The 57,671-nt window shown below is 60.3% G+C and carries 49 protein-coding genes, 1 tRNA gene and 1 pseudogene (2 of these 51 only partly in view); 35 read left to right on the top strand and 16 right to left on the bottom strand.

Translation table 11 applies throughout. The features are described 5' to 3' along the window. The 10 genes from XX99_RS16165 to XX99_RS16120 form a co-directional block, all read left to right on the top strand. A protein-coding gene (locus XX99_RS16165) for a tetratricopeptide repeat protein (RefSeq protein ID WP_050060434.1) crosses the window boundary here: on the top strand, positions 1-432 show its final stretch. It extends 654 nt beyond the left edge of the window; the window shows 432 of its 1,086 coding nt (coding positions 655-1,086); its start codon lies beyond the left edge, outside the window; it ends in the stop codon at positions 430-432. A 259-nt stretch (positions 433-691) separates the two neighbouring features. Continuing rightward, positions 692-1,237: a pyruvoyl-dependent arginine decarboxylase gene (locus tag XX99_RS16160; protein ID WP_050060433.1), complete on the top strand. Its 546-nt coding sequence runs from the start codon at positions 692-694 to the stop codon at positions 1,235-1,237. A gap of 298 nt (positions 1,238-1,535) precedes the next feature. Further along, positions 1,536-2,462 carry a carbon-nitrogen hydrolase gene (locus tag XX99_RS16155; protein ID WP_050060432.1) on the top strand — a complete coding sequence of 309 codons (927 nt, stop codon included), beginning with the start codon at positions 1,536-1,538 and terminating at the stop codon, positions 2,460-2,462. An 8-nt stretch (positions 2,463-2,470) separates the two neighbouring features. Further along, positions 2,471-3,520, top strand: coding sequence for an agmatine deiminase family protein (locus XX99_RS16150; protein ID WP_050060499.1), 1,050 nt, complete (start codon positions 2,471-2,473; stop codon positions 3,518-3,520). Positions 3,521-3,608: 88 nt separating this feature from the next. Then, entirely contained in the window at positions 3,609-3,908 is a 300-nt protein-coding gene (locus XX99_RS16145) for an immunity 53 family protein (protein ID WP_050060431.1), read from the top strand. Then, positions 3,905-4,378 (top strand): tRNA adenosine(34) deaminase TadA, encoded by a 474-nt coding sequence (gene tadA, locus XX99_RS16140; RefSeq protein WP_231581428.1) that lies wholly within the window; start codon positions 3,905-3,907, stop codon positions 4,376-4,378. Before XX99_RS16145 ends, tadA begins: the two co-directional genes overlap by 4 nt. A 307-nt stretch (positions 4,379-4,685) precedes the next feature. Then, complete coding sequence (locus XX99_RS16135; protein WP_221302537.1) at positions 4,686-6,020, top strand: alpha-amylase domain-containing protein; 1,335 nt, start codon at positions 4,686-4,688, stop codon at positions 6,018-6,020. A gap of 104 nt (positions 6,021-6,124) precedes the next feature. Further along, positions 6,125-6,598, top strand: coding sequence for a DinB family protein (locus XX99_RS16130; RefSeq protein ID WP_050060429.1), 474 nt, complete (start codon positions 6,125-6,127; stop codon positions 6,596-6,598). Between the two features lie 73 nt (positions 6,599-6,671). Next, positions 6,672-7,949, top strand: coding sequence for a diaminopimelate decarboxylase (gene lysA, locus XX99_RS16125; RefSeq protein ID WP_184085182.1), 1,278 nt, complete (start codon positions 6,672-6,674; stop codon positions 7,947-7,949). 163 nt (positions 7,950-8,112) lie between these two features. After that, the gene (locus XX99_RS16120; protein WP_231581426.1) at positions 8,113-9,684 is read left to right on the top strand and encodes a carboxylesterase/lipase family protein; all 1,572 of its coding nucleotides are present in this window, start codon (positions 8,113-8,115) and stop codon (positions 9,682-9,684) included. A 342-nt stretch (positions 9,685-10,026) separates the two neighbouring features. Here XX99_RS16120 and XX99_RS16115 read toward each other — a convergent pair. Then, positions 10,027-10,941: pseudogene (locus XX99_RS16115) on the bottom strand (IS110 family RNA-guided transposase); the annotation flags it as partial. Between the two features lie 359 nt (positions 10,942-11,300). On the opposite strand from XX99_RS16115, the gene XX99_RS16110 reads away from it, so the two are divergent. Further along, positions 11,301-11,960: a hypothetical protein gene (locus XX99_RS16110; protein WP_082125636.1), complete on the top strand. Its 660-nt coding sequence runs from the start codon at positions 11,301-11,303 to the stop codon at positions 11,958-11,960. A gap of 2 nt (positions 11,961-11,962) precedes the next feature. Here XX99_RS16110 and XX99_RS16105 read toward each other — a convergent pair whose 3' ends face one another. Both XX99_RS16105 and XX99_RS16100 read right to left on the bottom strand, forming a co-directional pair. Next, a complete protein-coding gene (locus XX99_RS16105; protein WP_050060426.1) occupies positions 11,963-12,505 on the bottom strand; it encodes a SelL-related redox protein in 543 nt (180 codons plus the stop codon). Between the two features lie 150 nt (positions 12,506-12,655). Beyond that, a complete protein-coding gene (locus XX99_RS16100; RefSeq protein WP_050060425.1) occupies positions 12,656-14,116 on the bottom strand; it encodes a C45 family autoproteolytic acyltransferase/hydolase in 1,461 nt (486 codons plus the stop codon). 265 nt (positions 14,117-14,381) lie between these two features. Between XX99_RS16100 and XX99_RS27750 the strand changes: the two genes are divergently transcribed. Beyond that, positions 14,382-14,765, top strand: coding sequence for a YybH family protein (locus XX99_RS27750; protein WP_050060424.1), 384 nt, complete (start codon positions 14,382-14,384; stop codon positions 14,763-14,765). A gap of 168 nt (positions 14,766-14,933) precedes the next feature. Next, on the top strand, positions 14,934-15,884 hold the full coding sequence (locus XX99_RS16090; RefSeq protein WP_050060423.1) for a hypothetical protein: 951 nt from the start codon (positions 14,934-14,936) through the stop codon (positions 15,882-15,884). Positions 15,885-15,997: 113 nt separating this feature from the next. Here the strand turns inward: XX99_RS16090 and XX99_RS16085 are convergent, their stop codons facing one another. Continuing rightward, the gene (locus tag XX99_RS16085) at positions 15,998-17,971 is read right to left on the bottom strand and encodes a tRNA nucleotidyltransferase/poly(A) polymerase family protein (protein WP_050060422.1); all 1,974 of its coding nucleotides are present in this window, start codon (positions 17,969-17,971) and stop codon (positions 15,998-16,000) included. 207 nt (positions 17,972-18,178) lie between these two features. Between XX99_RS16085 and XX99_RS16080 the strand changes: the two genes are divergently transcribed. Beyond that, positions 18,179-18,670, top strand: a complete 492-nt coding sequence (locus XX99_RS16080) for a DUF6982 domain-containing protein (protein WP_156186026.1) — start codon at positions 18,179-18,181, stop codon at positions 18,668-18,670. A gap of 241 nt (positions 18,671-18,911) precedes the next feature. Here the strand turns inward: XX99_RS16080 and XX99_RS16075 are convergent, their stop codons facing one another. Further along, complete coding sequence (locus XX99_RS16075; RefSeq protein WP_050060421.1) at positions 18,912-21,395, bottom strand: ABC transporter permease; 2,484 nt, start codon at positions 21,393-21,395, stop codon at positions 18,912-18,914. Positions 21,396-21,550: 155 nt separating this feature from the next. Between XX99_RS16075 and XX99_RS16070 the strand changes: the two genes are divergently transcribed. Continuing rightward, on the top strand, positions 21,551-22,207 hold the full coding sequence (locus tag XX99_RS16070; RefSeq protein ID WP_050060420.1) for a hypothetical protein: 657 nt from the start codon (positions 21,551-21,553) through the stop codon (positions 22,205-22,207). Between the two features lie 157 nt (positions 22,208-22,364). Here the strand turns inward: XX99_RS16070 and XX99_RS16065 are convergent, their stop codons facing one another. Continuing rightward, positions 22,365-23,672: a glycosyltransferase gene (locus XX99_RS16065; RefSeq protein WP_050060419.1), complete on the bottom strand. Its 1,308-nt coding sequence runs from the start codon at positions 23,670-23,672 to the stop codon at positions 22,365-22,367. A 191-nt stretch (positions 23,673-23,863) separates the two neighbouring features. Between XX99_RS16065 and lpxD the strand changes: the two genes are divergently transcribed. The 3 genes from lpxD to XX99_RS16050 all read left to right on the top strand — a co-directional run bounded on the left by lpxD (position 23,864) and on the right by XX99_RS16050 (position 26,470). After that, positions 23,864-24,883, top strand: coding sequence for a UDP-3-O-(3-hydroxymyristoyl)glucosamine N-acyltransferase (gene lpxD, locus XX99_RS16060; protein WP_050060418.1), 1,020 nt, complete (start codon positions 23,864-23,866; stop codon positions 24,881-24,883). A gap of 294 nt (positions 24,884-25,177) precedes the next feature. Then, on the top strand, positions 25,178-25,993 hold the full coding sequence (locus tag XX99_RS16055; RefSeq protein WP_050060417.1) for a response regulator: 816 nt from the start codon (positions 25,178-25,180) through the stop codon (positions 25,991-25,993). A gap of 72 nt (positions 25,994-26,065) precedes the next feature. Beyond that, the gene (locus tag XX99_RS16050; RefSeq protein ID WP_050060416.1) at positions 26,066-26,470 is read left to right on the top strand and encodes a hypothetical protein; all 405 of its coding nucleotides are present in this window, start codon (positions 26,066-26,068) and stop codon (positions 26,468-26,470) included. Positions 26,471-26,798: 328 nt separating this feature from the next. Here XX99_RS16050 and XX99_RS16045 read toward each other — a convergent pair whose 3' ends face one another. From XX99_RS16045 to XX99_RS16030, 4 genes are all read right to left on the bottom strand, one after another. Continuing rightward, positions 26,799-28,103, bottom strand: a complete 1,305-nt coding sequence (locus XX99_RS16045; RefSeq protein WP_156186025.1) for a hypothetical protein — start codon at positions 28,101-28,103, stop codon at positions 26,799-26,801. 177 nt (positions 28,104-28,280) lie between these two features. Continuing rightward, positions 28,281-28,742 (bottom strand): flagellar export chaperone FliS, encoded by a 462-nt coding sequence (locus tag XX99_RS16040; RefSeq protein WP_050060414.1) that lies wholly within the window; start codon positions 28,740-28,742, stop codon positions 28,281-28,283. Between the two features lie 68 nt (positions 28,743-28,810). After that, positions 28,811-30,499, bottom strand: coding sequence for a flagellar filament capping protein FliD (gene fliD / locus XX99_RS16035; RefSeq protein ID WP_050060413.1), 1,689 nt, complete (start codon positions 30,497-30,499; stop codon positions 28,811-28,813). A gap of 333 nt (positions 30,500-30,832) precedes the next feature. Next, complete coding sequence (locus XX99_RS16030) at positions 30,833-31,747, bottom strand: flagellin N-terminal helical domain-containing protein (RefSeq protein WP_050060412.1); 915 nt, start codon at positions 31,745-31,747, stop codon at positions 30,833-30,835. 200 nt (positions 31,748-31,947) lie between these two features. On the opposite strand from XX99_RS16030, the gene XX99_RS16025 reads away from it, so the two are divergent. From XX99_RS16025 to XX99_RS15960, 13 genes are all read left to right on the top strand, one after another. Continuing rightward, positions 31,948-32,295 (top strand): flagellar FlbD family protein, encoded by a 348-nt coding sequence (locus tag XX99_RS16025; protein ID WP_050060411.1) that lies wholly within the window; start codon positions 31,948-31,950, stop codon positions 32,293-32,295. A gap of 57 nt (positions 32,296-32,352) precedes the next feature. Beyond that, positions 32,353-33,144, top strand: a complete 792-nt coding sequence (locus tag XX99_RS16020) for a flagellar motor protein (RefSeq protein WP_050060410.1) — start codon at positions 32,353-32,355, stop codon at positions 33,142-33,144. Beyond that, positions 33,141-33,956, top strand: a complete 816-nt coding sequence (locus tag XX99_RS16015; RefSeq protein WP_050060409.1) for a flagellar motor protein MotB — start codon at positions 33,141-33,143, stop codon at positions 33,954-33,956. Before XX99_RS16020 ends, XX99_RS16015 begins: the two co-directional genes overlap by 4 nt. Positions 33,957-33,959: 3 nt before the next feature. Then, the gene (locus XX99_RS16010; protein ID WP_050060408.1) at positions 33,960-34,388 is read left to right on the top strand and encodes a tetratricopeptide repeat protein; all 429 of its coding nucleotides are present in this window, start codon (positions 33,960-33,962) and stop codon (positions 34,386-34,388) included. 240 nt (positions 34,389-34,628) lie between these two features. Continuing rightward, positions 34,629-35,345, top strand: a complete 717-nt coding sequence (locus XX99_RS16005; protein ID WP_082125649.1) for a non-canonical purine NTP pyrophosphatase — start codon at positions 34,629-34,631, stop codon at positions 35,343-35,345. Between the two features lie 213 nt (positions 35,346-35,558). Then, a complete protein-coding gene (locus tag XX99_RS16000; RefSeq protein WP_050060494.1) occupies positions 35,559-36,554 on the top strand; it encodes an aldo/keto reductase in 996 nt (331 codons plus the stop codon). 113 nt (positions 36,555-36,667) lie between these two features. Then, complete coding sequence (locus XX99_RS15995; RefSeq protein WP_050060407.1) at positions 36,668-37,063, top strand: (R)-mandelonitrile lyase; 396 nt, start codon at positions 36,668-36,670, stop codon at positions 37,061-37,063. Between the two features lie 122 nt (positions 37,064-37,185). Continuing rightward, complete coding sequence (locus XX99_RS15990; RefSeq protein WP_050060406.1) at positions 37,186-38,409, top strand: acyltransferase family protein; 1,224 nt, start codon at positions 37,186-37,188, stop codon at positions 38,407-38,409. Positions 38,410-38,904: 495 nt separating this feature from the next. After that, on the top strand, positions 38,905-39,594 hold the full coding sequence (locus tag XX99_RS15985) for a succinate dehydrogenase cytochrome b subunit (protein ID WP_050060405.1): 690 nt from the start codon (positions 38,905-38,907) through the stop codon (positions 39,592-39,594). Next, complete coding sequence (locus XX99_RS15980; RefSeq protein WP_050060404.1) at positions 39,595-41,508, top strand: fumarate reductase/succinate dehydrogenase flavoprotein subunit; 1,914 nt, start codon at positions 39,595-39,597, stop codon at positions 41,506-41,508. It abuts the gene before it with no gap. After that, entirely contained in the window at positions 41,508-42,335 is an 828-nt protein-coding gene (locus tag XX99_RS15975) for a succinate dehydrogenase/fumarate reductase iron-sulfur subunit (RefSeq protein WP_050060403.1), read from the top strand. The genes XX99_RS15980 and XX99_RS15975 overlap by 1 nt, the downstream gene beginning before the upstream one ends. 318 nt (positions 42,336-42,653) lie before the next feature. Continuing rightward, the gene (locus XX99_RS15965; protein WP_050060401.1) at positions 42,654-43,889 is read left to right on the top strand and encodes a dipeptidase; all 1,236 of its coding nucleotides are present in this window, start codon (positions 42,654-42,656) and stop codon (positions 43,887-43,889) included. Between the two features lie 31 nt (positions 43,890-43,920). Continuing rightward, positions 43,921-44,424, top strand: a complete 504-nt coding sequence (locus XX99_RS15960; protein ID WP_050060400.1) for a VanZ family protein — start codon at positions 43,921-43,923, stop codon at positions 44,422-44,424. 69 nt (positions 44,425-44,493) lie between these two features. On the opposite strand, the gene XX99_RS15955 is transcribed toward XX99_RS15960, so the two are convergent. Together XX99_RS15955 and XX99_RS15950 are read right to left on the bottom strand one after the other, a co-directional pair. Continuing rightward, positions 44,494-45,342 carry a P-loop NTPase family protein gene (locus XX99_RS15955; RefSeq protein ID WP_050060399.1) on the bottom strand — a complete coding sequence of 283 codons (849 nt, stop codon included), beginning with the start codon at positions 45,340-45,342 and terminating at the stop codon, positions 44,494-44,496. After that, positions 45,339-46,766, bottom strand: coding sequence for a hypothetical protein (locus XX99_RS15950; RefSeq protein WP_156186024.1), 1,428 nt, complete (start codon positions 46,764-46,766; stop codon positions 45,339-45,341). The genes XX99_RS15955 and XX99_RS15950 overlap by 4 nt, the downstream gene beginning before the upstream one ends. Before the next feature lie 419 nt (positions 46,767-47,185). On the opposite strand from XX99_RS15950, the gene XX99_RS15945 reads away from it, so the two are divergent. Together XX99_RS15945 and XX99_RS15940 are read left to right on the top strand one after the other, a co-directional pair. After that, positions 47,186-47,938 (top strand): peptidylprolyl isomerase, encoded by a 753-nt coding sequence (locus XX99_RS15945; RefSeq protein ID WP_050060397.1) that lies wholly within the window; start codon positions 47,186-47,188, stop codon positions 47,936-47,938. A 76-nt stretch (positions 47,939-48,014) separates the two neighbouring features. Beyond that, entirely contained in the window at positions 48,015-48,545 is a 531-nt protein-coding gene (locus tag XX99_RS15940; protein ID WP_050060396.1) for a peptidylprolyl isomerase, read from the top strand. Between the two features lie 463 nt (positions 48,546-49,008). On the opposite strand, the gene XX99_RS15935 is transcribed toward XX99_RS15940, so the two are convergent. The 4 genes from XX99_RS15935 to XX99_RS15920 form a co-directional block, all read right to left on the bottom strand. Then, positions 49,009-52,314 (bottom strand): alpha-mannosidase, encoded by a 3,306-nt coding sequence (locus XX99_RS15935; RefSeq protein ID WP_231581422.1) that lies wholly within the window; start codon positions 52,312-52,314, stop codon positions 49,009-49,011. A gap of 140 nt (positions 52,315-52,454) precedes the next feature. Beyond that, a complete protein-coding gene (locus XX99_RS15930) occupies positions 52,455-54,938 on the bottom strand; it encodes a putative bifunctional diguanylate cyclase/phosphodiesterase (RefSeq protein ID WP_050060395.1) in 2,484 nt (827 codons plus the stop codon). A gap of 170 nt (positions 54,939-55,108) precedes the next feature. Continuing rightward, positions 55,109-55,185: transfer RNA gene (locus tag XX99_RS15925), tRNA-Val, on the bottom strand. A 70-nt stretch (positions 55,186-55,255) separates the two neighbouring features. Continuing rightward, a complete protein-coding gene (locus tag XX99_RS15920; RefSeq protein ID WP_050060394.1) occupies positions 55,256-55,513 on the bottom strand; it encodes a hypothetical protein in 258 nt (85 codons plus the stop codon). A gap of 187 nt (positions 55,514-55,700) precedes the next feature. Here XX99_RS15920 and XX99_RS15915 point away from each other — a divergent pair, with 187 nt between their 5' ends. Then, on the top strand, positions 55,701-56,579 hold the full coding sequence (locus XX99_RS15915; RefSeq protein ID WP_050060393.1) for a ChbG/HpnK family deacetylase: 879 nt from the start codon (positions 55,701-55,703) through the stop codon (positions 56,577-56,579). Positions 56,580-57,172: 593 nt separating this feature from the next. Next, positions 57,173-57,671, top strand: partial view of an FG-GAP-like repeat-containing protein gene (locus XX99_RS15910; RefSeq protein WP_050060392.1) — the beginning only. The gene runs 2,651 nt beyond the window's last position; 499 of the gene's 3,150 nt are visible here — the first part of the coding sequence; it begins with the start codon at positions 57,173-57,175; the stop codon falls past the right edge of the window.

Below are 57,671 nucleotides of genomic sequence, written 5' to 3'. Positions count from 1 at the left end.
GCGGGCGGCGATCTGAAAACCGCCGAAGCGGAGGCGGAAAAGGCCATTGTTCTCGATCCTTCGCGCACTGCCGGCTATCGCTTGCTGGCCGCGATCTATGCGAGCACGGAGCAGTGGCCGAAGCTGGAGGCGACCCTCCATCGGGCGCTGGCGTCGGTTCCCGACGATAGGGGGCCGGAGTTCGCGGCGGCGCAAGCCATCCTCGATCACAATGTGCAGGCGCAGTATGCGCGCGCCGAGGAGTATCTGCGTCACTATCTGAATCTGCCGGTCGAAGGCCAGGAGCCGAGCGCGGCCATGGCCCATTGGCAGCTGGGGCTGGTGCTCGAAAAAGAAGGCCGGCGCAGCACGGCGCTGCAGGAAGTGCAGACCGCGGCCAACCTCGATCCTTCGCTGGATGGGGCCCGGCATGATGCGAAGCGACTGCAGTAGATTTCGTCGTTTCGGTACTTCCCTCCCGGGCTGAAGCCATGCCTGATACGAACCGCTCATAAAGCCATTTGTATGACCGTTTGTAAGATCGCTTGTGCGTCCTGCTCTTGTGTTGGACTGGCGCTTTCAAAGGAAGATGGCGCACGCGCAGCTAGTGTGCCGTATCATAAAAAGCTGTACGGAGTCGCGGCGTTGAGCCGCGATTTTCTTGCGCGCAGAACGATTTTCTCAGCGGAGGAATTAGAAATTGGGAAAAAGCATGGTCCCCAAGCGCCTCTTCTTTACCAAGGGCGTGGGCAAACACAAGGAGCGGCTTACCTCCTTTGAGCTGGCGCTCCGCGATGCAGGAATTGCCGCGCAGAACCTGGTTCGCGTCTCCTCGATCTTTCCGCCGCAGGCCAAGCTCATCACGCGCAAGGAGGGCTTGAAATATCTCTCTCCGGGTGAGGTGGTGTTCGCTGTCGTCGCGGAGAATTCCACGCGCGAGCCGCACCGCCTGGTGGTGTCAAGCATCGGAGTGGCCATTCCTTCCGACCGCAATACCTACGGCTACCTGAGCGAACACCACAGCTTCGGCGAGACCGAAGAGCAGGCCGGTGAATATGCCGAAGAGCTGGCCGCAGAGATGCTCGCCACTACGCTCGACGTCGACTTCGATCCCGACAAGAGCTGGGACGAGAAGAAAGAGATCTACCGCATCTCCAACAAGATCGTACGCACCGCCAACATCACGCAGTCGGCCATCGGTGACAAGCGCGGATTGTGGACGACGACGATTGCGGCGGCGATTTTGATATTTGAGTAGCTGAGGAGCGGGCCGCCGAAAGCCGGTTGGCTAAGAAGCGGCTGGCTAAAAACCGGTCAGCAATAGAACGTTCAAAAACGACGCGGCCGGCAAAGACCCACATCTCGATTTTGAAATGGGGGATGGACTACCGGAATCGTTCGCCTTTCCTTGCGAATCCAATCTGATTGACACCGGATTCATCGACAATATTTAAGCTGATTTGCTTATCGGTTTAAGCTAACCGGCTTATGGCCAGCCGCTTCTTAGCTACCGGTTTTTAGCTACCCGCCTTACCAGCGGAAGTAAGGAGTTATTCATGCCTACGCAACTGAATTACCGGGTCGGACTGATCCAGATGTCCTGCGGTCCCGATCCCGATGCGAACCTCGATAAGGCTGCGGACCGCGTCCGCGAAGCCGCTCGCGAGGGCGCCCAAATTGTCTGCCTGCCGGAACTCTTTCGCGCGCAGTATTTCTGCCAGCGCGAAGACATTGCGCTCTTCGACGTGGCCGAGTCGATCCCCGGACCGAGCACCGAACGTTTAGCAGCCGTTGCGCGCGAAGAGAAGGTTGTCGTCGTCGCTTCGCTCTTCGAGCGTCGCGCGGCGGGGCTGTATCACAACACTGCGGCGGTTCTGCACAAGGATGGAACGCTGGCCGGACTGTATCGCAAGATGCATATCCCCGACGATCCTCTCTACTACGAGAAGTTCTATTTCACACCCGGCGATCTGGGTTTCAAGGCGTTCGACACGGCGGTCGGCAAGATCGGCACGCTGGTGTGCTGGGACCAGTGGTATCCCGAGGGCGCGCGCATTACGGCACTGCAGGGCGCGAACCTGTTGTTCTACCCCACGGCTATCGGCTGGCATCCCGCGGAGAAGGCGGAGTTCGGCGAGGCCCAGTACGATGCCTGGCAGACCATCCAGCGCTCTCATGCAATTGCGAATGGCGTCTTCGTCGGCGCGATCAATCGCGTGGGCATGGAGCATGGCGATGTGAGCGGCAACAAGGTCGAGGGACCGGGGCTCGAGTTCTGGGGCGGATCGTTCCTGGCCGATCCTTTTGGGCGCATCATCGCCAAGGCGGCGCACGATAAGGAAGAGATCCTGATCGGCGAGATCGATCTGAAGCTGCTCGAAGATACGCGCCGCAACTGGCCGTTCCTGCGCGACCGCCGCATCGACGCCTATCAGCCGATCGTGCAGCGCTTCCTCGATGCCCCTATCGGAGACGGCAAGTGACGCAGGAGATGCAAGGCACGCCGCGCGAGCACGGCTACCGCATGCCGGCCGAATGGAGCCGGCACGAGGCGACGTGGATCGCGTGGCCGCACAATCCCAACGACTGGCCGGGCAAGTTCCAGACCATCCCCTGGGTGTATGCGGATATCGTTCGCCATCTCTCGCGCGTCGAAGAGGTTCACATCCTCGTCGACCACGAGGCGGCGCGCAAGCGGGCGGCCTTCATCCTCAAGCGCGCCGGCGCTAACCTGGCTCGCGTGCATTTCCATCTCTGGCCAACGGACCGGGTGTGGACGCGCGACTCCGGCCCCATCTTCTTAAAGAAAAATGACTCGCTCGCGGTTACGAACTGGCAGTTCAACGGCTGGGCGAAGTACGAGAACCATCATCTCGACGAGCAGATACCCAGCCATGTAGCCGAGCTTCTCAACCTGCCCAAGTGGACTCCGGCCGCTAACGGCCGCCGCATCGTGCTGGAAGGCGGATCGATCGATACCAACGGAGCGGGCGTGCTGCTCACCACCGAGGAGTGCCTCCTGAGCACGGTGCAGCAGCGCAATCCTGGGCTTTCGCGGGAAGCTCTGGAGCGCGTCTTCCACGATTACCTGGGCATGGAGCAGGTGCTGTGGCTGCAGCGCGGCATCGCCGGGGACGACACCCACGGCCACGTCGATGACATCACGCGATTCGTGGCGGAGAACAAGATCGTCACCGTCGTCGAGTCGAACACGCACGACGAGAATCATCTGCCGCTGGCCGAAAATCTCGACCGCCTGCGGACGGCGCGCAACCTGCACGGACATCCCTTCGAAGTGGTGGAGTTGCCCATGCCCGCGCCGGTCATCTTCGAGGGCCAGCGTCTGCCGGCGAGCTACGGCAATTTTTATGTCGCCAATGACCTTGTCCTGGTTCCCACCTTCAACGATGCCAACGACCGCAAGGCGCTCAACATTCTGGCCGGGCTCTTCCCTGCCCGCGAAGTCGTCGGCATTCATTGCGGAGATTTCATCTGGGGCCTGGGAGCGCTACATTGCATGACGCAACAACAGCCTCTTTGATGAAGCACATGGGCTGTGAGCGGTCAATGACCCTGAAGGCGCGTGTCGGTGGCTCGCAAGTGCTGTAAAGTGTGTACGGAGCCCAGCAATGCCGCAGGACAATTTGAGATGGCTCGATGACTGGTATCAGAGCCAATGCAATGGTGATTGGGAGCATAGCCGCGGCATGCGGCTGGAATCGCTCGATGAGCCCGGCTGGCGTCTCACCATCGACCTGGCCGGAACCAGCGCCGCCAGCGCCAGCCCGCAGCGCGTGAACCTCGACACGCCATGCGGCGAGTGGATCGACTGCGCCATCTCCGAAGAACGCTTTCAGGGCTCGGGCGATCCCCGCAAGCTGGAGCAGATCATCGGCGTCTTCCGCCAGTGGGTGGACGCGGCTTCTTGAAGACCGAAATCTTCTGGATGCGGGAGGCGCTGGCTGAGGCCGAGTCAGCGGCCGATGCCGGTGAGGTTCCCGTAGGAGCCATCGTTCTTCTTGACGGCGAGGTAATCGGGCGAGGCCAGAACCGCGTCCTCCGCGATCTCGATCCCACCGCTCACGCAGAAATTGTGGCCATGCGGGCCGCTGCCCGTCACCGCAACAACTATCGTCTTACCGGCTGCGAGCTTTATGTCACCCTCGAACCCTGCGCCATGTGCGCGGGAGCCATGATCCACGCCCGCATCCAGCGGCTTGTTTATGCCGCGGCCGATCCCAAGGCAGGAGCGGCGGGCTCGGTGCTTGAGGTGCTCAACCATCCCCGGCTGAATCACCAGATGCTGATTACGGGCGGTGTTCTTGGGGAGCCGAGCGGCGAATTGCTTCGCCAGTTCTTCCGGCAGAGGCGCGAGGCCAGCTCCGATCCGCAGGCGTAGAGACAACCATTGGCTCGCTCAAAAACATTCCTCAGGGCGAAGTCCCTGCAATTTGCGGCGCAGCCGAAAGCTGTGCCCTGATACGAACCATCTCTCTTGACATGAATTATTTTCCGGCCTGCGGCCATTTCCTGATTAGCAACCGTTTTTTGACCGCCAACCATTTGTAGATACAAAATCATTCCTGTAGCAAGGTCCTAACAATCTCACTTTTCGGAAAAACTGCATCTACCTAGCAGGCGAAATCTGCAAAGCCTGAAATTTCTGTCCGTGCAATCGCACGGCGAGGAGAACGACCGTGAGTGTCATGCTGCAAGCGTTCTATTGGGATTGTCCTGAGAAAGAAGGAAAGACCGGCGAGTGGTGGAACTTCGTCGCAGAGAAGATTGATGGGTTGAGCAAGTCGGGATTCAATTCCCTTTGGCTGCCGCCGGTCTCGAAAGCGGCGGGCGTGACGTCGATGGGCTACGATCCCTACGACTATTTCGATCTCGGAGATTTCGACCAGAAGGGTGGCGTGAAGACCTACTTCGGCAATCGCAAGGAGCTGGAATCTCTCATCAACAATGCGCATGAGCACGGGCTGCAGGTCTACGCCGATATGGTGATCAATCACAACTCGGGCGGGGATGAAGAGGAAGTCAATCCCATCGATGGGGAGAAACGCTGGACCAAGTTCACTCCGAAGAGCAAGATGTTTCCCCGCGATTGGAACAGCTTTCATCCCAGCCGCTATGAGCAAACTCTGGAGGGCGAAGTCTTCGCGGGGTTCCCTCACCTGTGCCACCGCAATCCGCTGGTTTACACCGCGATGATGGAATACGCGCAGATGCTCATCGAGCAGATCGGCTTCGACGGCTTCCGCTTCGACTTCGTGAAGGGCTATGGTCCGTGGATGGTCGGCACCATCGCCAAGTACCGCTATGAGCGCGACGGAAAGCCGCTGGTGCCCTTCGTCGTGGGCGAGTATTGGGAGGACAACCAGAGCATCGAGGACTGGCTCAACAAGGTGAACAGCTTCACCGATAACCAGGTTGCGGCCTTCGACTTTCCGTTGCGTTATCGCCTGAAGGATGTCTGCGACACGCCAAGTTACGATCTGCGCAAACTTACCGAAGACGGAGTGATAGCGACGAAGAGGCCGATGCACGCGGTGACCTTCATCGATAACCACGATACGGTGAACGAGGGCAACGGCATTGTGAACGACAAGATGCTGGCATATTCGGTGATTCTCACTCACGAGGGTTACCCCTCGGTTTTCTGGCTGGACTACTTCAACTTCGAGCTGGCTCGGCCAGGCACGCCGCATGGCATCGACGCGCTGATCGATGTGCATCATCGCTATGCGGGCGGCGAGTCGGAGATTCTGCACTGCGATCCCGATCTCTACATCATGCAGCGCAATGGCTTCAAGAACGACGACACGGAGCAGCCCGGCCTCATCTTCGTGCTCAACAACCTGGGCAACCAGTGGAGTGGGACATCGGTGAAGACCAGATGGCCGAACCAGAAGTTCAAGCCGCTGGCATGGGATGGCCACGATCAGGTTGCGCATCCCGACGAGCGCACGACGGACGCGGAGGGCAACGCCGAGTTCCCTGCTCCGCCGCGCGGCTTCGCGGTGTACGTGCCGGCATAAATGAGACTGGATGCGGAGGGTACGCGCCCGCGAATCTTCCGCATCCTGGTTGCTCAGGCCACATCCAATAGCAAAATCCATTCGAACGGAAGATCAAGCGAAATATGGAAGAGCTATGGGTGAAGAGCGCGGTTGCGTCGTGGAAGCAAATCGTCGAGCGCCTCGATCGGCGGCTGCTGCCGCTCACAGACGAAGAACTGCAGAAACAGGTTGCGCCGGGAAAGAACAGGCTCGTTTATCTGCTGGGTCATCTGATAGCCGTTCACGACCGCATGTTTCCGCAGCTCGGCATCGGCGAACGCTCGCATGCGGAGCTGGATGATGCTTACTTGACCAATCCGGATCGAACGCTGCCCGACCCGCTGCCGGTTGCCGACCTCAAGAAGGCCTGGAGCGAGGTGAACGGCGCTCTGACTGCGGCTTTCGAAAAACTCACGCCCGCCGAGTGGCTGCAGAAACATTCCGCTGTATCCGATGAGGATTTCGTAAAGGATCCCTCGCGGAATCGTCTTGCCCTTCTGTTGAGCCGCACCAATCACGCCTCGTTCCATGCGGGACAGGTTGTGCTGGCGAAGTGACGCGCGCCAACTTGTAGAACTTTCGAGCACGCTTTAACCTCAAGAGAAATCTCTGCATTTTTCTTGAGGCAGCTTGTTTCCTGTTCGTCCGTTCGCTCATCCCGATAAGAAGTCTCCGCTGGCTTGCGGAGAGGTGGCGCTCGATGCGTTGGCCAAGAAGTTCGGCACGCCGCTCTATGTCTATTCTGCCGATCACATTCGCTACCGGTCCGGCCTCTTCACCGAGGCCTTTGCCGGTCAGCCGCATCTTGTCTGTTACGCGGTCAAGGCCAATTCTGCCCTCGCCATCCTGAAGCTTTTGGCCGCAGAGGGAGCCGGCTTCGACATCGTCTCGGGCGGCGAGCTGGAGCGGGTGCTGGCCGTCGATAAAGCAGCTGCAGCACGCGTGGTCTTCTCCGGTGTAGGCAAGACGGCGCCGGAGATCGATCTGGCGCTGCGCTCTGGCATTCTGCTCTTCAATGTGGAGAGCGAGGGTGAGCTTGAGCTACTGGCCGAGCGCGCGGCGAAGCTCAGGAAGCGCGCACGCATTGCGCTGCGCGTGAATCCTGATGTCTTTGCGGAGACGCATCCCTATATTTCGACAGGATTGCGCGAGCACAAATTCGGCATCGATATCAAACGCGCCCGCACCGTCTATAAGCGCGCCGCGCAGCAGAAGTGGATTGCGCCTGCGGGCATCAGCGTTCACATCGGCTCGCAGATTCGCAGCGCCGAACCCTTTGGCGCGGCAACCGATCGCGTGGCCAAGCTGCTGCTCCAGCTGCGCAAGGATGGCCTGCCGATTCAGTTCCTCGATGCAGGCGGCGGCCTGGGCATTGAGTATCACGCGGCGCAGGCTTTCAATCCCGAAGAAAAGGTTCGGCAGTATGCGGCGGCGCTGCGCGATGCGGTGAGCCGCATCGAAGGCCTGACATTGCTCCTCGAGCCGGGGCGGTTTCTGGTTGCGCAGGCTGGAGCGTTGGTGACCCGTGTCCTCTTTGTGAAGAAGAACGGCGAAAAGACTTTCGTGATTACCGATGCGGGGATGAACGACCTGATCCGCCCCACGCTGTACCAGGCGCATCATGAGATTGTGCCGGTGACGGCTACAAAATCGCGGCGCAAGCTGGTAGCCGATGTGGTGGGGCCGGTGTGCGAGACGGGAGACTTCTTCGCGCGCGACCGCGAGCTGGATGCAGTGAAGCCAGGGGATCTGGTGGCGATCCTCGATGCGGGGGCTTACGGCATGTCGCTGGCTTCGAATTACAACACGCGCGGGCGGGCGGCGGAGGTGCTGGTCGAAGGTAAGCGCGCGCGGCTGATTCGTCGCCGGGAGACGGTGGCGGATTTGTTGGCTACGGAAGTTCTTTAGTCCTTACGAATCGATTGCAAACCTTCCCTCCACGATTGAAGCCGTTCTATCCCTGGAGATTTATGGACGGGCTGAAGGCCGTCCCTCCCTCCGGTTGATGGAGTTGTGTCGGCGGGTTCAACTCTGTATGTTGGACTGCGTGATGATTCGCTCGCTGAGAGTTATGCTTCCTGCCGCCCTTGCCTTCACAGTTCTCGCCCATGCCTCCAACCCTTTGCAGGTGAAGACCGACAAAGGCAAGGTCGAGGGCGCGCTCACTACAGATGGAAAAGTAGTTGCGTTCAAGGGCATTCCTTATGCGGCTCCTCCGGTCGGCGACCTGCGCTGGAAGCCTCCGATGCCTGCCGCGAAGTGGAGCGGCGCGAAGCAGACCGTGGACTTCGGATCGCGCTGCATTCAGCAGAGCGGCTATCCCGACATGATCTTTCACGATGCGGGCGAGAGCGAGGATTGCCTCACGCTCAATGTGTGGACTCCCAAGGGCGCGAAGCCGGGCAGCCTGCCGGTGATGGTTTGGATTTACGGCGGCGGATTCGTCAGCGGCAGCACCTCGGAGGCGCGGCAGGACGGACAGTTCCTCGCGCTTCGCGACGTGGTGGTGGTGTCGATGAACTATCGCCTCGGCATCATCGGGTTCTTTGCGCATCCGGAGCTGACGGCGGAGTCGCCGCATCATGCGTCGGGCAACTACGGCCTGATGGATCAGGCCGCAGCGATCGCGTGGGTCAAGAACAACATTAAGAGCTTCGGAGGCGATCCGGCGAACATCACCATCTTCGGCGAGTCGGCGGGATCGTTTGCGGTAAGCGCGCAGATGGCGTCGCCCATGGCGAAGGACCTCATCCAGAAGGCCATCGGCGAGAGCGGCGGCGCGTTCTACAGCGGCGGGCTGAGGTTTCCTGCGCGCGAGGTGAGCGAGAAGGCTAATACCGAGTTCGCGCAGAACGCCTTCCACACCACGAGCCTCGCCGAGCTGCGCAAGCTCTCCGCCGGCGACCTGGTGAAGGCAGCCAATGCCAAGAGCGATCCTCGGCCGCCGCGCTTCGGGCCTAACGTCGATGGCTATTTCCTACCGGACTCCGTGCCGAACATCTATGCCGCGGGCAAGCAGGCGCATGTCCCCATGCTGGCTGGCTGGAACGCGGACGAGGCGCGCGCCGAGGTGACTCTGGCGAAAGAAAAGATGACGGCGGAGCGGTTCAAGACGCAGACCGAGGCCGAGTTTGGCGCGGACGCACCGCGCTTCTTCGAGGTTTATCCGGCGACCACCGATGAGCAGGCGATCGAGTCTGCGGGTGACTTCGCCAGCGACCGCTTCATCGTCTTCTCGACATGGCGCTGGCTCGAGGCGCAGGTGCAGACGGGTGAGGCTCCGGTCTATCGCTACCGCCTGGACCTGGGATCGCCGGGAGACAAGTTTCATCCCGCCGCCATCGGCGCGTTCCACTCCGACGACATCGAGTATGTCTTCGGCACACTGGATTCCCGCCAGCAGATCAACGTTCGGCCCGAAGATCGCAAGCTATCCGACCAGATCCAGACGTATTGGACGAACTTCGCGCGCAGCGGCGATCCGAACAAGCCGAAGGCCGCTGGTCTTCCCACGTGGCCTACCTACAACGCCGCGGGAAGCTGGCAGGTGATGCACCTCGATGCCGACTCCGATGCGCGGCCGGATAATCAGCGCGGGCGCTACCTGTTTCTGGATAGTGTTTGGGGGAAGCCTAAGGAGTAAGTCACAACGGAGCTGATTTGATCCCAGGTCTCAGACGCGAGATGCGGGAGAGTCGGCCTGATATTCCTAAAGGCCGTCATTCTGAACGTAGTGATGAATCTCGACGATGCCGCACGGCAAACTGCGCTGGGATTCTTCCTCCCTTTGGTCATCAGCGACTGTCTAGGTTTGTCAAGTTGGTTGATGGAAAAGACGGCGCAAGCGCCTCGGAAAACGGTGTTGCGTTTTCCGCTTTCCCCCAACCACGGCTGCGGAGAAGTTCTACGCGACAGCCAAATCGGGGGCGATGAAGTCTGAGCCGGGGGAGCCGGTATTGATAGAGCGTGGTTCGTGGAAGCGGTTGCGCACGTCCCGGGCTTTGGCGTTGAGGCGCACCAGCAGCTTGTGCGCGAGCGCGATGCGGATGACCTTGGGCGGCTTGCCGGCAGCTTTGAGCCGCTGCTGGAAGAGGATGAAATCAGGTTCGTAGCGGCCAGCCACGCTGGCCACGACGAAGAGGATCTGGCGTACCGCGGAGCGTCCTGCGCGGATGCGGCGTTTGCCTTGATGCTTCCCACTGTCGGCGGCCATGGGCGCCAGTCCGGCCAGCTTCGAAATGCTCTTGTTGGAGAGCGTTCCGATCTCCGGCATCTCGGCCATCAGCCGGGCTACGGTGCGGCCCGCCACTCCCTTGATGGATCGGAAGGCCTGGTCGAGTTGGTGCCAGAGCGGATCTGCGGCGATAAGCTGCGCGATGTTCTGCTCCAGCTCGCGCGTCTGGCGCTTCAGCATCGCGAGCAGTTCGGTGAAGGTGGCCTGCACGCCGGGGTCGGTGACCAGGCGGCTCTGATTGATCTGCGCGGTGCGCAGATCGGTGAGCTGGCGCAGGCGCGTGACCAGGGCGCGCAGCTGCTGCTGGCCGGCAGCAGCCAGGGCCTGGGGCGGGGGATGTTTCACTTCGGCGAACCACTCGATCAGCCCGGCATCGATAGCGTCGGTCTTCTCCGTCAGGCTCATGCCCTCGGCGAAGCGGCGCACCGCGCGCGGGTTGAGGATGGCCACTGGCAGATGCTCTTCGGCCAGCAGCGCAAAGGGCTGCTGCTCGTAGCCGCCGGTGGCTTCCATCGCCACCAGCTCCACCTGATGGGTGCGGCAGAAAGCGGCCAGCGCGGCGATGCCTTCCACGGTGTTGGGAAACGAGGCCTGCGCACCGGCACGGCCAATGCGCGCAGCCAATAACGACGACGAAACATCCACTCCACAAATGATGCCGGTCACGGTAACCTGCCTTGTAGATGCGATTGCGTATCTTGCGACTGTTCGGTCGTACGCGACCTGGAGTTGGGCTGCGCTCCCAAGCTGACGAACGGTGGCTAGTCCACCTCAGAATGTACGGGAGACGCACGCCCGCGGGGGAATCATACCCTGGTTCCCCCACCGCGACAGTTTCCTACATACCCCCGCCGCTCTTCCATAGATACAAGAATGACGGGATGACAGTTGGTGGTGCAACCGTGGAATCCCACATCTCAGAATCGAGATGTGGGGCACCCGTAGCGTCTGCCCTACGTACCCTTGATCTCTGGGGTGTTTTTCCGGGCGGAGCCGGACTATGATCGTGTGCGAAAGGCACGATCATGCTACGTCCCCCGATCGCTTTCAGAGAGACGGTCCGGTCCGCGGCTGTTGGAGAGCGGAAGTATATCCGCCACTTCGAGGGGCGGGGACATTTCGCTCACCTCAAACTGCAGCTTCTTCCTGTCCCCGGCCACGCCTGTTCGGTAACGTGCGTCCCGGAGTTGTCGTTGCCGGAAGATTGCTACCATGCGGTGCGCGCCGCTCTCTTCAGCAGGCTCGATTGCGGCCCGGCCGCGCGGTATCCCATGCACGGGGTCGAGGTTCGACTGCTCGAAGCAACGCATTTGCCGCGCCACTCGCATCCGGAGGCATTCGCCCTCGCCGCGGGCATGGCCTTCGACGAGGCCCTGCTCGCCGCTTCGCCGGTGATTCTGGAGCCGTGGACCGGGCTGCGTCTCAACGTGGAGCAGAATGCGCTCGTCGAGGTTCTCGGAACCCTCACTATGCTGATCGGCAACGTCGATGTCTCGGTCTCCTTCACGGAGACCTTCGTGCTGAAGGTGGAGATTCCTCGCGGACTTCTTCCCCGCATCTGTCAGATGCTGGGCCTTTGCCGTCCGCTTACCTTTAGCCTTCCAGCTTCGCGGGAATACCGGCCACTGCAGGGGGCAGCCGCGAATGACGACCGCACTCGTCCCGGCTTTGAGGATTGGACCTAAGCTTACGAGAGCAAGGCTAGATAGTTGGGCCGGTCGGCGATGGTGCGATGGCGGAAGAGGTTAGCAATGCGGCGGTTGCGCAGGAAGAAGACTCCGGGCATCTGCTGCATATCTTCCTTGATGAGACCGATTCCGTGGGCGGCGACCGCGCCTCTGATCCAGGCGATCCAGACGGCGGGGCGGATGAGCTGAAAGAGGCTTACTCGCGCCAGTTTGAAGGCTGGGGCAGCGTAGAGCCTGCCCTCGGGATCGCTGATTCGTTCGACCGAGGAGAGATGGTAGTGGTCGAAGAAGGGCTTGGCGCGCTCCGGCGTACCGAGATGGACGAAGACCACCTGCACGCCTCGCCTGTCGAGTTCGGAATGGATTTTGGAGACATCGTCGAGGGTCTGGCGGCAAAAGGAACAGCCGAAGTGGCGCAGGAAGACCAGCAGGATCGGGCGTTCGTCGACCAGATCGAGCAGCGACCGGCCAGATTCGGTGTGCGCGTCTTGCAAGAGCGGGGTAAGTTCGGATTGTTGGGCGGTGGTTTCGGTGGTCGACATTTGGCTTCTTTTAGACGGTTAATGTGTGTGGTGGAGACTATTCGCGGTTTCCGGCTTGTTCTTCTTTCAAACACGCTTTTTGCGGAGCATATTCCTTTCCTCTGGGGCTCAAGTCCGCACCTCCCTCCTGAAACCACTCCGCGTTCTGCCTTACTTGGCGTCGTTGCTGGTGAAGGTGGTCCAGGGCCCGGCTTTCATGTCGCGTAGGATGGGCTCCTGCCAGGAATATTCAGGATGCGCCTCCAGAAAGGGTTTGGCTAGAAAATCTTCGCCGCAGGGATGACCGGCGCGGCCGGCGAAGCTCATTTTCTCCGCCATATCGCTGTCGGTGGCTTTGCCCTGCACGGCTCCGCCGGGATAAAACGGTGGCCAGTCGAAGACGGGAATGCCTTCCCGGGCAACATCGGCGTGGCCGCAGAGGGAGCGCTGATCGGCCTTCTTTTCTTTTAGGAAGCTGTCCTCGTGGTCGGCTAGAAATTGCTCGGCCATAGGCACGTCGATCTTGCCCTTGCTCTCTCGCATGAGCTGCTCCCAGCGCACGCGGCGGGCATTGGGTGAGGAGCCAAGATCGTGAATGTCGAAGCTCTCGGTCTCATCCTTGATGAGGCCGGGGTCGCGGGCAAAGTTGGAGCTGACGAAGTAGCCGTCCTTCTTGCGCCACATGGGCGAATGCTTGAGGCCGAGTTCGAGGTAAGCGATCTCGCCGGTCTTGCGGTCGCCGATGAGCCAGTCGTTGGCGTAGCCTCCATTGTTGGCCTCGATCATGGTGGCGGCATAGTTGTCGATGGAGTCGGCGTACTGCAGCGCCTTGCGCGAGCGGGCGAACTCCGGCTTCCCTTTCGGGTCCCAGCCGACGAACTGGCTGATGGTGGTCTCGGCGATCATGATGCCAGCATCGTTGATGCCGAAGTCGTCTTCGCTGGTGATGAGCGCCGGCGAGCCATCCATGAGGATGCGATGGCCGTGGTCGGGCTGGATGTCGAAGACCATGACCCAGCGGGAGCCATCGGCATAAGACGACCAGTTGTTGTGCGCGATGACGATCTTGCCGCCCTTGGTATAGCTGCCCGTGGCAATGAAGGCGCTGCAGTTGCCGGGAGCCTTGGGCTCATGCCCGGTGAGGTCGGGAACATTGGCGGGATGGGTTCCGTTGGCGTGTTCGTTTTTGTCCAGCCACGGGACGTAGTATTCGGTCAGCTCGATCTGGGCGTTCATGGCGACGATGTCCCACAGATCGAGATTGACTCCCTTGGCCGCGACTCCCTGCGCGATTCCCTTCAGCTCCTCTTGATACTCGGAATCGATGTGCGGCCAGAGCATGGTGCGCGAGGCATCACGGAAGAAAGCCCAATCGCGCTTCGTGGAGTGCTCGGCCTCGAGCTTCAGCACTTTGTAGTTGTCCTCGATCTCAGCAGCCAGGAGATAGCCGTGTTGATAGCCGATGTCGGCTGGAGAGCCCTGCAGATGGACGTAGATCCAGCCGCCGCGATCGAAGCGGTAAGAGCGGTCGAGGCGATGATCGGGATGGGTCGCTGGGGATTGCGCGAAAACTGCGGCGGCGACGAAGCCAAGACAGAGGATGGCGGAGACACGAAGGCTGCTTCGAGACATGCGTGGTCGCTCCCGTAGGCGGCTGGTTCCAGTGGATGGTTCCGACCATACTACAGAGAGCGTCTGTCGCAGAGACTTTCTAAGGCAATGCCCTATTGGCTGTCGAACAGATAAATTATGGAACAGAATTCGGACTGAAGGGTTATCTAGGCAACAGAACATGGACGCCCAGGCGCGGCCGAAGCGGTGCCCGGTACGGAAGCGTCCATATCCACCAGGGTCGCAAGCCAGCAGGGCCACAGTTGCAACCAATGAAGGAGAGTCTATGAGTCTTCCCGAGTCTATCCGCGCCAGCATGTCTCAAACCAACCAACGCTTCAGCACAGCCGTCGTCGAGAACGGCAATTTCGACGCCATCGACGATGTATATACCATGGACGCCCGGGTGCTGCCGCCGGGCGCTCCCACCGTCGAGGGACGTGCCGCAATCAAAGAGTTCTGGCGCGCCGCCATCGCCGGAATGGGCCTGGCCTCTGCCACGCTGACCACCGTTGACGCTCAACTTTGCGGCGACGATGTTGTGGAAATCGGCGAGGCAGAGCTTACCCTTAAAGGCGGCCAGGTCATCTCCGGCAAGTACCTGGTTCACTGGAAACAGGAAGGCGGCAAGTGGAAGTGGCGCTCCGATATCTGGAACACCAATTCGTAGACTTAGGTCGCCGGATATCTTCGAACCACGAAGCGCAGCCGGCTGTGAGGCGAACTAACTACCGCCGCACGGCCGGTTGTTGCCTGGGCGATACTTACCCTTCCAACCTTAGCGGTTTATACTAAGTGGCGGTATAAGTTCAATTCTATCGGTTAGCAGAGGGCATACATGGCCGGATCAACCGTCTATCATTCTGGATCTTCGACGATTCCTCGACCGTCTTCTCCGGTTGCTTACCGGCCTTTGGCGCCGGTGCAAGCTAAGCTCGCCGCTCCTCCGGTGTACCGGCCTCAAGGCCCCGCACAAACCAAGCTCGCTGCATCTCCGCTGAAGCCTATCCGGCCACTCGTTACTCCGGCGGCGGCGGCCCCGCCGGTCTATCGGCCGTTCGCGCCGGCTGCGGCACAGACAAAAAACGCGGTGAGCGGAGGAAATGCACCGGCTGTGTACCGGCCGCAGACAGGAGAAAGAGCAGCGTCGGGGGTGCTCCAGCGTGCTGTTCCCACCCACGTGGGATTACCGAAGCCGACTCCTGTAGTGGATTACGCTCCCAGAGGGGGAGAGAGGACGGAATTCGAACCAAAGGCGCATCCGCGCAAGACCTTCAGCTTTGGAACAAATACGCGCAATCGGATCCTGAGCCAGCCGCAGTTTAATCCGCAGTTTGCCGGACATCGCGTCATCAGCGTCCGCGATAGTGCGAGCGGACAGCAGGTTAATCCGGAAGGCGTTCAGTTAGATCACAGAGTAAGCTGGGACACAATTTCCAAGGTCATGGCCGAGCACAATGCCCAGCTCCACGCGCAAGGCAAAGCCTTCGATCCTGCGACCTATTACACGCTCAAAGATGCAAAGCTTTACTATAATGACCTCGAAAACCTACATCCCGCACTCGGCGCCTTGAATGCATCGGCGGGAGCGCTGGGAGTACAAAACGTAACCAAGATACATCAGGGCCTCGAGATGTACGTTGGAAAGGTCCAGGCTGCGTGGCAGAATCTGCAGCAAGGTATTACCTCGATCGGATATCTCAACGAAGAAGAGAAGGCGGAAGGGATTGCCGGACGGCTTCATCAGATTGCGCACAGCATGAATGAGCTTACGGAAGCCTTGTTCTGAGATTTATCTCTAACACTCGTGCTATTGAACACGCCGGAGCGACACGACAGCGGTTTGCACGTTGTCCCGTTGGGGTGGGAAAGCACTGGCTGCTGAACGAGCAGCGGTCTGGCTCAGTGCTTTTTGTGCGCAGGTTTGTGAACGGGCTTCTTGGCTGGTTTCGGCGCGGGCTTCTTCACCAGTTTTTTTGCTGCATGAGGAGCCGGCTTGCTGGCTGGCTTCGCGGCTTTCTTCGCTGGATGCGCAACCGGCTTGACGACAGCCTTTTTGGCCGGAGCGCCTTTCTTAGCGGCGACCGCCGGCTTGTGCGGCACGGCCTTCGCCGGAGCTTTCTTCGGCGGAGGCGCTGCGCTCTTGGCTGGAGCAACGGTCTTTCCCGCCGGCGCAGGCTTCACGACGGCGTGCTTAGCCTGTTCGACTTGGGCAGGTGCTGACTTAGCCGGAGCAGATTTCACTGCTGCAGCTTTGGCTGGATGCGCCTTGGATTCGAGCTCTGACTTCGGGGCTGCAGCCTTGGAATGGTTTTGGGGATGGCCTTCCGCAGCGCTCGCGGCGATGGCCTTTACCGGCGCCGCTTTTACGGGGGCAGCCTTGGTCGAAGCGGGCTTCGCCTTTACCGGCTTGGCGATGTGCAGATCCTCGTCGTCTTCCTCGGCGTCGGAGTCGTCCTCATCGTCATCGTTATCATCATCGCCGTCGTCGTTGTCGTCATCGCCGGGCGATGGGGACGCGTCGTCGTCCTCGTCATCCTCATCCTTGACTCGGATGTCCGACTTCTTGGTGCGGGTGCGGCGAATGCTGACCGGCGGCGGTGGAGCGGGCGGCGAATGCGGCTCGAGGAAGGCGCGCATCTCTTCGTCGGTGGAGAGCTTGCCGTCCATCAGCTGGAAGAAAATCTCCTGTACCAGCTCGCTGTAACCGGGCAGGTCAGGGGTGATGCGCATCTCCAGCATCAAGGTGCTGGGAATCTTCTGGCGCGCCTCCGGCCACACGGTGAAGAAGTTCTTGAACCGGGTCTGCACGGCAGCGTTCTTGGAGGTGTAGGCCAGCCACAGCACGGCTTCCGGCGCATAGCTGGTGATCAGCTTCCAGGCTGCGGAGGGCGCGGCGTTCTTCTTGTCCAGCAGCTCCTTCTGGAACTCCTTGGCTGCCTCGTCGAGAGCTTCCCATTGCGCGACGAAGCCGGTGCGCGGGAACTGCTTCTTGAGAGCCTCGAGTTCCTTGGGCGGCATCTTCGCGGTCAGGAGCTCCATTTGCGCGGCCGACAGGTCGGGATGAATGCCCTGAATGAGGAACTGGAGCAAGACGGCGTGCAGCGCTTCGAGACCCTGCAGGTCGGCCCGGGCGCTGGTCCAGGCCGGGTCGATGTGCTTCATCCAGCCTTCGTTCTCCAGTGCCTTCAGTGCCTTGAGCGCGTCTTCTTCATGCCCGATCTCTTCCAGCTCGTAGCCCTTGAGATAGGGCGAGATGGCTTCGATCGAATTTTCCTCTTTGGCATTCTCGTAACGGGTCTTGCTGCGCTCGTCGAGTTCCCAATTGGTACGCGCGATCAGACGGGTCGCGCGCAGCAGGCGGGAGGGATCCTCGATGAATCCATAAGGACTTACCAGGCGCAAGGTGCGGGATTCGAGGTCGGCGATGCCATTCAGCGGATCGAGCAAAAGGCCATACGAGCCCTCGTTCAGCGAAATCGCCATGGCGTTGGCGGTGAAGTCGCGGCGGCGGAGATCCTCTAGGATAGGCGCCCACTCGTAGACCGGCTTACCCGGCTTGGGATATTGCTCGCTGCGCGCACTGCTTACCTCAACGCGCACGCCATTGAGCCAGAAAAAGAGGGTGCGAGAGGGGTCGTGCTCGCCCCAGAGAATCGCGCCCGCTTTCTCCAGATCTTTCTTTAACTTGAGAGCGTTTCCTTGAACCGTAAAGTCAAGATCGCGGACGGGAAAACCAGTCGTAAGGTCGCGAACGGCGCCCCCGGTTAAAAACACGTTGATGCCGTGTGCGCGAACCACGTCGCGAACCTGCTTCAGAGCATTCTGCTGGACGGGCGAAAGACGATTTTCTAAGAGATAGACGTAGTCGGGCATGCCTGGACAATCAACGCAATTCTTTAGCACCCTTGACGGGAAATCTGGTTAACTATCAATATCAACAATAGCTTACGAGCGCTCAAGGGCGTTTACAAAACTCCAATGTAACACACCGTACCTTGATTGGCTACGGCATTGCACAATTTTCGCGGCGTTGAGTCATGGCCGTGCAACAATCCTTACTTTGCAGGATGAATTCTCCCCATGTCCTCCAGCCGAAAGAAAGCCATTGTCCGCAAGTTCACCCGCGACTGGGTAGCGGGGTATCTCCCCTCCGACGGTTTCGTCCATGGCGCGGCCGTGGAGCTGCTCGACTTGGACGGGAAGGTGACGGCGATCGACCTCGAGCAGGTCAAGTGGGTCTGCTTCGTCCGCGATTTCAATTCTGGCGAGCCATCGAATCCGGAACGGCTGCTGCGCAAGACCTTCGCCGGCCGTCCGCGGACGGCTGGGCTGTTCGTCCGCGCCAAGTTGACGGATGGAGACGTGATGGAGGGGCTGGCCGCGAACGACCTTAGCCTGGTCGCGTCGCAGGGAGTATTTCTGACCCCGCCTGACACCCGATCGAATACCCAGCGGCTCTGGATTCCCGCTGCGGCGCTGAGTGAGTTGGAGGTCGTGGCGCTGATCGGCGGCGCTCCGAAAGCGAAGCCGGCTGTTCGGGTGGTGGATGAGACCCAGGAGAAGTTGTTTTAGATGAGCGCCATGAATCTATAAGTCTCACTCCCCACATCAATTTCTTTCCATAAACACAATTATAGAAGCGCTTTAAATGCACATAGTCATCGAAGCTTCGTGGAGACTGCAGGTCCCTCCACTTCGCTTCGCTCCGGTCGGGATGACAATCGTTTCCCGATTAGAGGCGGGGTGGGGGATGACAATGGTCGCGCGGCGCCCGAAATGACAATCCTTTGCGAAGTCTGCCGTCGCTTCCCTGCTAATCGCCTCTGAGGGCCTGCGTCGGGTTGACGGAGGCTGCTCGGATGGCAGGCGGCAGGCATGCCACCAGCACCAGGAGCATGAGCAGTCCGGCGGCGAGGGCCAGCACCAGGGGATCAAAAGGACTGACTCCGAAGAGGAATGACTGCAGGAGCCGCGAGACGGCGAGCGATCCGATCAATCCAATGACGCAGCCGATAGCGGCCAGCTTGGCTCCGGAGGCGAGCACCAGGCGGAGGATTTCTCCGCGCTGCGAGCCTAAAGCCATGCGGATGGCCATCTCCTGCACCCGGAGGGCGACGGAAAAAGCGATGACGCTATAGATTCCCAGGACGGCCAGCAGCACGGCGGCGGCGGCGAAGGCGGTGAGCACAGAAGTATTGAAGCGGCGCGGCGCTTCGATCGCCGAGACGTTCTCGCTCATGGTCTGGACGTGAGCCAGGGGAAGCTGCGGATCGATGGAGCGGACGGTGGCGCGGAGCAGGTTCTGCATCTGGGCGGGATCGCCGCTGGCCCGCACGGCGATGCCTCCTCCATATCCGAAGACGTCGTCCGGCGAGCCCATGGAACCGGCGGCGGGCAGTACCTGGTCGACAACCTCATAGAACTGCTGTTTCGACGCCGCTTCTGGCGAGCCCTCCGTCACATCGGCGACCTCGCCGACGACGGTCAGCCAGCGGGTGGTCATCTGTGCGGTGCCCATCCGGATGCGCTTGCCGATGGGGTCCTGTCCCGGCCAGGATTGCGCGGCTAGGCTGTGGTTGACCAGGGCGACGAGCTGCGAGGATGCGGTGTCTCCGGAATTGAGGTAGCGGCCGCGGAGAAGCGGGATACCCATAGCGGCGAAGTAGTCGCCTTCGACGATCACTGCGGTGGCCAGATCATGGCCTTCGAGCGAGGGAGCGTAGCCGTCGGCGATAAACGGCGAGTTGGCGTCGCTTCCCGATGCCGGGAGGATCGAGGTCATGCCGGCAGCTTCGACTCCCGGAAGCCCGCGCAGTCGGCGCAGGAGCTCGCGATTGAAGGCGTCGATCTGGGCCTGGGTCACATACTGCTTGGCGGGCAATCCATACTGAGCGATTACCGTGTGCTCGGGATGGAAGCCGAGCTCGACCTGGCGCATGTGAGCGAAGCTGCGCAACAGCAGGCCGGAGGCGGCGAGCAGGACGAGGGCGACGGCGATCTCGGCCACCACCAGAGCAGAGCGCAGGCGGCTGTGGCTGCTGCCATTGGTGCCGGTACGGCCACCCTCCTTGAGAGCGTCATTCACGCGGGTGCGGATGGCGGCAAACGCCGGGGCAAGTCCGCACAGAAATCCGGTGAGCAGAGCAAGCGCCAGGGCGAGTCCAACGACGCGCGAATCGAGATGGATATCGGCGATGCGGGGCAGCGTCTCGGGGAGGGCGCGGATGCCTATGCGTAAGGCGATGGCGGCAAAGAGCAGACCCAGCAGGCCTCCTGCCAGACTCAGGGACAGGCTTTCCGCCAATGCCTGGACCAGCAGTGTCGCCGGACGCGCTCCCAAAGCGAGACGCACGGCGACCTCGCGCTGACGGCGGATGGCGCGGACCAGCAGAAGTCCGGTGAGATTGGCGCAGGCGATGAGAAGCACGACCAGAACGGCAACGAAGAGGGTGCGGACCAGCGGACGGGCGGATTCCACGGTCTCATCCTGTAAAGAGCGCACCACGGGATGCATTTTGTAGGCGCCCATCAAGGTAGCGTGATCGCGCACCGTCTGGGCGGCGACTACGGCGGCATCGCCAGCTGCGGCGGAGGCGGTAATGCCGGGCTTGAGGCGTCCGACCATGAAGAACTGCCATGATCCGGCGCCGGTAGTCAGCTCGTAATCGGAGAGGCGCAGCGGCACCCACAGCTCGCTGCGGCTGAGATGGCCGGGTAGCAGCGGAAATTCGAAATTGCGGGGCATGACTCCGATGACCACGTAGGGACGGCGGTTGAGCAGGATCTTCCGGCCGAGAATGTTCGGATCGGCGCTCATGCGGTCGTGCCAGGTGGCGTAGCTCAGAACCGCGACGGCCTGCTTCTGCTCGTCTTCGGCGGCGGTGAACCATCTGCCTAACTGGGGCTGCACAGCGAGGGCGTCAAATACTCCGTTGGACATGCGGGCGGCGTTGACGGTCGCCGGCTCGCCGATGCCGGTGAGCTCATACACCGAAGGCTGGTAGCCGCCCAGGCCGTCGAAGCTGTGGGTGCCGCGGATGTAGTTGCGGATGTCCGGTCCGGTGACGCCCTGCTCTCCGTTGCCGGTGATGCCCGGGCCTTCGAGAACGTCCGTGAGGACGACCAGCCGTTCGGGATGCGGAAATGGGAGCGGCCGCAGCAGGACGCCTTCGACGATGGAGAAGATGGCGGTGGTGGCGCCGATGCCGAGCGCCAGCATGAGCACTGCGGTCGCAGTGAACCCCGGCGACTTCAGGACATGACGAACGGCGAAGCGTAGATCGCGAAGAAAGGGCACCTTGGGGGAGCTCCGGGCAGCGGGATTTCAACGAAAGCGGAGTTTCTCCGTTTCCCTATGGGACGGCAGCTTGTGACGTTCGTCAAGAGGAAAGCGTTGGGTCTCGCCAGCGTCTGATGCAAGGCGTAGACTCGTCGCATTTCCGGAGGATGACAATGCCTTTCCGCAAACTCTTCGCACTGACCGCGGCCATCTTTTGCTGTGTGCTTGCTCCCGCCAAAGATAAGAAGAAAAACATTCTTCCGATTGATGTCCTTCAGGCCAGGACCGTATTCGTGCTCATCGATCCAACTGCCGGAGTAGACGCCGCAGATCCGAACGCCAATCGCCTCGCCCGCATGGATGTGGAGAGAGCTCTCGATGCTTGGGGCCGGTTCACTCTGGTGCAGGAAGGATCTACGGCTGACCTGGTAATCATGGTGCGCAAGAGTAACGGCCAGATGGTTCAGCCCACAATCGGCGGCACGCCGGTCAATGGAAATCCGCCGATCAATGGGGGCTCCACTTCCTCCCCGACCCAGACCACTACCCGGGCGGGCGGCCATTGGGGCACCTCCGCTATCCCCAACGACCCTTCCTCTACCGGAAGCCAATCTGCCGGGCCCTACCCGCAGATCGAAGCGGGAGCGACACAGGACACATTCGTCGTCTATCGAGGCAACAAGGATGATCCCCACTGGAATCCGCTCGATGCTCCGGCGGTGTGGCGCTATTCACGGAAGGATGCGCTCGCCTCGCCTGCGGTTCCAGCCGTCGAGGTCTTTCGCAAGCTGATCGCGGAATCGGAGAAGCAACTGGCCTCCAATCCGTAGCCGGCCATTTGTGGATCAACACCCAGGCAGATGTTCCAAGGAACAGGGCCTGGAATGGGGATCAACAGCAAACACGAAGGACACAGATGTCAACGATCTGCTCTACTCCCGAGGGCTGGAGAGCGGGGATGGGCTCTCCAGCAATTTCGCCGACGCTTCAACCGACGAGCACTTGTTGATCATCGACCAGCACCTCGAGCAAGGTAGCCAGCTCCTTCTCCGGGTTGTGCGCCGCGAGTTCGCGGCGCAGCTTGTCTGCGTTGACGCGATACTCCGGCTTGGTCAAAATCTGATCGACAGCCTCCCGGACCTGTTCTGAACTCGGAGTGTCGGTGGCGAGATAGATGCCGCAACCGGTCGTCGTCACACGCGCTCCTACTTCGGGCTTGTCCTCACCCCGCCCGACCACGACCATCGGCACCCCTAAACTGAGCGCCTGGGTCACGGTTCCGTAGCTGCCAAACGCCACCAGCACGTCGACGTCCGGCAGGATCTGCCCGAAGTTAAGGTACTGCGATGCCACCGTATTCGGAGTGAGCGTACAGGGGATGCTTTCGATTGGTTTTCCTCCGGTCGTCGCCAGGACCAGAAAGTCCTCGCGGTCGCCGAGTCCCCGGATGGCCGGCGCCAAGAGTTTCCCCAGATCATTGTTGGCAACAGTTCCCTGGCTGACCAGAACGATCTTCTTCCCTGCCTTCCTGGCATCTTTTAAGCCGGAAGGCACATCTCCTGCTCCTTGAGGCAGCAAAGCGCCGATGTAGTGAACCTTCTTCGCGGGCTCACGCAGGGGAAACTCGAAGCTCGGCACACACGGCTGAAGAACGATGTCAGAGAGCAAGGCCGCAGATTCGAATATCCTTCCGGGCAAAGCCGGAAGACCGAGCTCAGCCAGCAGGCGGTCGGCCGCCTCCTTCAGAGGAAGATCTTTCTTCTCCCTGAACTCTCGCGCGATTTCGGCATACTCTTTCAATTTTTCCGGATCGTTCGTCGGAATCAGTCCGGGGCCCCACGGTGCACCATCCGCGCGATTGAGGGGCAACGGCAAAACCCCCAGAAAAGCGATCACCGGACGCGCGGAGCGGGGTCCGAGCAGAAATGGAAATACGCCGGTAAAACATGTCTCGTGCACGATCAGATCTGCCGGAAACTCCTGCAGAAGTTCCTGCAGCCCGCGAAACTGCGCGAGCATAGGATCGACGAACCCCCCCCGGAAGCCATTGGACTGTTCTTCGAGGCCGGGGGCGTAGATATTCCGTTTCAAAAAGCCGGCGATGGTATCCTGCACGCCCTGATCGGCTTCATGCGGCATGGGAAAGAAACGCGATCCAGCGGCTTCGACTTTGTCGCGAAACATTGTGCTGGTATAGAAAGCTGTTTCATGTCCCGCTTTCTTCAGAATATTTGCAACCACCAGGAGCGGATTGAAATGTCCGGTGGCGGGAATGGATGCAAGTAAAACCTTCATTTAAACTCCTCCATCGTCGACCCAAGGGGGCCGAGAAAGAATCTTGTAAAGAGATAAAACGCGTCGACGCCACGGATATTCCCGTGATCCGCTGTTCGGCTTCGACCATCGCGTGAAAACGTGAGATCGACGCCCTCAACTGTGGCAGCGAGGGCGATTTTGGGAGCGCTCGTCCTAGTACAATCACCTGCATGAAGTTAGCGGCTTTAGCACTGGCAGTAGGCGCGGAATTACACGGAGACGGCGACCTTGAAATCACTGGTGTGGCCGGTATTGAAGAGGCCGGTGACGGCGAAATAACTTTTGTGGCCAATCCGCGGTATTCGGCTTTGGCGCGCACGACGAAAGCGACGGCGGTGCTGGTGGCTCCGGATTTTCCGGAGGTCGCGGCAGCTACGCTGCGGGTTGCGAATCCCTACCTGGCGTGGGCCAAGGTCATTCAGCTTTTTTATCGCGAGCCTAAGTATCCGGTGGGGATTCATCCCACAGCGGCGATTCACCCCTCGGCAACCATCGGGAGATTTGCCCACATCGCGGCGTACGTAGTGATCGATCGGGATGCCGTCATCGGCGATCACGCCACGCTGCTGGCCCACTCGGTGATCTATGCGAACGCGACGATCGGCGACCACTTCTTTGCCCATGCTCACTCCGTTGTGCGGGAGAACTGCCGGATCGGCAATCATGTGGTCCTGCAGAACGGCGTGGTGGTGGGCTGCGATGGATTCGGATTCGCGAAGGACGACAAGGGCGTCTGGCACAAGATCGCGCAGGCCGGGCCGGCGGTGCTCGAGGATTGGATCGAGGTGCAGGCGAACTCATGCATCGACCGGGCCAGCGTGGGTGAGACGCGTATCTCCTCAGGGGTGAAGATCGATAGCCTGGTGCAGGTGGGTCACGGCTCGAAGGTGGGAGAAAATACGCTGCTGTGCGCCCAGGTGGGCCTGGCCGGATCGTCGGAGATCGGCAAGAATGCGATTCTGGCCGGACAGGCCGGCGTGGCCGGACACTGCAAGCTGGGCGACGGGGTCATTATGACAGCGCAGGCCGGGGTTTCCCACGATATCCCGGCGGGCAAAGTGATCAGCGGATCGCCGGCCTTCGATAACCGGCAGTGGCTGAAGGCCACGGCGCTCTTCAATCGCCTTCCCGATATTGTGAAAGAGCTCCGGCACCGGGAGAAGGCCAAAAAAGGATTAGAGCAAGAATAACGCTGCTGTCATGTGGGTGCCATGCCGGACTCAGTGAGGATCGCAGCGGGGCTAATTGATCATCCATCGTCGGGATTCTTCCTCCCTTTGGGCGTCAAAATGACGGTACATTCAGAAAGCCGGCGATTGCATTCGTTTTTTCTTGAAGCGACGGCGTGGGCATTTACTCGACGCGACGGAGTTCTCGGGAAGATACGGCGAAAGTGACGAAACCCATTTATGGATACGCGCGTATACGCTAGTCCTGTCGAGCCTTGCGGCCATTCCAAGATTTCGTGCATCTAAACCATTTCAATGCCAAACGACAATGAAAGCGGCGTTAAATCGGGACCTGGGCAGGACTCTGCACAGGCTCTTGCCGAACCCATTCGCGTACTGTTGCTGGATGACCACCCCGAAAATCTGTTGCTGCGTTCGACCATCCTGCGCAAACACGGCTATCTGACCGAAACCGCGTCCACCGTTGAAGAAGCGATAGTGCTGCTGGCGGAGATCGACATTGCGGTGCTCGACTATCATCTGGGCGCGGGGCAGTTCGGCACGGACGTCGCGGCGGCGTTGCGGCAGCAGCGGCCCGAGGTGCCGATCATTATTCTGTCCGCGACGCTCGAGCGCCGCTTCGGCGGGGTCGAGGATATGCACCTGCTGAAAGGCTACAGTTCCATCGACGACCTGGTGACGGCGCTGCGCTCCTTCGAAGCGAAGCTGCGCGGCAAGCCGGTGGTGGTCGATGCGCGCGACTTTTTTTACTCTCGCATCAGCATGGCGATGGGCGACGATGTGGTGCTCGAGATCCTGGACGGGGCGGGCAATTGGGTGTACGTGAATGAGAGCTGCGCGCGGCTGCTGGAGCGCCCGCGAGACTGGTTTCCGGGGCGGAACATGTTCGTCGAGATGCCGGAGCTGGCCGCCGACTGGCGCGAGATTCTGCGCACCGTGGCGCGCGACCGCGAGACGTATATCGACCGCACCTATCGCGGACTGCTCAACCTTCCCCGCCGAGGCGAGGAGTGGGTGTGGAATGTGCTCGCCTTCCCTATTACCCTGCACACCCGCGATACCGGCGTGGTGCTGACGGCGCGGACCCTGGAGCGCAAGTCAGTGGTGTAGCGGAGCTCCGTGGGAGCTTCGCCTTCTAAGAGCAGCATCGACGGCGCTCGGAATCTGTCATTATCAAGAGAGATGAAGGCCGCCGGCTGTGCTCTTCCAATTCGTCAACGCATCTTTCCCGCTTTGCTTCTGTCTTTGACGGGGTGTGGGCTGCTTTGCTTTGCCCTCACTGCTTGCAAATCCGCGTTCGTTGAGGCGACGATTCGCAACGATAGCGATGCGCCGGTACGGCTGATCGAGGTCGACTATCCCAGCGCCAGCTTCGGGACGCAGTCGCTGGCCGCGCACACGGTCTATCACTATCGCTTCAAGATTCAGGGCTCGGGTCCGGTGACGCTCAGCTACACCGGCTCCGATGGAAAGACACATACGGCGACCGGCCCGACGCTCGATCAAGGCCAGCAGGGCGGCCTTACCATCGCACTCGATGCAGCGGGGAAAATCAGCTGGTCGGAAAATCTGATCGCTCCCAAATAAGAGCTTGATTAGGGCTGATTCCCAATTTGGACCGGCGCGATTTTCAGGCGACGTTGTCGCTTGTATTGGCCTCTTCCCTGTCCTAGGCTGAACCACGAGCGATGCAGGCGCCATCCGGTCCAAGCCCCGTTCCCCATGCGGTTTCCGGTCTGCGCGTCTGCCGCTCCCCTTTTAAAGCGGCTTTGCTTTTCGGCGTTTGCTTCTCAGAGATGACGGGCACCCGATTTCTTCCGACAAAGCTGGTTGCGGCGCCGGCAAACTGTAGCTCCCTCCACTTCGCTCCGGTCGGGATGACGAATTCACGCGACGAAGCGATAACTCGTCAGCATTAGCTCGTAGGCCGCAGCTGCTCGTCGGGTGAGGGCATGGTGGGATGGAGCGACGGCGTCGGGGCCGGAGCTGACGCCGGCTGCGGGGTCGCCGAGCTGCTGGCCGGGATGGTTGCCGGATTCGGATTCGGGTTCTGTCCGGAGCCTGCTGTCTTCTGGCCATCCTGCGAATCCTTCGGGAACTGCACCGGCTTCATCACCGGCTTGTCCTTGTCGTCGTCGCCAGGCAGCTTCTCGCCGGGATTGCGCAGTGTGGGAGGCGCGTGGGGGGCGTTCTGAGCCTGGGTATCGGCGGGGTTCTGGTCGCCGAGCTTGACGATGCGGGTGTTGTCGCCGGGCGCGGTGCTCCAGTAATCGCCCATCTCATTCTGGGTGCGGATGACCGGGGATTCGCCAACGTTGGCGATCTCCACGCGGATGACGCGATTGCCGTTGAAGCGGACGAACTGCACCGGCTGCGGCGGATCGCCGTAGATCCACTCCTCGAAGGGCGTCTGGCCGTCATTCTCGCGAACCTTGTTCTTCGGAGAGCCCAGGGCGCTGACCACCATCTGCTCGTTCATGCCGACCAGGACGTGATGCTCGAGGATGGTCTTGCGCAGCGCCGGCGGGAGCGTGTCGGTGAAGGCCTGCTGCGGCGACTTCACGGAGAAATCGACAATGGGCTTGACCAGCGCTTCGACCTGCAATCCGGTCACGTCGGGCATGGCATGCGGAAAGATGAGCACGATGCGCGAGCCGCTGGGCGCCTGCGGATCGTCGTGCACCACCGGCGTGGTGGCGTTGGGATCCATGCCCACAGAAACATGGCGGAGGAACTTGTGCTTATGCTCAGGGCCGCCATTGAAATCGAGCTGCAGGCGGTCCTTTTCAATGCGGATATCGGTGACGGTCACACGCTCGCCCGCCTTGACCGACAGGCCGCGATTGCGGATGGCGTTGGCGTAGTCGCTCCCCGAGGGCTGCATCGCGCCGTTGGCGTGCAGGGTAAGGACGCCGATGGGCAGAGGCCGCATGGCAAAGCCCTGCTCGGCCTGCAGAAAGCGCAGCAGGTCTTCGCGATTATGGTTGGTGAGGGGCGCTTCAGGCAGAGGAATGTCGGTGGGATGAAAGTCGAGATATTTCCCGTCGATGCCTTCGGGCGTGACGGTGAAGACCTGAGCCTGGGATGCGAGTGAAAACGGCGCGGCCAGCAGAAAAGCGACAGCGCTGCGCAGCAGCGTGGAGGACGCTGGGCCGGATCGGAAACCGCAGGATCGAAAACCGCCAGATCGAAAACCTTGCAGGAAAGTGAAGCCTCGCATAGGGCCTCCGCTTGGTAGATAAGCATGGCCCGATTTTGTGCGCTTGGCAAGGGGAATGAGGCAAACCTGCGCGATGGTTTTCATGGCGGGAAAACGATGTTGCGGCGCAGCTCCGGTGGTCTCCCAGGTCTCAAAAGCGAGACCATGGGGCACACCGTTTGCTTGAGAATCCGCCGGTCAGGCTGACCAGTTGGTGGAGGAGGTTTGGGGGACGGGGGCGGCGGGGCTTGGCGTGAGGTTAGGCATGCTGTTGCGAAGCTGCTCCTCCTGGAGCTTGCGGATCACTTCGGGGTCGCGTGCCGCCACCTGCCAGGCCTCGCGGACATCGCGAATGCAGGCGATGGCCTCGCGCAGACGGTCGGCGGAGGCCAGCCGCGATCCCTCGATGCAGAGGGCGAAGATGGCGGCGTAGAACTCGGAGAGGGCGCGCGCCGACGAGCCCCCGATGTCCATGCGGAGACGCGACTGCAGGTGCATGAGGATGTCGAGGGTGCGCTTGATGGCGATGCGGCGCTCGGCAATGTCGTTGTTCTCGACGGCCTGGATGGCGCGGTAGAGAAAGCGCACCATGCCATCGTAGAGAGCCACGATCAGCTCGACTCCGTTCATCCCGGCCACTGTCTGCTGCTGATAGCTCATAATCTTCTGCTTGTCCTGCGGTGCGTGGCGGGGTTGCGCCAGATTCCTTGTCTCTCAAATTTTGCGAGTTAGTTGCTGGAGTTCTCGTTGAATCCGGTAATGGCGCTGTAAAGCTCGTTCACCTCGTCGAGCTGCTCCGGAATCGCCTGCAGGGTGTAGTTTGCCTCGTTCAACTCGGTCGTCAGCTGAGATTGCTGGGAGCTGATATAGGCGTTCTCGTTGCTGAGGTTGGTGTTGAGCTGCGATTCGCTGCTCGAGTTGCTGGAGAGCGCCAGAACCACGACCCCGCTCGAGGTGCTATTGCCAAGATTGTTGAGGATGTTGGTCAGGTTGCTGCCAAAGGAGGTGAAACTCGCGCTGGGCTCGAGAAAGTTCACGACATCCTGGTAGTTCGAGTCGAGAACCGAGTCCAGGGTGTCGGTATTGAGGCTCAGCGTGCCGTCGTTGTTCATGGAAACGCCCAGCTGGGTGAGGCTGGTGATGGCATTGGATTGCGAGGGCGCGAAGGTGACCGCGCTTCCGGTGGTGCTGTCGGTCAGGCTGCCGGAGTTGATGGTGATGGCGCCGGAGGAGCCGGCGGTCGAGTTGACTACGCTCAGGGTCGCCGAGTTCCCTGCCGTCTGTACGCTGGCGGTCACGCCGAGATTGGCGGCGTTGATGGCATCGGCCAGCGAGGCCAGCGTGCCGTTGGCGGGCACGGCGATGGTAGTCGCGGCGCCGCTCCCGACAGAGATCGAGAGGCTTCCCGAAAGGGTGTCCGAGGACTCGATAGACGAGGTGGTGCCGACGGCGTTGGCGGCCTGGGTGAAGTTGAGCGCCGACTGCAGATCCTGCTGCAGCGTCGCGACGGTGGGATCGCCATAGAGCGGCTCGGCGTTGCCCGACGCGTCGTTGCTCTCCTGCGTATTGAGATCGCCGATGACGGTGTTGTAGGAGGAGACGAAGCTGGTGAGCGCGGATTCGATATCGCTGTTGTTGTTGGTGATCTCCACCTGAACGGCGGAGCCGGGTGCGGCGCTCACCAGTTGAAAGGTCACGCCGGGAATGGCGCCGGTGATGGTGTTGGAGGCGCTGCCGATCGCGACGCCATCGACGGTGAGCGAGGCATCCTGCCCGGGCTGTCCCTGGGTGAAGGTGACGGCCTGCCCGGTGGTCCCGTCGATGAGGCTGCCGCCTACGGTGATCTGTCCTGCCGCGCCGGAGGTGTTGCTGACCAGGGAGAGCTGCTGGCCGGTGGAGGTCGTAATTACGTTAGCGGTCACCCCATAACTGCCGGCATTGATGGCCGCGGCCAGGGTGGAGAGCGTGTCGTTCGCGGAATCGATGGTGATGGTTTGAGAATTGCTGCCTACCGATAGCGACAGGGTGCTTCCGGTGGCCAGGGTGTCATTGGTTGCGAGGATGCCGCTCGCATAAGACGAGGTCTGGGCCAGAGAGTCTACCTTGACCGTGTAGGTCCCGGCGGCCGCGTCCGATGCGGCCGAGGTCAGTGCCAGCACCGAGGTATCCGAGCTCGAACCCTCCTTCTCGGAGAAGACGCCGGCAAAATCGGTGAGCGGGTTGAGGGCGCTTGCGAGAGAGCTGAGATCCGTGCCGATCGAGCTCAATGCCGTGTCCTGCGACTGCAGCGCGCTGAGCTGCGTGTTCCACGGAGTCTCCACGGCCTGCAGGTTGGCGACGATCTGGCTGACCGTGCTGCTGACATCGAATCCCTGACCGCTAGTGGGTGAACCAAACGAGATGCCTACGGTGCTCATAGTTGTTCCTATCGACGGACGCGGGCCGAAGCTTGAGGCGCGTGAATTTTCTGCTCTCCGGGGTAGCACGCTCTCCGCCGCACGAACGAAAGAGCGATTAGATGTCTCCAATGAAATGGGCACAAGATGCACAATCCCTGGGCTCAGGCCTGCAAAACTTCCTCTGCGTCGTCGTGAGGCTGAAGCCTCACGCTCGCTCCGTAAAACCAACTCCCCCGCAAAACAAATCGCAGGGTTTTCATCGACCGGAAATCCCCCAAAAAGAATCGCCGATTTTTCCAGCAATTTGAAGGGGGAGCCTTCGGCTCCCTCCTTCTTTGCAGGAAAAACAAACTACTGCAGCAGCTTGGTGACCAGCTGTTCGGTGCTGTTGGCCTGGGCCAGAGCGCTGATGCCGGTCTGCTCCAGGATTTCGTACTTGGAGAGGTTGGAGGTGGCCTGTCCGTAGTCGGTGGCGGTAATGGAGTTCACGGCCGAGACCACGTTTACCTGCTCCGTGCTCTCGACGCCGCTAACTGCATTCAGGGTATTGATCTGGGCGCCAGTGTAGCCCCGTTCCGCCGCCACATCCTGCACCGCGGTGTAGACGTCGTTGAGTGCGGTCTGGGCGTTGGCGGCCGAGGTCAGGCTGGTGGTGCTCAGGTCTTCGCTGTCGGCAGCCACCGGGGTGTAGGTCAGCGTGGAGGTCGCGGTGCCGGCGCCGGAGGTGTAAGTGAGGCCGGCAGAACCGGTGCTGTCGCCGACCGCCGCGCTCGAGAGAGCGCCGAGAGTCAGCGTATCGCTGAAGCCGCCGCCCTTGGTGGCATCCCCGGTGTAGATATTGAAGCTGCCGCCGAAGATGCTCTGTCCGTTGTAGGTCGCGGTCGAGCCAATGTTGCTGATCTCGTCCAGGATGGATTGATATTCGGAATTGGCAGCACTGTCCTGGGTGGTGTTGAGGGTGCCGTTCGAGGCCTCGGTGGCCAGGGTGATGGCGCGGTTGAGCAGGCTGGTGACCTGGGAGAGCGCGCCGTCGGCGACCTGCAGCAGCCCCACGCCTTCGCTGGCGTTGGTGGAGGACTGGGTGAGGGCAGCGGAGTTTGCCTGCAGGCCGTTCGCGAGCGAAAGGCCGGCGGCATCATCGGCTCCGGAGTTGATGCGCGAACCCGACGACAGCTGCGTCAGCGTATTCTGCAGACTGTCTTGCGTCGTGTTCAGGTTGTTTTCCGCGTATAACGCGGAGATGTTATTGAGGACACCCAAAGCCATTTGATTTGCTCCTCTGTCGGTGAGAAGGATGGGTTCCCACTCGAGGGGAACCGTTTGACACACCCCGTTCATCGGCGGCCGGGCAGGGGCCTTTATTCGCACCATCGGATTTGGCATTTCGCGTGCGCGGCGGCCTTCGGACGACCCTCCATCAACCTTTTCTCTCCCGCGCCGATAAACGGGCCGTGGAGGGAAATCGCTTGATTGAACTCACCCGTTTGAACGGCGTCCCCATGGCGTTGAACAGCGACCTGATCCAATTCATCGAGTCGTCGCCGGATACGACTCTGACCCTGATTACCGGCGAAAAGCTGGTGGTGCGGGAGAGCCGGGAGCAGATTATCGAGTGCACGGTTCTCTACCGCGCCCGGCTGATTGGCGAAGCGGCGCGAGCCTGCCCGGGCGGCCTGATGATCGCCTCAAGCTCGATGTGGCGTGCAAATGCCGCACTGCAGGCGAGCGCTGCGCAGGAGGCCCGGAAAGAGAACTGGGAAGAAAGCGGAGACGAGAGCCGTCTGACCGAGCGCGAGCGGCACGAGGCGTCATGATGATGCGCACGCACTCCATGCGCGCGATGGAATCCATGTGCCGGAAAGCGAGCGCTTATGGATACCGGTAGCATTCTAGGGCTTGCGCTGGCGCTGGCCGGCATCCTCTTCGGGCTGGTGATCGAAGGCGGCCACCTGGGACAGATCCTGCAGCCGACGGCGGCGATGATCGTGCTGGGAGGGACGACCGGGGCGGTGATGCTGCAGTTCCCGCTGGGCACGGTGGCCACTGCCTTTCTGCGCCTCTTCAAACTCTTCTTTTATCGCGCGCCGACCGGAGAGACCGAGCTGCAGGAGCTGGTGAGTTTCGCCAACAAGGCGCGGCGCAGCGGCATCGTCTCGCTCGACCAGGAATTGTCGACCGTCCAGGACCCGTTTCTTCACCAGGCGCTGATGCTGGCGGTGGACGGCACCGAGCCTTCGGAGCTGCGCAAGATCATGGAGCTGAAGCTACAGAACCAGACGGAAATGGAGGAGAAAATTCCCGCGGTCTTCGAGGCTGCGGGGGGTTTCTCCCCGACCATCGGCATCATCGGGGCGGTGCTGGGGCTGATCCAGGTGATGCAGCATCTGGACCACATCGAAGAGGTGGGGCGGGGGATCGCGGTGGCCTTCGTGGCCACCATTTACGGGGTGGGCGCGGCCAACGTGCTGCTGCTGCCGGCGGCGGGCAAGCTGCGCCTGCGCCTGCGCCGGGAGATGGCGCTCAAGGAGATGACGCTCGAAGGGGTGATTTCGATCCTCGAAGGGATGAATCCGCACATGATCGAGATCAAACTGGGCAGCTATCTTTCTCCCACGCAGGCCAAGCCGAGCGGGCCGGTCGCGGTGAAGCGGGGCGCGGCATGAGACGGCGCAGACCGAAGCCGCACATCAACCACGAGCGCTGGCTGGTCTCCTACGCTGACTTCATCACGCTGATGTTCGCCTTCTTCGTGGTGCTCTACGCCAGCTCGCAGGCGGACAAGAAGAAGCAGGCGCAGGTTTCGCAGTCGATCAATCAGGCCTTCAAAGTGCTGGGGCTTTTTCCGTCGACCTCGACCGTCTCGCCCTCTACGCCCATCGCCAGCTCCACCGATCCCGAGGTGTCGACGGTCAACATTGTGCTGGGCGAAGACCTGGCCGCCTCGCAGGAGGTGAAAAAGGATCTCACGCGCATCCAGCACGAGCTGCGGGGCAAGCTTTCGAACCAGATTGCGCAGCATGTGGTCGCCATGCACCTGGGGCACGACGGGCTGGTGATTTCGCTGCGCGAGGCGGGATTCTACGACAGCGGCTCGGCCACGCCGCATGCCAGCTCGCTGGGCAGCATCGATACCATCGCATCGTCGCTGGAGCGAGTGCCCTATGACATCCGCATCGAAGGGCACACCGACAATGTGCCGATCCACACCAGCGAGTTTCAATCCAACTGGGAGCTCTCGACGGCGCGGGCCACGCGCATGGCCAAGATTTTCATCGAGCGGCACCACTTCAGTCCGGGGCGGCTCTCGGCGTCGGGATATGCGGAGTTTCACCCCGTAGCTTCGAACGCTACAGCGGAGGGGCGCGGCCAGAACCGCCGGGTCGACGTCATCGTGCTGTCGCGCATCAGTATCCCCAACCCTCCCGAGGCGCAGGTAACTCCGCCTCCGGCTCCTATGCCTGCGGCCAGGAAGTAAGCGTTGCCAGGTTGGGAAACGGGAACGGGCGATATCATCGAAGAGATGCCGTCTCCTTCTTTCACTCATGCGGATTCCCGGCGGCTTGCCGAAATCAGCTACGACCGTGCGGTCGAGGAGTTGGCGCAGGGCGACGTCGCGGCTGCGATCTCCGGTTTTCGCGATGCCCTGACCGCCGATCCGGACTTTTCCGATGCCACGCACGGCCTGATCCATGCTCTGCGATTGGCGGGACGGCTGGATGAGGCGGTCGAAGTAACGCAGGCGCTGATTGCCGCGCATCCCGATGACACGCTGGCGCACACCAGCCTGTCGATTCTCTATCAGCACCAGGGCAAGGTTCCAGAGGCAGAAGCAGCGGCGCTCAAGGCCAAGCTGCTGGGCTGGAAGCAGCAGCTTCGCGAGCAGGCGGCTGCAGAGGGCGGGAAGTGACGCGCGAGGTAAGCTGCGCGATTTCTTCGTTGCCACTGATGAAACTCACCATAGAGAATGCGGAGGACACAGAGAAGTCGGCGCGAGCACGAACTCTTCTGTGCTCTCTGCGCCCTCTGTGGTGAATCAATCTCTTCTCAACTCCGATGTTTTTTTGAGCCGCTACTACAGAGATCTCCGCTTCGGTCGAGATGGCAAATCGAAGAGCAACGCAGCAGCGCTATGCTTGGATCAGGAATCATGCTCCGTTTTTTCGTTGCTACCACCAATCCGGGCAAGCTGCGGGATTTCTCCGCGGCTGCTGAGACTCACCACAGAGAACGCGGAGGACACAGAGATGTCAACGCGAGCACCCATTCCTCTGCGCTCTCTGAGCCCTCCGTGATGAATCAGTCCCTTCTTGACTCCGATGTTCTCTTCGAACCGCTGCCGGGATTGAAGGAGATTCCCGCACCCGCCGAGGACGAGCCGACCTTTGCCGGCAATGCGCGGGTGAAGGCGATCTACTACAGCAGCTTTGCGGCCGGAGAGCTGGTGCTGGCTGACGATTCGGGGCTTGAAGTGGATGCGCTGGACGGCGCGCCCGGAGTTCGCTCCGCGCGCTTCGCAGTGGATTCGCAGTTCATCGCTGCCGGCATCGACGACATCGACCGGCTGAATAATCTTTGCCTCCTGGAGCGCATGAGAGATGTGTCTGCGGGACAGCGGCAGGCGCGCTATCGTTGCGTGCTGGCAGCGGCTCGCGATGGGGCATGTCTCTTCAGCGGCGATGGCACCGTCGAGGGAGAAATTCTAACCGCGCCGCGAGGGGATGGCGGATTCGGATACGATCCTTTGTTTTACCTGCCGGAGATGGGAAAGACCATGGCCGAGCTCGACCTTGCAACCAAGCATCGGATCGGCCATCGCGGGCGTGCGTTGCGCGATCTGCTGAGGCGGATGCCGCCTACGAGATGAAGCGACGGCCGGCCTGCGAAAGAAGCTTTGCGACGAAGCGACGTTCATCGCGACGGGGCCGGCGAATGGTAGGGCTTTGACGTCAAGCATGGGAGGCTGATGATGCGTCACGCCCACTTGCGCAATGTCTGAATTGCGCGGATGCACGAAACATCCGCAAGCAAGAACGGGAATGAAAACCGGCACCGGTTCGACCGGAAACAGGAGCAGCAAATGGAAATGCGCAAACTTGGCAACAGCAATCTGGAAGTCTCGGCGATCGGCTTCGGCTGCATGGGTATGAGCTGGTCCTACGGCCCTGCGAAAGACAAGCAGGAGATGATCTCGCTTCTTCGCGCGACGGTGGAGCGAGGCGTTACGTTCTTCGATACCGCGGAAATCTACGGCCCATTCGTGAACGAAGAGCTGGTGGGCGAAGGCCTCGCTCCCTTCCGCGATGATGTGGACATCGCAACCAAGTTCGGGTTGGAAGCCAATCCCGATGACGGCGGCAAGTGGACAAAGCTCAACAGCCGGCCGGAGCATATCAAGCAGGTCGCCGAGGGCTCGCTGAAGCGGCTCAGAGTCGAGACAATCGATCTCTTCTACCAGCACCGGGTCGATCCCGATGTGCCTATCGAAGACGTAGCCGGGGCAGTGAAGGAGCTGATCCAGGAAGGCAAGGTCAGACACTTCGGTCTCTCCGAAGCAGGGGCTCAGACCATCCGCCGCGCGCACGCCGTTCAGCCCGTCGCCGCACTGCAGAGCGAATACTCGCTGTGGTGGAGGAAGCCTGAAGAGGAGGTGATTCCGGTGCTCGAAGAGCTCGGAATCGGATTCGTTCCCTATAGCCCGCTGGGCAAGGGCTTCCTCACCGGCAAGATCGATGCCGATACCGAGTTCAGCAGCACGGATTTTCGCAATACGGTTCCGCGACTCACGCCGGAAAATCGTAAAGCGAACCAGCCGCTGGTCGATCTGCTCAACACCTTCGCGGCGCAGAAGAAGGCGACGCCGGCTCAGATCGCGCTGGCCTGGCTGCTCGCCCAGAAGCCCTGGATCATCCCGATTCCAGGCACGACGAAGCTGCATCGCCTGGAAGAGAATCTCGGAGCGGCCAATATCGAGCTCACACCGGAGGATCTCAACGCTATCGAAAGCGCTTCGTCGAAGATCAAGTTCGAAGGGGCGCGATATTCGGAAGTTCATGAGCGCATGAGTGGGCGCTAAACCAGGTCTGACGGGCGGAATCGCACATGAAAGGCATTCCGCCAATGGATCTTCCAGGTTCAAATTCGTTCGGCTTTTCGAGAAACTAAAATACGAGTGAGGAAAGAAAACACATGGAGATCAAGCGAGCTGGAACACAAGCTTCAGGAAAAGGGCCGGCGGAGTGGTTTACTGGCACGGTGCGCATCGATCCGCTGTTTCAGGCGCCCGATCCGGCATCTGTTCAAGGCGCCAGCGTGACCTTCGAGCCGGGCGCGCGCACGGCGTGGCACACTCATCCACTCGGGCAAACGTTAATTGTCATCGCTGGCTGCGGGCGGGCGCAGCGCGAAGGCGGGCCGGTCGAGGAGATTCGTCCGGGCGACGTGGTGTGGTTCTCGCCGGGCGAGAAGCATTGGCATGGAGCCGCGCCGACAACGGCCATGACGCACATTGCCATCCAGGAAAAGCTCGACGGAAAAGTGGTCGAATGGCTGGAACAGGTCACCGACGAGCAATATCAAAAGTGATGATTTCAACATTTCTTACCGAAATTTAAGGTCGCAGCTAAAACGTTTAATTAAGGACGAAACTTGTTTCCGGATGGTAGGCTTGCCGCATCTTTCCTTGTAGGAGACGGCAAGTTCGCAGCATGGCTTCAATCACCGCACCGGAACATCTCATTCATTCTGCCTCCACGCCAACGATTAAGCCCATGCGGCTGCTCTCGCTCGATGTCTTTCGCGGGCTCACGATCGCCGCGATGATCCTGGTGACCGATCCCGGCACCTATAGCGCGGTGTACTGGCCGCTGCGGCATGCGGAGTGGAATGGATGGACGCCGACCGACATGATCGCGCCGTCGTTTCTGTTCATCATCGGTGTGGCGCTCACTTTCTCGTTTGCCAACCGCATGGCGCGGGGTGAGACGCGGGGCAGGCTGGCACGGCATCTGCTGCAACGCACGGCATTGCTTATCTCGATTGGGCTTTTCCTGAATGCGTTTCCGTCTTTCGATTTGCACACGCTGCGGTTTCCGGGCATCCTGCAGCGGATCGCGGTGAATTGTGCGCTGGGAGGTTTGCTCTATCTTGCTCTGCTGCCGCGGGCGGGTGAGAAGGACCGGCGGCCGCGACGGGTATGGATGATCGTCGTGGTGATCGCGGTGTTGATCGCGGGATACTGGCTGACGCTGCGCTACTTCCCTGTTCCCGGCTTCGGTCCGAATCGATTGGATACGCTGGGAAATCTTGGAGCGTATATCGATCGCGCGGTCTTCACTATGCGCCACATGTGGGCCTATGGAACGACGCCAGGATACGGCGTGACCTACGATCCCGATGGCCTTCTGCTGACGCTGCCTTCGACGGCGAATTTACTGGTTGGGCTGCTGGCTGGCGAGCTGCTGCGAACGAAACTCTCAGGCCTGCGCAAGGTGCTGATCCTCGCGGCTGCCGGCGTGGTGCTCTTTGTCGCCGGCCGAGCGCTCGATCCCCTGATGCCGATCAACAAGAAGATCTACACCAGCACGTACATCCTGCTGAGTGCAGGGTTCAGCCTGATGGCGTTCGCAGCGAGCTACTGGGTGCTGGACGTGCGGCGCTGGCGCTTGTGGACTCGTCCGCTGACTGTGCCGGGTGTGATCTTCGGCACGAATGCGATCCTGGCCTTCGCGATCTCGACGGTCATCACTTCGCTGGCGGATGTGATCCACGTGCAGCCGGGCGAGTCGCTGCACCACTGGCTGCACGAGACGCTCTTCCTGCCTTGGCTGGGTCCGGTGGATGCTTCCCTGGCGTATGCGCTGATGATTGTGGGCGTAAATCTGGCTATTGTGGGCGTGTTCTACCGGAGGCAGATCTTTTTGCGGCTTTGAGGGAAGGGGGATCCCGTGTCTCAGAGGCGAGACCTGGGGCAGCCGGGGGCAACCTCTGTAAGCGTCATTCTGAGCGTTAGCGAAGAACCTCAGTGATGATAACTGCCTAACATCACTGAGATTCTTCCTCCCGTCGGTCGTCAGAACGACGGATCTGGACGGTTGAGCTCGTGGTCTCCCACCCTTCACGATAACTCCGTGAAGGATGGGGCACCCGGTGATCGCTGAATGGTCAACTTTATATCGCACCGAAAATGGCGTCGCCACTTTTCCACGGGATCCTGACGCTTCCTTGACGATGCTTCCCTTCGGAACCAATAATAAGTGTTGACTCTTCTACAGTTTCAACGGTGGCAATGGCGAGGACGCCTTTGCCCTGAGTGCGTCCCGGCGGGGTGTGTTCTGCCGCGTCCGCAATGGTCCAACGAGCGCGTTAACCACGATACGAGGGTTGAGAGTGCGATCAGTTCATTTTCCTGAAGACGGGCGAAACCAATGAGCACAGCCGCGGTTACGCCGCACGAAAATCGGGCGCCGAACTTCTGGCAGTCCACCAATGGCAAGAAGGTGGTGATGGCGGTGACCGGGGCCATCATGTTCCTGTTCATCATCGGGCATGTGGCGGGCAACCTGCAGATCTTCGAGGGTCCGGCGAAGCTGAATGCCTATGGCCACTTCCTGCACAGCATCGGCGAGCTGCTGTGGCCGGTGCGCATTGTGCTGCTGCTCTGCGTGGGCCTGCACATTACGGCGACGGTGCAGCTGGCGATGCGCAACAAGGCGGCGCGGCCGGTAGGCTACTCGCGCAAGCAGGCGATCAACTCTTCGTATGCATCGCGGACCATGTACTGGAGCGGGCCGATCGTGCTCGCCTTTATCATCTTTCACCTGCTGCAGTTCACCGCCGGCTACATCCATCCCGGATCGCAGTTCATCGAGGGTGACGTCTATCACAACGTGGTCGCAGGCTTCCAGGTGTGGTGGGTCTCGGTGTGGTACATCATCGCGGTGAGCCTGCTGGGCTTTCACCTGCGGCATGGATTGTGGAGCATGTTCCAGTCGATCGGCTACAACCATCCGCGGCACACGCCGCTGCTGAAGAAGGCCGCTTTCGTGATCGCGCTGCTGATCACCCTGGGCTACATCTCGATTCCGATCAGCGTTCTCGCGGGGTTCATAAAGTAAATGACACTGGATTCGAAATTACCTACTGGACCGATTGAAACCTCCTGGCCGCGCACCAAGTTCGACCTGAAGCTGGTGAACCCGGCCAACAAGCGCAAGCACTCCATCATCGTCGTTGGCTCGGGGCTGGCCGGCGGATCGGCCGCGGCCACGCTGGGCGAGCTGGGCTACAACGTAAAGTGCTTCTGCTTCCAGGATTCGCCACGGCGCGCACACTCGATTGCGGCGCAGGGCGGCATCAACGCGGCGAAGAATTATCAGAACGACGGCGACAGTGTGTACCGGCTCTTTTACGACACGGTGAAGGGCGGCGACTTCCGCGCCCGCGAGGCCAATGTATACCGGCTGGCCGAGATCAGCGTGAGCATCATCGATCAGTGCGTGGCGCAGGGTGTTCCGTTCGCGCGCGAGTACGGCGGCGCGCTGACCAACCGCTCGTTCGGCGGCGCCCAGGTTTCGCGCACCTTCTATGCACGTGGGCAGACAGGCCAGCAGTTGCTGCTGGGCGCCTACCAGGCGCTGGAGCGGCAGGTGCATGAGGGCACGGTGGCAATGTATCCGCGCACCGAGATGCTCGATCTCATCGTGATCGACGGCAAGGCGCGCGGCATTGTGGCGCGCAACCTGATCACGGGCGAGCTGAGCGTGCACATTGCCGACGCGGTGATCCTGGGCACGGGCGGCTACGGCAACGTCTACTACCTGTCTACAAATGCGAAAGGCTCTAACGTCACGGCGAGCTGGCGAGCGCACAGGCGCGGCGCACTGTTTGCCAATCCCTGCTACACGCAGATTCACCCGACGTGCATTCCGGTGTCGGGCGAGTACCAGTCGAAGCTGACGCTGATGTCGGAGTCGCTGCGGAACGATGGACGCATCTGGGTTCCGCTAAAAAAGGGCGACAAGCGGTCGCCGGATCAGATTCCCGAGGCGGAGCGCGATTACTATCTCGAACGGCGTTATCCGAGCTTCGGCAATCTGGTGCCGCGCGACGTGGCTTCGCGCAACGCGAAGGCGGTCTGCGACGAGGGCCGCGGCGTGGGCGAGAGCGGGCTGGGCGTCTACCTCGATTTCTCTGACGCAATCCGGCGTGTTGGCGAGGAGACGATCCGCGAGCGCTACGGCAATCTCTTCGACATGTACCAGCGCATCACGGATGAGAATCCTTACAAGGTGCCGATGCGCATCTATCCGGCGATTCACTACACCATGGGCGGCCTGTGGGTGGATTACAACCTGCAAAGCACGATCCCCGGCCTGTTTGTGATCGGCGAGGCGAATTTCTCCGACCACGGTGCGAATCGCCTGGGCGCGAGCGCGCTGATGCAGGGCTTGTCGGATGGATACTTCGTGATTCCCTACACCGTGGGCAACTACCTGGCGACGAACAAATTCGCCCCGGCTGATGCTTCGCATCCTGAGGCGCGCAGCGCCGTGGCCGGCGTGCAGCAGATGACGGAAAAGCTGCTCTCGATCAAGGGCAAGCGCACGGTCGATTCCTTCCACCGCGAGCTGGGCAAGATCATGTGGGATGAGTGTGGCATGTCGCGCACGGCTGCCGGGCTGCAAAAGGCGATCGGGCAGATCCGCTCGCTTCGTGAGGAATACTGGCAGAACGTGAACGTGCCGGGATCGAGCGCCGACCTGAACCAGAGCCTGGAGAAGGCAGGACGTGTGGCCGATTTCTTCGAGCTGGGCGAGCTGATGTGCATCGATGCGCTGGAGCGCAACGAGTCGTGCGGCGGCCACTTCCGCGAGGAGTATCAGACACCGGATGGCGAGGCGCAGCGCGACGACGAGCACTATTCCTACGTCGCCGCGTGGGGCTATCGCGGGCCGGGCAACCAGCCGGAGCTGAACAAGGAGCCGCTGGAGTTCAACTACGTTCATCCCAGCCAGAGGAGCTACAAGTAATGAAACTTACGCTGAAGATCTGGCGGCAGAAGAACCGGGGCGAAAAAGGTAACTTCGTCAGTTACACAATGAACGATGTGAATCCAGAGATGTCGATGCTGGAATGCCTGGACGTGCTCAATGAAACGCTCATTGAGAAGGGCGAAGAGCCGGTGGCCTTCGAACATGACTGCCGCGAGGGCATCTGCGGCTCGTGCGGCTTCATGATCAACGGCGTTGCGCATGGTCCGGAGCGTGCGACGACGGTCTGCCAGCTCACCATGCGGCACTTCAAGGATGGCGAAGAGCTGGTGATCGAGCCGTGGCGCGCCGCGGCGTTTCCGCAAATCAAGGATCTGGTTGTCGACCGCCGCGCCTTCGATCGCATCATTGCTTCCGGCGGCTATGTTTCGGTTTCGACCGGCAACGCTCCGGACGGCAACACCCACCTGATCGGCAAAGACACATCCGATCGAGCGATGGATGCTGCAGCCTGCATCGGCTGCGGAGCCTGCGTGGCGGCCTGTCCCAACGCTTCGGCTGCGCTATTCACCGGCGCGAAGATCACGCACCTGGGCATTCTGCCGCAGGGCAAGCCGGAGCAGGATCGGCGCGCGCGCGGCATGGTGGCGCAGATGAACACCGAGCCCTTTGGGAGCTGCACCAATATCGGCGAGTGCACCGGCGCGTGTCCCAAAGAGATTCCGCTGGAAGTAATCTCGGCGATGAACCGTGACTATCTCGTTGGAAGCTGGAAGAAGCGCGACGACGACGTACGCGTGGTGCGTCCGATGACGGAATGGAGCACAGGCTCGAAGCTGAAGATCGATCCCAACGCCACGAGCTAGGGACTGGCCGTCCAGGCGGCCGCGCCTTCGGCGCCTGCTCGGTAGATTGAGGAGATGGTTGTAATCCCACGTCTCAAGTGCGAGACGTGGGGCACCCGGATTTGTTTTCGCTCCTTCTTTTGGAACCGTCATCCTGACGACCAAAGGGAGGAAGAATCTCGACAACGTATGAACGCGCACGGCGCTGAGTTCTTCGTGGCTTCGCTCCTCAGAATGACGGAGATGGGTTCGGAATGACGCGATCCAACGCGACTACGCTTGTGAAGTAGATCAAGTTCTCGTCTTCGCTCCGATCTTTGCTTATCATCGGTGGCACCCATGAAAAAGCTTGCCGCCATCCTCATTGCGACTTCCCTTTCCCTCACCGCGCAAACCAGGAATGCTCCCGTGAATCCTAAGACTGCTGAAGCTATTCATAACTCTGCGATTGTGATCGATACGCATGCCGATACTCCGCAGCGGATGCTGGATGAAAATTACGACCTTGCCGATCCGCTCAATGGCGGGCAGTTGAACTTTGAGTCAGCGAAGAAGGGCAACCTGGGCGCGGAGTTTTTCTCGATCTGGGTTCAGCCCGAGCTTTACAAGGACCATGAGGCGCGACGGACGCTGGAGCTGATCGACAGCGTGTATCAGGCGGCAGCGGAGCATCCCGACAAGATGGAAATGGCGTTCACCGCCGACGATATCGAGAAGGCGCATCGCGATCATAAGCTGGCGGCGTTGATGGGCATCGAGGGCGGACACTCCATCGAGAACTCGCTTGGCTTGCTGCGCGACTACTATCGCCTCGGCGTGCGCTACATGACGCTGACCTGGTCGAACTCTCTGGATTGGGCGAATTCTTCTGGCGATATAGGCAAGCCGGGTGCGCCGCACAATCCCGATGGGTTGACGCCGTTTGGAAAAGAGGTCGTGCTGGAGATGAACCGGCTGGGCATGATGGTGGATATCTCGCATGTGGCCGACGACACCTTCTGGGCGGCAATCAAGACAAGCAAAGCTCCTGTCATCGCCTCGCACTCTGCGGCGCGCGCCCTCAATGACGCTCCCCGCAACATGACGGACGAGATGCTGCACGCGGTGGCGAAAAACGGCGGCGTGGTGCAGGTGAATTACTACTCCGGCTTTCTTTCGGCAGCCTATCGCGAGGCAGCCTCGGCGCAGGAGGCTGAGGTGAAGCAGGCGATTGCAGATTTCAAGGCCAAATACGCGCGTGAGGGCAAGCAGGTAGCCGTCGGCGATCTCGAAAGGCTGCAGCGTTCTTATGCGGACCGCATTCCGCGGCCGCCGTTCAGCCTGCTGATCGATCACATCGACCACATCGCGAAGGTCGCAGGCGTAGATCATGTGGGGTTAGGCTCGGACTTTGACGGCGTGTACGGACAGGTGCCGCAGGGGCTGGACTCGCCGGCAGATCTGCCCAAGATTACCGCGGCTCTCCTCGAGCGCGGTTACTCGGCTGAGGATTGCCGCAAGATTCTGGGCGGGAACCTGTTGCGCGTGATGCGCGACGTGGAGCGCGTCAGCCGCGAGATGCAGAGCGGGAAATAGAGGGAGACAGCCCTCCCGCTATACTTTGAACATGGGATTTTCCGGATCGAGTAAGGTCGCGCTTGTCCTCCATTGGCTGCCGGCGGCGTTCGCCGTTGCAGTGATAGCCGGCGAGTCTACGGCGACGATGGGAGCCGGCCACACCAGCCGCTGGCTACTGCCTATCTGGATTCACCTCTTCGGGCCCATCAGCCCGGAGCGTTGGGACGTGGTTCATCACTACATTCGCAAGACCGGGCATTTCGTGGGGTATGGCCTGGTGAGTCTCTCGTTCTTTTATGGATGGCGCTACTCGCTGTCACGGGAACGGAGCGGAGCGAGATCCATTCTGCGGAGGGCGATTTCGCTGGCGCTGGTTTGCACGCTGTTCGTGGCATCCGCCGACGAGTTTCACCAGAGCTTTGTTCCGGGACGAACGAGCTCTCCTTACGATGTGGCTCTGGACATGTGCGGCGCGCTGCTGATGCAGCTGGTGGTGATGGCTCTCTTCAAGCTCTTGGCACGGAGTGGGGACAGCAGGATGGTTCCGGCTTAAAGAGGTTTTCCCTCCGGGGCCTCTCTGGATGTACGTGCTGAAGGCCGTACCCTACCTGAAACAAATGTTCTAGCCGACCGTTACTGGTTCTTCGACCTCTGCTTGAGACGAAATCCGGGGCGCGTTCGGAGCTGGGATCTGAGCTGCAGTTTCAGTTGGCGCAACGGCCTGCTCGGTGGGTGGCGGAGCCATCGGAGTGACCGGGCTTGCACCGTTGAGAACTACGCCTTTGAGCCGCTTGCCCAGCCGCACCGAAGCGCGCTGCACATTCACCGCCGGGGTCCGCTCGGAGCGGGCTACGAGCAGAACCGAGCTGGCGTTCTTATCGAACCAGGCATTCCAGGAGCCGGAGAGCACGGGCGGGCAATCGAAGACGATCCATTGATATTCCTTCTTCGCCCATGCCAGGAAGAGGTCGAAGGCGGGCAGGAATCGCTTCAGCTCCGATTTCTTCAACGGGTCGCGCATGGCGCAGACGTGCAGGTCGTCGTTCACCAGCGAGAAGACGCTCTCTTTGCCCGATGCGATGCCACGCAGCACGGAGTCGATGCCGTAGCGTACGCGGGGATTTCCCAACATGCTGCGCAGTTGCGGCTTGTGAAAGTTCAATTCGACAAACAGGATGGGCTTGGCGCGCGTGCTCAGCGCCCAGGCCAGATTGAATGCGGTGCTGGTCTTCCCATCTTTGTTGTTGGGACTGGTCACGAAGACGTGCCGCGTGACGTTCCACTCGTCGTCGTCGACAATTTTGTCGGCGAGTCTTTGGTAGCTCGCCGCTCGCGCTAACTGATGCTCATTGGCGAAGACGAGAGCCGGATTGACGTCGCGCGTGGCCAGGGGAACGGTCTTCCAAGGTCCTCCGCGAATTTGCATTCCCATTTGCAGCTTGCCGTCCATAAAAATTGCAGGAGTGGTCATGACGTTTTCTCCGAAATAGGGGTGCCGGATACGGACCCGTAATACTTCATGCCGCGGGGAAGAACACGGCGCAAGGAGGCAGCGTTGGAAACCGGACGAAATCGCCAGGCAACGAGTACAAGATAGATAACCGGAAAGAGGATAGCGGTCACGATCCCGCCTATTTGCAATATCTGGTTGCGATCGTCTTCGAGTGCGTACGATTTGTCGCTCCAGGAGAGCACGGTGAAGGCGCCTTGCCAGCTTCTCTGCTCTCTGGCGTCCTCTTCTTTTAGAGGATCGGCGATGGCTGGCGTATCCTGCTGAGAGACGGCAGCGGGAACGGTCGCGGTCGCACTTTGAGATTGGCGGGCCGCAGTGTTGATTGGAGCGGGAGCCGCAGCCGCAGCTGGTGCAGCGCTGGCTTGAATAGAAGGCTGATTGGAGGAGGGGCCAGTTCCGAGTGCTTGTGCTTTTAACACCTCGAAGCGCTGCTTTCCATCTTGCAGCTGCTCCACCAGCGAGGAGCGCAGGATGCGCAGCGAAGTCACCTCTTTAGCGACGGCCTTGAGCCTCGAACGACCTGCGGCGGCGTCATCGCTGCCAGCGGCTGTGTTGGAGGCTGACCGTTTCGGGTGCTTCTGCTCAGCAGCGAGAGATTGCAGGCGGCTGTCGATTTCCTGACGCTGAAGCTCGAGGGTGGCAAGATCTTCCTGCAGCGCGGCGGCGCGATGCTCTAGTTGCGCAGCGTTCTGCGCGGGCTGCGAAGCGCCGGTGGCCGACTTGGGCGCAATGGGCGCGGGAGTTGTGGCGGCTACGCCCGCGACAGGCGCCGCCGCGGCTACCAAGTGCTGGGGCGCGGATGGGACTGGGCTCGCCGGTGGCTGCGGCGAAACTTGAGGACCGGCAACCGGCTTGGGAACCCAGGCGGCGATGGCAGCGGCCAGGGCATTCGCAGAGGCGGTCACCTGCTGAGGATCGTTGCCGCGATAGGTCACCCGCAACAGACCAGGACCGGACTGTTCTACATCGATATGCGAGCGGAAGGCATCGAGACGTGCATCGCCGGCATTACTGTGCCGGCTGGAGGGAGTGGCATCGGTGGTGAAATGCGTCTGGTCGGCGAGCTTGGCCAACACGGTGGGAGTCAGGATCGAGCCGGCAATGCGGGCGGTAGGAACGTCAGACTCTGAGGTTGCGCTATCAGCCAGAAACTGGCCTGGGCTCTGATAAGAGAGCAGCGCGGATCCCAGGTATTCCGCGGGCATATGCCGCACTCCGAACCACGCCCCGAAGCCGAGCGCGGCAGCCATGGCCCCGGCCGCCAGGTAGTGGCGGGTGGGCATCACGGCAATCCGGTAGATGATCGACTCTATCTGCATAAGCTCCGACTGAGGGGACAGGAGCAGGCCCGACGACGGCTCCCAACCGGCACGCCAAATCACGCGGGCTCTTCAAATTTCCCCGCGCATGCTTGCTTATATACCGGCTGACATCTCAATTTTCGGTAACTTACTACTGATATCCCCAATTAAGCCTAGATAATTACTTCCGTTTTGATTTCCGGTTACCTCGATGGAGGCCCAATAGTTTCAATAAGTTATCTCGCCGGACGTAATCATCTGCTTAGGTTACCTACGTCCAGTCGTAATTACTGGGTTAATAGCTCACCGGGTATCCACGATCTCCGGTCGATGAAGGGATGCGGTTGGCACTCACAATAAGTACGCAAAAAGGCGACGGAAGGATGCGTCGGTGAGCTCAGAATTTGACCATCCGCCATGCAGCCGATCAATGCACAGGAGCGCCGGGCTGGTTTCCCTCTTTTTCGAGCATCATGTAGTCTGAATTCTTGGGAATCTGCATGAGAACTTCCGTTCGAATCGCTTCTTTTCTAGTTTTGACCTCCAGCGTTTTCGCCTATTCGCAGCAGTCTACTCCTACTCCATCTACTCCGGCGACGCCCGCCGCGCCGGCATCGCAGGATCTGCCCGACTCGCCGGGGACGCAGGCTCATATCAGCCCGCAGCCTACGGGACCGACGGTAGTCTTCGAAACATCGATGGGACAGCTGACCTGCAAGCTCTTCGCGAAGGAGGCTCCGGAGACGGTGGCGAACTTCATCGGGCTGGCCGAAGGCACCAAGGACTGGACCGACCCTAAAACCAAGCAGAAGATGCACGGCAAGCCGCTATACAACGGGACCACGTTTCATCGCGTGATTCCCGAGTTCATGATTCAGGGCGGCGACCCGATCGGCGACGGCACCGGCGATCCCGGATATTTCTTCAAGGATGAGTTCGACGCCGATCTCAACTTCGATGTTCCGGGGCGGCTGGCCATGGCCAATTCCGGACCCAACACCAATGGTTCTCAGTTCTTCATCACCGAAGTTCCTACCGAGTACCTGAACCAGAAGCACACCATCTTCGGACAGTGCGACGAGCACAGCGTTCTGATGGTGCAGTCGATTGCGCGCGTGCAACGCGACGGCAACGACAAGCCTGTGGATCCGGTCATCCTTAAAAAGGTCATTATCGTCCGCGAGGGCCAGCCGATGCCGCCATCCGATAGCCCGGCGGCTTCTCCGGCAGCAGCGGCCAAACCGCAATCCTAACCCCATCGACTGTCGATGCAACCGAGGACCGGCGGGCGCGCTGCCGGCTGGTCCCAAAAAACTGAAGGAGTTCATTATGTCCCGTAAACCCGGAACCTATGCCGTATTCAACACCAGCGAAGGGCAGATCGTCACCGTTCTCTTCGAGAAGGAAGCGCCCAAAACCGTGGCCAACTTTGTCGAGCTTGCCGAAGGCAGCCGCGAGTGGACTCACCCCGTCTCGAACGAGAAGAGCAAGAACAAGCTTTATGACGGCAGCATCTTTCACCGCGTGATTCCCGACTTTATGATTCAGGGCGGCGACCCGGCCGGAACCGGCTTCGGCGGCCCCGGCTATCGCTTCGAAGACGAGACCAAGGGCTCTCCGCACAAGTTCAACGTGCCAGGCAAGCTGGCCATGGCGAATTCCGGTCCGAACACGAATGGATCGCAGTTCTTCATCACCGTGGCCGCAACGGATTGGCTGACCGGCAAGCACACCATCTTCGGCGAAGTGGTCGAGGGACAGAACATCGTCGAGAAGATCTCCAAAGTAGCGCGCGGCGGACAGGACAAGCCGAGTAAGCCGGTGGTGATCGAGTCTTTGGTGATTGAGCGGGTTGCTTAGCTGTCGTTCGTGGTCTCCCACCCTTCGCAAACAACACGAAGGATGGGGCACCCGGATTAAGGGAATTGTCGGTTGGGTGTTTGACTCTCTTCGCGGGTCATGTAATCCCACATCTCAAAAGCGAGATGCGGAGCAGGACTGGCCGTCCAGGCGATCGCCTTCGGCTCTTGTTCTGGTGTTTGGAATAGCGACGTTTGAAATCCCACATCTCAGAAGCGAGATGTGGGGCACCCGATTTGTTTTAAAGGTCGTCATTCTGAACGTAGTGAAGAATCTCAGCGCTGCTGTTGCGTAAACCGCGCTGAGATGCTTCCTCCCTTTGGTCGTCAGAGTGACGGGCTCTCTCCTTTTGTTTTCGAACCTCATATTGTTCGGTTGAGTATTGCCTAAAACAAACGAGCGCGGAGAAAATTCTCCGCGCTCGTTTGTTTTAGAGCGATGCTACTTGTGTTTGAGGTGATGGTTATTGGTTGTTGCCGGAATATGCCACTTTCACGGCTACGATTTCGTATGGCTTCACCGGAAGGCTTACGGCGTTGCCTTCTACTTGCAGAGGCTGCCCTTGCGGCTGTTCGAGTAAGTTGGTTTCTATGGCGCTCTGGGCTCCGGGCGGGACTTGGAGCTTGATCTCGCCCGGCTTCCCTGCCCACTCGTAGAGGTGAAAGACCAGGCCGTTGTCGTCTTCAGCTTTTTTGATTGCGGTCAGGACGACGTTCTCGGGTTCGGCGGTGACGAAGGAGTGGCGAGCCGGCATAGCTCCGTCGTGGGCCTCGACCTGCATCGCTTTGAGCTGGTAATTGAAGGCGAAGCCGTGACGCACGGTCATGGCCTGCTTCCAATCTCCGGCATGGGGATAGAGGGCGAAGGAGAACTGCTGACGGCCGCGGTCAGCTACCGGGTCGGGCCAGGTGGGCGAACGCAGCAGGGAGAGACGCAGCACGTTGTCGCGCGCGTCGTATCCATACTTCGACTCGTTGATCAGGCTGACGCCGTGCTGGCCGTCGCCGAGGTCCGCCCAGCGCAGCGCGGGAACTTCGAACTGTGCCTGCTCCCAGCTGTTGTTGCGGGTGGTGGGGCGCTCGATGGATCCGTAAGGAATTTCATACGTTGCCTTGGCGCTGGAAGCAGCCAGAGGGAAGGCCGCTTTCAGCAGCTTGTGCTCTTCGTGCCAGTCGATGTCGTTGTTGATGACGACTTGATCGTCGCCCGCGTAGAGCACGATCTCCTGCACGAACTTCGATGCCTGGTTATGTTTGGTGACGCGGATGATGGCGCGCAGCGGTCCCTGCTCGGTGACTTCAACCGAATCCGCGGAGTCGAGTTTCACCGGAGGTTGGTCGAGAGTGCCGGGATCGATGTTCCACGCGTCGTAGTCTTTGGGCGTGTCCTTGAAGAGCTGCAGCTCGTCGCCGCAGGCGCCGGAGGCCAGCGACTCGAAGTTGGACTTCTTGTCGAAGAGGCTGGTGATGCAGCCGGTAGACTTGTCGACGGTGACGCGAATGGCAGCGTTTTCAAGCGTCAGACCATGCACGCTGAGATCGCTGTTGAAGGGCTTCTTTCCAGGAACGACATGCAGGACCGAGTAACCGATGGAAGGCAGACGATCGGCCTTCACCAGCAGCTTGAACTGATGCGTGGCACTGTCTTTGGAGAGAATTTCGGACGGGAGCACATGATTTTCGGCGTCGAGGACTGAGACCTCCGACGTTGGTTCGGGCAATTGCACATCAACGGTCACTAGGCCAGAGCGTTCCCAGGCCAGCGGGTTGAAGACCAACACCGGCACACCGGCTGCGACCTTGGTGTTCACGCGTGCGGAGACAGTGCCGAGGGCCTTGGCGGAGATAGCGTCGGTCGACCAGCGCACCTGATCGTAATCGCGCTGCGCGTCCTTATAGATGATGCCGATGCCCGATCCAGCGGCGAGATCATGGAACTGATTGAAGGTGATCTTCTTCCAATCTTCAGTCAACTCGCTGCCCGGATACTGATCGCCATCGAGCCATGCCAGCGAGGCATACTTCTCGGCATTCAAAGCCCATTCGGAGCTCTCGCGCATGTTGCGCTTGTGCGCAGCCTGCGTAGTGAAGACTCCGCGATGGTATTCGAGATAGAGCTCGGTGTTCCAGGTAGGAATGGATACCTGACCAGCTACAGCTTCGGGCGGGTGGTAGCCCTTGGCTATGCTGTCGTAGTTCCAGGTGGGCGAGCTGGGCGCGATCTGCGGTTCTATATTCGCGAAGAAACTCGCTGCAGTGCCGAATTGCATCTTCGGAACGACCTTGTCGCCGTTCATCCAATGCACGCCTTCGTCGAGGATGGCGCGTGTCGGTCCGCCGCCGTGGTCGCCGATGCCGTAGAGGTCCATCATCTCGTTCAGGCCGGGAGCACGCTCACGCGCGACTCGGAGATCGGCGGAGAGGCGTACGGGATCGAGGTTGTCATTCGCGTAGTCGTGGGGAAAGTAGGTGAGGACCTTGCTGCCATCCGGCGACTGCCACCAGAAGAGTTTCAAGGGCAGCTGATTGATGTCGTTCCAGGTCATCTTCTGAGTAACGAAGTAATCGACGCCGGACTTCTTGTAGATCTGCGGGAGCTGCCAGTTGTAGCCGAAGGAGTCGGGGTTCCAGCCGATGCGGACATCGACGCCGTACTCTTTCTGAAACCAGCGCTTGCCGATGAGCAGCGAACGGGCAGTCGATTCCCCGTCGGGCATATTGAGATCGGGCTCAAGCCACATGCCGCCAACGATCTCCCAGCGGCCTTCCTTGATGCGCTGCTTGATCTGCTCGTTCATCGCCGGATATTTCTCGGCGATCCACTCGTTGTACTGCGCGGCCGACTGCGTATAGGTGTAGTCGGGATACTCGTTCATCAGCTGCAGTGCGGTGCCGAAGGTGCGTTTCACGGCATCGACGGTTTCGGTCCAGGGCCAGAGCCAGGCGACGTCGATGTGAGAGTTGCCGGTCAGGTGCAGTGTAGCCTGCTGCAGGAGCGGCCGCAGCTGCTCGAGCGTAGCTTGCGCGGCGCGAAGCGAGGCATCGAACTTTTTCTGATCGCCAGAGTGGAGAGCGTCGGTGTCGACTTGCGAGACGGCCTTGGTGAGCGTCGCTTCGTCGCCGGATACATTCTTCGAAAGACTGGGCAGAAGGAATGCTGCGGATAGGATCTCTTTGCGCTCGTCCTCGGGGTTGGGGCGGGATTCGGCGAAGTCGATCTTCATGGGAACGCCGGCGAAGCGTTTTTTGTCTACGGTGGCCAGCAGCTTCACAGCAACCAGGACGCGCTCGCCGGGCTTGGCGGAGTCGAAGAGAACGATCGGTTCGAGATCGTCGCCGAGAGCCACGCGGCGGCCATTGAAGTACACGATCTGCGGTACGGGGCCATTGGCGTTGGCGCGAAACTGGAACCAGATGCGTGTTCCGGTGAGGTCATAGCCATGGAGCTTCTCGGGAACGGTGACCCATTGGCGGTACCAGACCGCTTCGTTCGGGCCTTGGGAGCCGGGCTTGACCAGAGTCCACGCGGAATCGTCGAGATCGGTCGCTTCGCCGTGCGGCACGTCGCCGGCGTGGTATCGCCAATCGCCAGAGGGGAGATTGTTCAGGTCGCCCAGCTGTTCGATGACCTTCTGCGTATCGGCAGGCAGTTTCTTAATAAGATCCTGCGGCGAATCGCCTCTTTGAGCAGCAGCGACCAGGCAGGTGGAGCAGCAGAGCGCAGCGACGAAGCGCCGCCAGGAAGCAAATCGGATGAGGGACAACTGCAAGGTTCTAGCCTCCGCGTTTTTTGTTACAGGGGAGAAACGACGCTCGCTCGAACCCAGAAGATTTCGGGCGAACACGGGCCAACCTCGCGATTATAGATGAGTGAATCCGGTGATGGAGACGGGGCAGGCGGGAAACGGACTCAGCAGAGGTGAGGCTGCGGAGCGGCTACGCCACGGTTGAAAGCGCCCTCGGCGGAAAACTTTCTGACTTGTGCGCTCATCAGCGCGGGAACGCGATCGGCAGGCTGCGGACGTCCCCACAAAAAGCCCTGCAGCTGATCGCAGTTCATGCTGCGCAGCAGTTCAACCTGATCTTCGCGTTCGACGCCTTCAGCGATCACCTGCATGCCCAGGCTGTGGGCCAGCGAGAGGATGGCCTGCACGATCTCGCGCGTGCTGGAGTCTTCGCAGATGTTCTGCACGAACGACTGATCGATTTTCAAGGTGGTGATGGGCAGCTGGTGAAGATGGCGCAGCGAGGAATAGCCGGTGCCAAAATCGTCCACTGAGAAACGCACGCCGACCGCGGCGAGATCGAGCATCTGCTTCGCGACCTCTTCGAGATTGTGCATTACCGTGGTCTCGGTGATTTCGATTTCGAGCATCTCGGGGTCCATCCGATACGCCGACAGGGCGTCGCGGACGCGGACGGAGAAATCGGCTCTCATCAACTGGAGCGGAGATACATTCAGAGCGATGCGGATGGCCGGCAGACCCTGACGCTTCCATTCGGCAGCCTGGCGGAAGACCTCTTCGATGACCCAGTTGCCTATCCGTACGATCAGCCCGCACTCCTCCGCGATGGGAATGAAGCGATCGGGACCGATCAGCCCCATGGAGGGATGGCGAAGCCGCAGAAGAGCTTCGAAGCCGCAGAGGTATCCATTCATGGAGTACTGCGGCTGGTAATAGACTTCGAACCCACCATCTTTGAATGCGGCACGCATGTGCGCTTCGATCTCGCTCTGCTCGGAAGCAGCGGAAGAAATCTCATTGGAGACGAAGACGTACTGATTGCCTCCGGAATTCTTGGCGCGATACATAGCGACGTCGGCGGCTTTCCATAGCGACTGGGCTTCGGCGCCGTCATCGGGATAAATGGCGATACCCAGGCTGGCAGACAGCTCGAGATTGTAGCCGTCGACGTCGAAGGGCTGCCGCAGACCCTGGATGAGATTCTGGGCCACCATGGCCGCATCTTCAGCCGCCACCAGGCCACCGAGCAGCACAGTGAATTCTTCGCCGCCGGAACGGGCGACGGTATCAGTCGCGCGCAGGCGCTGCGAAAGCAGGTCTGCGAGGTGCTTGAGGCACATATCGCCGACGTGGTGACCGAAGCGATCGTTGATCTGCTTGAAGCGATCGAGGTCGAGGCAGATGACGGCAGCTTTTTCGCCATTGCGCTCCGCCGTGGAGAGGGTGCGCTCCATGCGGTCCTTGAGCAGCAGGCGGTTGGGCAGGCCCGTGAGCGTATCGTGATTCGCCTGGTGCACCAGGCGATCGTGCAGCTGCTGGCGTTCGGTAATATCCTGCACCAGGGCGAAACGTGCCCGGTGACCGTCGAATTGAATCTTGTGCGAGGCGACTTCGACCTGAATCGAAGAGCCGTCCCGCTTGATGTGGGTCCAAGGCCCGGAGGTAAGCGACATCGCGGGCGCTTCCTGGAGATCGCGCTCCAGCTGGGTCGCTTCTTCGGGAGGACGCAAATCGCGCAGGGTCATGCGGCTGAAATCTTCGACTGCGTATCCATACTGCGCGATGGCGGCTTCGTTCACCTTGAGAAACTGCAGCGTGTTCTCATCGAAGATCCACATGGGATGGGGATTGTTGTCGAAGAGGAGCCGGTACTCTTCCCGCTGAAGACTGGTAACGATGATTTCGTCTTCCATCAGGGTGAGGATCATTCCGAACTCGACGAAATATTTTGGGAGATTCCATATCTCGCTGGAGTAATGCAGGTGAGGAGCGAGAGCCGCTAAAGTCAACGCGCAGGGGAAGACGGCGGCCCAGGCGATCAATCCTCCGATGGCCGTCACTACGCCCATCGACGAACGCCGGAAATCCTGCCAGTAGAGCACCGCATTCATGGCGTAGATCTGTGTGAAAACCGCATAGATCGCCAGCGGTGCGTCGCCCTGGAAGATCTCGAAGGATGCCCATAGGGTGCATGCCACCACGCAGGCGGTAGTTACGCGAACCACAATACGATGGCGCCGCCAGAGTCTTTGCGTGGCCACGAGAGTGCAGGCTGCCTGCGCGAGAATGAGGCCATTGAGCAGCAGCCGGTTCTGCATCCCGAACTGGGTAAGGACGATGTAAAGCAGAGACGGTCCGCCGAGCAGGGCCACGACCTCGGCACCCTTCTTCGGTCCCAGACGGGCGCGCGTTGCAGCGAGCAGGAAGGCCACGCCTCCCAACGACAAGCCAGCCAGCAGAACCACCGAATCGAATTCGTTCCAGAAATTACTGACCGGATTGGTCAGAATCATTGCGAAATGCAGCAGGATGAAAACCCATCCGATGATCCAGTAGCGCAGCCGGGCGGACGGGCGCGTACGGTAGATCGATCCGAAGACCAGGACCAGCAAGCCGAGGATCAGGATGTCAAGAAGCGCATTTTGCATAGAGAGCTACGGAATTATCGGCAGTATGCTTCGATAACTTGACGCAAAGATTTATTTTGGATTCGCAGGAGCTGGAAAGGCCGAGCCTTCCAGGCTGCCCCGGAGGACTAGCCGCAAGGCATTGGCCCTACGAAAAACCAAGATCGAAAGAAACACAGAAACCCTTTCAATGGTGGGCAGTGAGGGACTCGAACCCCCGACCCTCTCGGTGTAAACGAGATGCTCTAACCAACTGAGCTAACCGCCCGGCTTCTTTCGATCCGATCCACCGCTGTGTTCGATGCTTTGCTATCCGCATCGATTCGGGAGGACGCGTTTCACCTGATCTTATCAGTAACCTTCCATTCCTTGGCTTTTAAAGAAGCAGGAGCTGATCGAAAGTGCGGTGACTTATCGATCATGAGGATGCGAGCAGGGTTGGCGCTGTTGCCTGTCCGGCGCCGAAAGGTCGCTGGGTAGTCATCCGATCCCCTCATACCCCGGATCAGATATTGGAAGATGAGATAGGTGAGCAGCGCCAGATTGGCGATCACCCAGATTAAAACCAGACGCAACAGGAAATCCCACTGACCCATGGCCTGACTTGCTTCCTTTCCTTCACTACGCAGCCCAATTCGACAAGGAGCAGTGTACGGGATGCAATCGACAGAAACACATCCCCCGACAGTGTTAGCGCAAAAAAAGCTTTATTTTGAAATCCATAATTCGGGAGAGTCTGCCTCACTCAAGACATACGGAATGCGATTGATAGACTAAGGAGACGTGCCCCGGCTCATCCTCAATGCTGACGACTTCGGCCTTACCCCGGGCGTCAACCAATCCATCATGGAGCTGAATCGCGCGGGAGCCCTGACCTCGGCAACCCTGATGGCGACGGCGCGCCATTTCACCGCCGCGGCCGCCGGGAGCGCCGGCCAGTCGCATGCGGCAAAATTACCGCTGGGCGTCGGCTGCCATGTTGTGCTGGTGGACGGCGCACCGGCCAGTCCCCTGTCGGAGATTCCGGAGCTGGCGTTGTCTTCCGGGAACTTTCGGCCGACTCTGGGCTCGTTCCTCATCGATCTGCTGCGCGGGAGCATTCCGGAGGCCGAAATCGAGCTGGAGGCGATCGCCCAGATCCGCACCCTGCAGGCGGCGGGAGTTCGCGTAACCCACCTCGACACTCACAAGCACACACACATGTTCGCGCGGGTGCTTCGGCCGCTGCTGCGAGCGGCGCAGATATGCGGCGTAGGTGCGATCCGCAATCCCTTCGAGCCGCAGTGGTCGGTAGCGGCGACTCCCCACGCGCCCCTGACCCGGCGAATGGAGGTCCAGCTTCTTCGCACACGGCGGCGGTATTTCATGGAACGAGTCCGGGCGGCAGGACTCGCGACGACCGACGGCGCGCTGGGCGTGCTGGCCACGGGAACGCTCGACGCCGCCACTCTCGAGCGGCTGCTCACGGCGATGCCCGAGGGCACATGGGAGCTGGTATGCCATCCCGCCTATTACGATCGCGAGTTGGATGCGGTCGCAACCCGGCTGCGGGAGTCGCGGGCCATCGAACATGCTGCGCTGCTGGAGACCGTGCCGCGGCTTGCAGCAAGTCTTCCCAAGGTGGAGCTGATTCATTTCGGGGAGATGTTGAGGGTTCGCTAGAGACTCTGCAGGGCCGGTTGGAACGTCATCTAAGGTTGGCAATATTCGTGGCATAACTTAAGGACATTGGCCGAGCCATGCCGCCGAATCCAAAGTAACCCGAGATTATAAGTATTCCGGGACTGCTATTTATACCTCAGTCAATGCTTTGACCCTGTATCACCCTTGATAAAGGATACTCATCCCTGTCCCCACCATTTGTGCTCTTGCAATTTGATGCATGCCTGTCTCTTCATCATCGGCACGGTTGTTCATCGCTCCTCATTGACACCGTAAGAGAAGACATGTACGCTCTCGCCAGCTAACACAAGCATTCCAAATAACTATCTCTAACCCTCAAAGAGATCTTCATTTCTGTTGTCTTTTACGAAAGGCCGCTTCGCGGATTTATGGGTTCAGTTGTTTTGCGTCTGCTTTGCCTGGCAGCTCTCTTCCCTTCGCTCGCCGTCGCGCAGACGATACCATCCGTCGCGCCCTCTGGATCAGTTGAAAACCCATCCGTCATTGCACGGTCGCGAGCTATGGCCGCACGATTCTCGAACTCATCGCCATCGTCTCGCGCAAAAGCCGCACCGAACGGGGAGAATAGCTCCGTGGCTGCTGTTGCGTCTCCTACTCCCGCCTTCGCTGGCTTCTACGCCGCACCGTTTTATCAAACTATTTTCGATCCCTATGAGGCAGGGCCTGTCGCTTTGCTCAATGGAGATTTCAATCATGATGGCAAACCGGATTTGGTCAGCGTTACGTTTCTGGGAGGCATCGCTGTATTGCTCAACAATGGGGCCGGCGGATTTGGTGATCCGATCGTTAGCCAGATCAGTCCGGCGACGGGGGGCGATCCTGGTGCAGGAATAGATGCCTACAACTCTGCCTATGCAGTCGACCTGAATGGTGACGGCTACACGGATCTTGTGGTTCCAACGTCCTCGTTTGAGGTCGCTGTGCTTCTCAACCACCAAGATGGCACTTTTCCGACCACAACATACATCACACTACAGAACCTGAATTCCTCTCCAGCGGCAACGCGCAATGGGTCGGTGGCCCAAGGAAAAACGACGGCGAGTGGAGGAGTGGATCTGGTGTCCGTGCAAT

The sequence above is a fragment of the Silvibacterium bohemicum genome, assembly GCF_001006305.1.
GTDB classification, from domain to species: domain Bacteria; phylum Acidobacteriota; class Terriglobia; order Terriglobales; family Acidobacteriaceae; genus Silvibacterium; species Silvibacterium bohemicum.
This window is presented reverse-complemented; position numbering and strand designations above follow the sequence as displayed.

Excerpts from the sequence above, each read along its gene's own strand:
- XX99_RS16160 (WP_050060433.1), top strand. The coding sequence starts at position 692 with ATGGTCCCCAAGCGCCTCTTCTTTACCAAGGGCGTGGGCAAACACAAG.
- XX99_RS16155 (WP_050060432.1), top strand. The coding sequence starts at position 1,536 with ATGCCTACGCAACTGAATTACCGGGTCGGACTGATCCAGATGTCCTGC.
- XX99_RS16150 (WP_050060499.1), top strand. The coding sequence starts at position 2,471 with ATGCAAGGCACGCCGCGCGAGCACGGCTACCGCATGCCGGCCGAATGG.
- XX99_RS16145 (WP_050060431.1), top strand. The coding sequence starts at position 3,609 with ATGCCGCAGGACAATTTGAGATGGCTCGATGACTGGTATCAGAGCCAA.
- XX99_RS16135 (WP_221302537.1), top strand. The coding sequence starts at position 4,686 with ATGCTGCAAGCGTTCTATTGGGATTGTCCTGAGAAAGAAGGAAAGACC.
- XX99_RS16130 (WP_050060429.1), top strand. The coding sequence starts at position 6,125 with ATGGAAGAGCTATGGGTGAAGAGCGCGGTTGCGTCGTGGAAGCAAATC.
- XX99_RS16120 (WP_231581426.1), top strand. The coding sequence starts at position 8,113 with ATGCTTCCTGCCGCCCTTGCCTTCACAGTTCTCGCCCATGCCTCCAAC.
- XX99_RS16110 (WP_082125636.1), top strand. The coding sequence starts at position 11,301 with ATGCTACGTCCCCCGATCGCTTTCAGAGAGACGGTCCGGTCCGCGGCT.
- XX99_RS16105 (WP_050060426.1), bottom strand. The coding sequence starts at position 12,505 with ATGTCGACCACCGAAACCACCGCCCAACAATCCGAACTTACCCCGCTC.
- XX99_RS16100 (WP_050060425.1), bottom strand. The coding sequence starts at position 14,116 with ATGTCTCGAAGCAGCCTTCGTGTCTCCGCCATCCTCTGTCTTGGCTTC.
- XX99_RS27750 (WP_050060424.1), top strand. The coding sequence starts at position 14,382 with ATGAGTCTTCCCGAGTCTATCCGCGCCAGCATGTCTCAAACCAACCAA.
- XX99_RS16090 (WP_050060423.1), top strand. The coding sequence starts at position 14,934 with ATGGCCGGATCAACCGTCTATCATTCTGGATCTTCGACGATTCCTCGA.
- XX99_RS16085 (WP_050060422.1), bottom strand. The coding sequence starts at position 17,971 with ATGCCCGACTACGTCTATCTCTTAGAAAATCGTCTTTCGCCCGTCCAG.
- XX99_RS16080 (WP_156186026.1), top strand. The coding sequence starts at position 18,179 with ATGTCCTCCAGCCGAAAGAAAGCCATTGTCCGCAAGTTCACCCGCGAC.
- XX99_RS16070 (WP_050060420.1), top strand. The coding sequence starts at position 21,551 with ATGCCTTTCCGCAAACTCTTCGCACTGACCGCGGCCATCTTTTGCTGT.
- XX99_RS16065 (WP_050060419.1), bottom strand. The coding sequence starts at position 23,672 with ATGAAGGTTTTACTTGCATCCATTCCCGCCACCGGACATTTCAATCCG.
- lpxD (WP_050060418.1), top strand. The coding sequence starts at position 23,864 with ATGAAGTTAGCGGCTTTAGCACTGGCAGTAGGCGCGGAATTACACGGA.
- XX99_RS16055 (WP_050060417.1), top strand. The coding sequence starts at position 25,178 with ATGCCAAACGACAATGAAAGCGGCGTTAAATCGGGACCTGGGCAGGAC.
- XX99_RS16050 (WP_050060416.1), top strand. The coding sequence starts at position 26,066 with ATGAAGGCCGCCGGCTGTGCTCTTCCAATTCGTCAACGCATCTTTCCC.
- XX99_RS16045 (WP_156186025.1), bottom strand. The coding sequence starts at position 28,103 with ATGCGAGGCTTCACTTTCCTGCAAGGTTTTCGATCTGGCGGTTTTCGA.
- XX99_RS16040 (WP_050060414.1), bottom strand. The coding sequence starts at position 28,742 with ATGAGCTATCAGCAGCAGACAGTGGCCGGGATGAACGGAGTCGAGCTG.
- fliD (WP_050060413.1), bottom strand. The coding sequence starts at position 30,499 with ATGAGCACCGTAGGCATCTCGTTTGGTTCACCCACTAGCGGTCAGGGA.
- XX99_RS16030 (WP_050060412.1), bottom strand. The coding sequence starts at position 31,747 with ATGGCTTTGGGTGTCCTCAATAACATCTCCGCGTTATACGCGGAAAAC.
- XX99_RS16020 (WP_050060410.1), top strand. The coding sequence starts at position 32,353 with ATGGATACCGGTAGCATTCTAGGGCTTGCGCTGGCGCTGGCCGGCATC.
- XX99_RS16015 (WP_050060409.1), top strand. The coding sequence starts at position 33,141 with ATGAGACGGCGCAGACCGAAGCCGCACATCAACCACGAGCGCTGGCTG.
- XX99_RS16005 (WP_082125649.1), top strand. The coding sequence starts at position 34,629 with ATGCTCCGTTTTTTCGTTGCTACCACCAATCCGGGCAAGCTGCGGGAT.
- XX99_RS16000 (WP_050060494.1), top strand. The coding sequence starts at position 35,559 with ATGGAAATGCGCAAACTTGGCAACAGCAATCTGGAAGTCTCGGCGATC.
- XX99_RS15995 (WP_050060407.1), top strand. The coding sequence starts at position 36,668 with ATGGAGATCAAGCGAGCTGGAACACAAGCTTCAGGAAAAGGGCCGGCG.
- XX99_RS15990 (WP_050060406.1), top strand. The coding sequence starts at position 37,186 with ATGGCTTCAATCACCGCACCGGAACATCTCATTCATTCTGCCTCCACG.
- XX99_RS15985 (WP_050060405.1), top strand. The coding sequence starts at position 38,905 with ATGAGCACAGCCGCGGTTACGCCGCACGAAAATCGGGCGCCGAACTTC.
- XX99_RS15980 (WP_050060404.1), top strand. The coding sequence starts at position 39,595 with ATGACACTGGATTCGAAATTACCTACTGGACCGATTGAAACCTCCTGG.
- XX99_RS15975 (WP_050060403.1), top strand. The coding sequence starts at position 41,508 with ATGAAACTTACGCTGAAGATCTGGCGGCAGAAGAACCGGGGCGAAAAA.
- XX99_RS15965 (WP_050060401.1), top strand. The coding sequence starts at position 42,654 with ATGAAAAAGCTTGCCGCCATCCTCATTGCGACTTCCCTTTCCCTCACC.
- XX99_RS15960 (WP_050060400.1), top strand. The coding sequence starts at position 43,921 with ATGGGATTTTCCGGATCGAGTAAGGTCGCGCTTGTCCTCCATTGGCTG.
- XX99_RS15955 (WP_050060399.1), bottom strand. The coding sequence starts at position 45,342 with ATGACCACTCCTGCAATTTTTATGGACGGCAAGCTGCAAATGGGAATG.
- XX99_RS15945 (WP_050060397.1), top strand. The coding sequence starts at position 47,186 with ATGAGAACTTCCGTTCGAATCGCTTCTTTTCTAGTTTTGACCTCCAGC.
- XX99_RS15940 (WP_050060396.1), top strand. The coding sequence starts at position 48,015 with ATGTCCCGTAAACCCGGAACCTATGCCGTATTCAACACCAGCGAAGGG.
- XX99_RS15930 (WP_050060395.1), bottom strand. The coding sequence starts at position 54,938 with ATGCAAAATGCGCTTCTTGACATCCTGATCCTCGGCTTGCTGGTCCTG.
- XX99_RS15920 (WP_050060394.1), bottom strand. The coding sequence starts at position 55,513 with ATGGGTCAGTGGGATTTCCTGTTGCGTCTGGTTTTAATCTGGGTGATC.